We start from the raw sequence: 43,300 nt of genomic DNA on the forward strand, positions 1-43,300 counted from the left end.
CCCGGCCGCCGCCTGCTCCACCGGCTCCGGAGCCGGCTTCGGCGTCTCCGCGGTCTCCGCGGGTTCGCTCGCTGCCGCGTCGGCCGGGGCGTCCTTCTTCTCCATGGAGACGGCCTTCGCCTTCGCCTCGGCTGCCGCCTCCGCCTCCGCCTCCGGGGGAAGGGGTGCCTGCTCCCCGTCCGCCGGGGTCGTGCGCGGGGGGAGCAGGTCGAGCACCGCCTGCCGGTGGGCCTCGCTCGTCGCGTCGTCGTAGGGGTCCGGAGTGGCCGGGACCTGGAGCCGGTGCACCGGTCCTGTGCCCAGACGGGCGTACCCGCGGCCGGGCGGCACCTGGTCGAGCGGGGTGGTGTGCGGGGGAGCGCCGAGCGCGTTCGACAACTCGTCCGCGGTGGCCGGGCCGAGCACGACACGCGCACGCGTGTGCTGCCGTACGGCGTCGGTGAGGCTGTCCAGGGCGTCCAGCTGGTCGGCGACGACCACCGTCACGTTCGCGGCCCGGCCGTGCCGCAGCGGGACCTGGAGCAGGGTCTGCGGGTCCCGGCGGCCACCCGTGGTGGCGAGGTGCGTGAACGCGGTCGGACGGTCCAGGAAGACCCACAGCGGGCGCCGGGTGTCGTCCGGCGCCGCCAGGCCCTGCTGACGGGCCCGGTTCACGGAGATCAGCCGCCGTTCCGTCTCGGCTGCGGCCCACTCCAGGCTGGTCAGCGCCCCGGTGAGACCGCACTCCACGGCCAGGACGCCGTCCCGGCCGACCAGGCAGGCGTACTCCCCGGTGCCGCCGCCGTCGACGATCAGCAGGTCGCCGTGGTGCAGCGCCTGGAGGGCGACCGAGCGCAGCAGCGTGGACGTGCCGGTGCCCGGCTGGCCCAGGACCAGCAGGTGGGGCTCGGTCGAGCGGATGCCGGTGCGCCAGACGACCGGCGGCACGTCCCGCTGCTCCACGCCGTGGGTGAGCGGGAGCGTGCGCTGGACCCGGGTCGGATCGGTGAAGCCGAGGACGGTCTCGCCGGGCGCCGTCACGAAACGCTGGGCGGCGATGTCGGTGGGCAGCGCCGCGAGCACGTCGACGCAGAGGTGGTTGGCCTCCTCGTCCCACGTGAAGTGGTACTCCCGCCCCCGGCCGGACTTCGCGGTGAGCAGGTGCTCGATGCGGGCCCGGGACCCGGCCTCCCCGTCGGTGAAGTAGGCGGGATAGCGGATCACCAGGTGGGCGACGCGGCCGTCGTCGTCGAACTCGTACGCCGGGAACGCCGCCTCCCAGGCGCCGCCGTGGGCGTACAGGGGATCGGGGTCCTCCGGGACGGAGAAGTACGGGACGAGCGCCTCGTAGAGGGACTGCAGACGCCTGGTGCGGGTGTCGTCGGTGCCCTCGGGCGCCGCCGGACGGCGGTCCCGGCCCTGCCAGGCTGCCGCCGCCATCAGGGCGATGACGGCGAGCAGCGGGCCGTACGGCACCAGCGCCACGACCAGGACCACCGAGGCCACCAGGAACAGCAGCGCGCCGCGCCGGTCCTTGGGGGTCTCGGTCCATCTGCGCCGCGCGGCCGCGGCCAGTCGGCGCAGACCGCGGGCGATCGTGATCAGCGGCTGGAGGACGTCGGTGGCGCTGTCGGCCGCCGTCCGGGCCAGCTCCCGGCTCCGGGCGAGCTGTGCGCCGCCGTTGCTCAGAATGCGGGGGAGGGGCCGCCGGGCCACTGCTGCCTCCTGGAGGTGCGTACGTGCGGATGTCGGGCGGGGGAGCGGGCCGTCAGAACTTGATGCCGCCGAGGAGGCCCGCCAGGCTCTCGCCGCCCGCCTTGATGCTCGGGGCGATGGCCGTACTCGCGAGATAGAACCCGAACAGTACGGCGACCAGCGCGTGCGAGGCCTTGAGGCCGTCCTTGCGGAAGAAGATGAAGACGACGATGCCGAGCAGGACCACGCCTGAGATCGAGAGGATCATGTGAGTTCTCCTGGTTCACGGGGACAGTCACCATGAGTACTTCCAGGCTCACAGGATGTATCCATACGATAAAAGGTGCAAATGGGGGAAATTCGATCGAATTACCCCGGGTGGCGGAGCGGTCCTTGGTCCGCTCGGGTGCCCCGTGAGCCAGTACCCTGGCGATTCGCCGAATGCACGCAGTGAGAGGTGGTCCAGCCGATGAGTGAAGCCCCCGACCCCGAGGTCGTGGAGCTGGCGACCAGGATCTTCGATCTGGCCCGGCAGGGGCGGACCGAAGAGCTGGTCGCGTACGTGGACGCCGGTGTGCCGGCCGACCTCACCAACGACCGCGGCGACTCCCTCGTCATGCTCGCCGCCTACCACGGGCACGCCGACGCCGTGCGCGCGCTGCTGACCCGTGGCGCCGACGCCGACCGCGTCAACGACCGGGGTCAGACCCCGCTCGCCGGAGCCGCCTTCAAGGGTGAGACGGAAGTGACCAAGGCGCTGCTGGAGGCCGGCGCGGACCCGGCCGCGGGCACCCCGTCGGCCGTCGACACGGCGCGGATGTTCGCCCGGACGGACCTGCTGGAGCTGTTCGGCGTCGAGTGACGCGACGGTGGAGCGGCCTCCGTCCGGGACCGGTCCACCCTTTCTGACCAGGCAAGACACTGGAAACGGGGGAGGCGGTACAGGGCCGCCGAAATTTCGGTCGCGGCAGATGTGACCGCCGGGCCATCATGACGACGTGGTTCACGGACGTGATGGCTGGGCAGGTGTTGCCGCACCGCGCGGGCCGTGACACGGCTCGCAAGGGCCACCGACGAGAGGCAGAGGAACATGGTCTTCAGCAAGCAAGAGACGGCGGGCGCTCCGACGTGTTGGCGCACGGCCAGGTAACGCGTGCTCCCCGGTTGCGTCGACGCTTGATGTGAGGCTGTTTCCCATGTTCGATCCGGTCATAGCGCCCAGCGGTACGCTGCTCGGCCTGCTTCAGCGGGGTCGCGGCGACGGCACGCTGCACGCGCTCACCGCTCCGCGCGCCGAAGCGCTCGCGGCGCTGAACCACTGTGTGCTCCACGACCCCCGCCACGACTGGCAGGTCGAGAACCGCTCCCTCTACTACGCCCGCCTCTACCTCGACCTGAACGGCGAGCTGGACGCGATCGAGGCCCACCTCTTCGACCCCGAGGACGTCCTGGACTCCGACGAGTCGCGCACCGGGCTGGCCCTCGCGGTCCTCGGCCACCTCGCCTCCTACGGCAGGCTGGACGCGCTCCAGCTGCTGCGCCGGTACGCCGCCCACGGGGTCAACTGGGCTTGGGCCCTGGACGAGCTGGCGCTGCGCGACGACGACGCGGGGCTGCGCTCCCTCGCCGCGCCCGTCCTGGCCCGCTTCCCGCGCGACGCCGAGGGCGAGGCCGAGCTGGCCGCCGCGGTGCGGGACGCCTTCGAACCCCGGCCCTGGCGCCTGTGGGCCGACGACCCCCGCGAATCGATCGCCACGCGCGTGCGTGCCGCCCAGGAGACGGGCTGTTTCGACCGCTGGCAGCGGCAGCTGAACTCCACCGGACCGCGGCCCGGCTGGAGCGTGGGCGCCGTGTTCGAGTGGGCCGAGCAGGGCGTCGAGCGGGGCACCCCGCTCCACGTGCCGGCCGCGCGCTGCCTCACGGCCGTCGCGGGGCCCGAGGACCGGCCCGAGATCGTCGAGGCCGCCCGGTCGGGCACCGAGGGCGCCCGCTGCACCGCCCTGCGCTATCTCGCCGACAGCAACGACCCGGACGTCCTCGACCTGATCGAGGGCGCCGTGGCCACGGGCTCGACGCCGGTCGTGGAGGCCGCCGTCGCCGCCTACGAGCGCATGCGCAGCCTCGCCGCCGTCGACCGGGCCCGCGGCTGGGTGCACCGGCCCGACGCGCTGGGGGCCGCCGCCGGACGGGTGCTCGCCTGCCGGGGCGCCGCCCAGGACCGCGATCTCGTGCTCGCCGCACTCCGGGAGGCGGTACGCGGCGAAGGCCCCGACGCGCCGACCCTGTGGACCCTCGTCGACGGCACCGGCCGGCTCGGCATCGCCTGCGCCGCGCCCGTACTGCGCCACGTCTACCGCGAAACCGCCTCCTCCCACCTGCGCGGCCGGGCCGCCCGCGCGCTGGCCGCCACCGACCCGTCCTTCGCGGCGGGCTTCGCCATCGAGTGCCTGTGGGACTGCGAGGAGACCACCCGCGAACTCGCCGCCCGCCATGCCGAGACCGGCGACAACCGCGTCGTCGAACGGCTGCGCAGGCTCGCCACCGACCCGGCCGAGGAGGACGAGGTCCAGACGGCGGTCCGCAGCCGCTTCGGACCGGACGCGCCCACCGTGTGAGCACCCCGGACGCCGGCGCGGCGGGGAGCCGCGCCGGCCCCGCGGCCGCGTCCCGGAGCCGCCCGGGGTGAACGGCGGATGGACCGCGGCTCAGCCGGGCATGGCCGTGACCAGGACCGCCGGGTGGGCGGGGCAACGCTCACGGGACGTTCCTCGGCCGGAAAGATCGACGTTGACGCGAGCACGTCCAGTCCGGCGACAACACCGGTATGCGTGTCGTCATCGTGACCGAATCCTTTCCCCCCGATGTCAACGGCGTCGCCCACTGCGCGCTCCAGACCGCCCGGCACCTGGTGGGCCGCGGTCACGACTGCGTCGTCGTCGCGCCGGCCACCTCCGCCGCCGACGAGGCGGACGCGTACGCCCCCTGCCGCGTCGTCCGGATCCCCTCCCTCCCGCTCCCCGGTTACCCGCAGGTCCGCGTCGCCCTGCCCAGCCGGCGGGTCGCCGCCGCGATCGCCGAGCACCGCGCCGACCTGGTCCACCTGGCGGGACCCTTCGTCCTCGGCGTGCGGGGCATGGCCGCCGCCGCCCGGCTCGGCGTCCCGGCCGTGGCCGTCTACCAGACCGACCTCGCCGGCTACGCCCGTACGTACATGGGGGCGGGGGAGGCGGCCGCCTGGCGGCGCATCCGCTCCGTGCACGCCGCCGCCGACCTCACCCTCGCCCCGTCCAGCGCGGCCCTGCGCGACCTGGAGGCGCACGGTGTGCCCCGGGTCGGGCTGTGGCCGCGCGGCGTGGACACCGTCCGCTTCCGGCCGGACCGGCGGGACGAGACGCTGCGCCGCGCCCTCGCCCCGAACGGCGAGCTGATCGTCGGCTACGTCGGCCGTCTCGCCCCCGAGAAGCAGGTCGAACTGCTGTCCGGCACCTGCGCCCTGGACGGCGTACGCGTCGTGGTCGTCGGCGACGGACCCAGCCGCCCCGGTCTGGAGCAGACGCTGCCGGGCGCCGTCTTCCTCGGCCGCCGCACCGGCGACGAACTCGCCCGGGTCTTCGCCTCACTGGACGTCTTCGTGCACACCGGTCCCTTCGAGACGTTCTGCCAGACCGTGCAGGAGGCCATGGCGAGCGGGGTGCCCGTCGTCGCGCCCGCGGCGGGCGGACCCCTGGACCTCGTGGCCCACGGGCGCACCGGGCTGCTGGTGCCGCCGCGCGACGCCGCCGCCGTACGGGACGCCGTGTGGGCGCTGTCCGCGGACCCCGGGCTGCGGGGCGCCTTCGGTGCGGCGGGGAGGGCCGCCGTGGAGGGGCGCACCTGGGCGGCGGTCGGCGACCGGTTGATCGGGCACTACACGGACGTGCTCGCCTCCCGGAAGGCGGTGCTGGCGGCATGAGCGGGCTGCGGATCGTCCGGCTCGCCAACTTCGTCGCCCCCGCGTCCGGCGGACTGCGCACCGCGCTGCGCGAACTGGGCAGGGGGTACCGCGCGGCCGGACACGACCCGGTACTCGTCGTCCCCGGCCGGCACGCCGACGACCGCGAGACCGGGCAGGGCCGGGTGATCACCCTCCCCGGGCCCCTGCTGCCGGGTACCGGCGGCTACCGGGTCCTGACCGACAGGCGGCGGGTGGCCGCCCTGCTGGAGGAGCTGGCTCCCGACCGCCTGGAGGTGTCCGACCGCACCACCCTGCGGTGGACCGGCCGGTGGGCCCGGCGGGCCCGGGTACCGGCCGTGATGGTCTCCCACGAGACCACCGACGGCGTACTGCGCACCTGGGGCCTGCCCGACGGCGCCGCCCGGCGTGCCGCCGACGCCCTCAACGTCCGTACGGCGCACGCCTACGCGCGCGTGGTGTGCACCACGGAGTTCGCCGAGCGGGAGTTCGTCCGCATCGGGGCCCGCAACGTCGTACGGGCCCCGCTCGGCGTCGACCTCACCGGACGGCACCCCGCGCTGCGCGACCCCGCGACCAGGGCCGGGTACGCGCGCGCGGACGAGACGCTGCTGGTGATGTGCTCCCGGCTGTCCGTGGAGAAGCGGCCCGGCACGGCGCTCGACACGCTGGCGGAGCTCCGGCGGCGCGGCGGGCGGGCGGTGCTGGTGGTGGCCGGGGACGGACCGCTGCGCCCGCGGCTCGAACAGCGGGCTCGGGCCGAGCGGCTGCCGGTGACCTTCCTCGGCCACGTCGCCGATCCCCGGCTGCTCGGCGCCCTCCAGGCCTGCGCCGACGTGTGTCTGGCCCCCGGACCGGCCGAGACCTTCGGGCTCGCCGCACTGGAGGCGATGGCCTGCGGCACGCCCGTGGTGGCGAGCGCGTCCTCGGCGCTCCCGGAGGTGATCGGCATGGCCGGGGCCGTCGCCGCCGATCACGGGGAGGCTTTCGCGGACGCCGTGGAACGGCTCCTGGCACGCCGGGAGCCGGACCGGCGGGCGGCCGCACGCGCGCGTGCGGAGTGCTTCGGCTGGAACACGGCCGTCGAGGCGTTCCTGGCCGCCCACGACGCACCCCTCCCGACCCGCCCCGCACTGCCGGAGGGCGTGCCCTGAGCCGAGTCCGCCGGACGGCCCGGCAACCGGGGGTCCGCTGTGGATCGGGTGTGGTGCTGTCCGGTGTCGGGTCCTGGGCCAGGCGCTGGACGCGCTGGGCCGCGATGGGCGCCTACTGCGGGAGGGCATGTGCTGGGCCGTGTTCGCTGGGCGGCCTGGCAATCGGGTGGGGTGGGTCCGCTGTGGATCGGGCGTGGTGCTGTCCGGCGTCGGGTCCTGTGCGGGGCGCTGCGGTGGGGCGCGTACTGCGGGAGGGTGTGTGCTGGGCCGTGTTCGCTGGGTGGCTCGGCAACCGGGTGGGGTGGGATCGCCGTGGCCGGGTGCGGTGCTGTCCGGCGTCGGGGACCGCGCGGCGCCGGACTCGGACCGTGGCCGCGCCGCTCGCCGACGAGGTGCCGCGTGTCCGCCCAGTGCGGCCCGGCCGCGACGCACTCGGTGCTCACCGCGCGGCCGACGGCACGGCGTGCCGACGCGGGTCGGTCCGGGCGCCCAGCACCAGGGCGGCCCCGGCCGTGCCCACCCCGGCGGGCCGGGTCAGCGGGCGCGTGCCGCCACGAAGCGGACCGGTGTGCCCGGCGCCGCCTGGGCCGCCGCCGGGAGATCGGTGGTGCGCACGACACCGATCACCGGGTAGCCGCCGGTCGTCGGGTGGTCGGCCAGGAAGACCACGGGCCGCCCGTCCGGGGGCACCTGCACCGCGCCCAGCACCGTGCCCTCGCTGGGGAGTTCGCCCGGGCGGGCGCGTTCCAGCGCGGGCCCGTCCACGCGCAGACCGATGCGGTTGCTCGCGGACGACACCCGGTACGTGCGCGAGGTGAACGCCCGTACCGCCTCCGGCGTGAACCAGTCGGCGCGCGGTCCCGGCGTCACCCGCAGGACCAGCTCCGCCGGGGGCGCCGGTAGCGGAGCGACGTCCACGCGCGCGTGCTGCCCGCCAGGTCGTCCCAGGGGAAGCACCGTGCCGTCCGCGAGGGGCGGTGGGCCGAGGCCGGACAGCAGGTCGGTGGAGCGGCTGCCGAGGACCGGCTCGACGAGGACACCGCCGCAGACGGCCACATAGGAGCGCACCCCGGAGTCGGCCGCCCCGACGTCGAGCAGCGCACCGGCCGGTACGCGGACCGCGGCGGCCCAGGGCACCGGTCGCCAGTCCACCGTCACCCGGCAGGGGGCGCCGCCGACCGCGACCGTCACCGCGCACCGCGGGCGCAGGGCGCAGCCGGTGAGCGTGGTCTCCAGGACGGCGGCCCCGGGCGAATTGCCCACCAGCCGGTTGACCAGCGCCGCCGCGGGCGCGTCGAGCGCCCCGGAACGCGGGACGCCGAGATGGGCGTGGCCCGGCCGGCCCCGGTCCTGCACGGTCGTCAGCGCCCCGGCGCGGACGACGGCGAGCGCACGGTCCGTCATGAACCCCCCTGGTGCCCGCGGGGGACGAACCGCACGCGCGTGCCGGGCGACAGCAGCGCAGCCGGCACCCTCCGGTGGTCCCACAGCACGGCGTCCGTGGAGCCGATCAGCTGCCAGCCGCCGGGCGACGAGCGCGGGTACACGCCCGTGTACGGCCCCGCCAGCGCTACCGAACCGGCCGGGACGGCGGTGCGCGGGGTGTCCCGGCGCGGCACGTCGTAGCGCCCCGGGAGGCCGGTCAGATAGCCGAAGCCCGGTGCGAACCCGCAGAAGGCGACCCGGAATTCGGTGCCCGCGTGCACCCGCGCCACCTCGTCCGCCGCGACGCCCCAGTGCGCGGCCACGTCGGCCAGGTCCGGGCCGTCGTAGCGGACCGGGATCTCGACGACGTGCCCCGCGCGCGGGGGAGCCGGCGGCACCTCGGCGGCCGTCAGTTCGGCCGCCAGCCCGAGCGGGTCGGCGAGGCCGTCGAGGAGGACGGTGCGCGCCGCCGGGACGATCTCCCGGGCCGCGAGCGTGCCCTCCGCGCGGCGGCGCAACAGCTCCGCGTGCCACGCCTCGGCCTCCTCGCCCGAGGACACCTCGACGAGCAGGGCGTCGTCGCCGACCCGCAGGACGTTCACGAGAACGCCTCCACCCGGACGCCCGCCGCCTCCAGCCGCTCCCGGACCCGGCGCGCCAGCCCCACCGCCCCCGGCGTGTCGCCGTGCACGCACAGGGAACGCGCCCGGACCCCGACCGCCGCCCCCGAACGGGCGGTCACCGTGCCGGAGCGGGCCAGCCGCACCGCGCGTGCCACGACGGCGTCCGGGTCGGCGATCACGGCGCCCTCCTGCCCGCGCGGCACGAGTGTGCCCCCGTCGGTGTAGGCCCGGTCCGCGAACGCCTCCGGGACGACCGGCAGCCCCGCCCGCCCGGCCCGTTCCAGCAGGCGCGAGCCGGGCAGCCCGAGGACGGGCAGCGCGCCGCCCGCCAGGAGCACCCCGTCGACCACCGCGGCGGCCTGCTCCTCGTCCCCGACCACCCGGTTGTAGAGGGCGCCGTGCGGCTTGACGTACGCCACGCGCGTGCCCGCCGCCCGGGCGAAGACCTCCAGGGCGCCGATCTGGTAGGCCACCTCGGCCGCCAGCTCGGCGGACGGCACGTCCATCGCGCGCCGTCCGAAACCGGCCAGGTCCCGGTAGGAGACCTGGGCGCCGATCCGCACCCCCCGCTCCGCCGCCGTCTCGCACACCCGCCGCATGGTGGCCGGGTCCCCGGCGTGGAAGCCGCAGGCGACGTTGGCACTGGTGACGACCGACAGCAGCCCCTCGTCGTCGGTGAGCCGCCAGCGGCCGAAGCCCTCGCCGAGGTCCGCGTTCAGGTCCATCGGGGTCATGTCCCCAGTGTCTCCGAAGACGCGGGCCGCGGACGGCCCCGGACCGGTGCCGCGGCAGGCGCGATCACGCGACGCGGTACTGCTCGTCACGGGCGTCGGTGAGGAACATCTGCCCCGGCGCGTGGGTGAGCGCGAAGGGCGGCCGGGAGGCCATGACCGCCGCCTGCGGGGTCACGCCGCAGGCCCAGAACACCGGGATGTCGTCCGGCTCGCGGTCCACCGCGTCGCCGAAGTCGGGCCGGTCCAGGTCGGCGATGCCCAGCGCCGACGGGTCGCCGCAGTGCACCGGGCTGCCGTGCACCGCCGGGAGCAGGCTGCTCTCGTGGATCGCCGCCGACAGGTGCGCGGGCGGCACCGGACGCATCGACACCACCATCGGCCCGCGCAGCCGCCCCGCCGGACGGCACTGGCGGGAGGTGACGTACATCGGGACGTTGCGGCCCTGCTCGACGTGGCGGATCGGGACGCCCGCCGAGGCCAGCGCCCACTCGAAGGTGAAGCTGCACCCGATCAGGAACGTCACCAGGTCGTCCCGCCAGTGCTCCAGCACGTCCGTCGGCTCGTCCACCAGCTCGCCGTCCCGCCACACCCGGTAGCGCGGCAGATCGGTGCGCAGGTCCGCGCCGTCGGCGAGCACGGTGGTCCAGGACCCGGCGTCCGTGACGTCGAGCACCGGGCAGGGCTGCGGGTTGCGGGTGCAGAACAGCAGCATGTCGTAGGCCCAGTCGGCGGGTACCGAGATCAGATTGGCCTGGGTGTGACCGGCGGCGACCCCGGCCGTGGGGCCGGTCAGCCCGTTGCGGAAGCGGGCGCGGGCCCTTTTCGGGCTCCACGCGTGCGCGTGCTCGTCGACCAGGGCGAGCGGTCGGTCCCCGGTCGCGGGGTGCGGGCGGTTCATGCCAGTTCCTTTCCACGCGTCTCCGGCAGGCCCAGCAGGGCCAGTGCCGCGATGCCGTAGCCGATGGCGCCGAAGACCAGCGCGCCGCCCACGCCCCAGCTGTCGGCGAGGAAGCCGACCGTGGTGGGGAAGACGGCGCCCACGGCGCGCCCCGTGTTGTACGTGAAGCCCTGGCCCGCGCCCCGCACCGCGGTCGGGTACAGCTCGCTCAGGTACGAGCCGAACCCGCTGAAGATGGCCGACATGCAGAAGCCGAGCGGGAAACCCAGTACCAGGAGCAGGGTGTTGGCGCCGCTGGGAATGTTCGCGTACGCCAGGATGCAGACCGCCGACAGCAGCGCGAAGAGCCAGATGTTGCGCCTGCGGCCCAGCACGTCGGTGAGCACGCCGCCGGTGAGGTAGCCCAGGAAGGCGCCCGAGATGAGGAACGTCAGATAGCCGCCGGTGCCGACGACCGACAGGTCGCGCTCGTCCTTCAGATACGTCGGCACCCAGGTGGCGAGGGTGTAGTAGCCGCCCTGGACGCCGGTGGAGAGCAGGCTCGCGTAGAGCGTGACGCGCAACAGCCCCGGTGAGTCCGCCGTGCCCGGCTTGAAGATCGCCGCGAACGAACCCTTGCCGGCCCCCTTCTCCCGGACCTCGGCGGCCCGCGGGGCGTCCTGGACGCTGCGCCGCACCCACACCACGAGCAGCGCCGGGAGCGCGCCCGTCCAGAACATGATGCGCCAGGCCAGGTCGTCCCCGGCCAGCGAGAACACCAGCGTGTACACGATCACCGCGAGTGCCCAGCCCACGGCCCAGGAGCTCTGGATCGCGCCGAGCGTGCGCCCGCGGTGCCGGGGACTGGCGTACTCGGCGACCAGGATGGCGCCCACCGCCCATTCGCCGCCGAAGCCCAGGCCCTGGAGGGCGCGGAAGACCAGCAGCGTCTCGTAGTTGGGCGCGAAGCCGCAGGCCACCGTGAAGACGGCGTAGGTGATCACGGTGAGCAGCAGCGCCCTGACCCGGCCGACGCGGTCGGCCAGCACACCGGCGAGCGCGCCGCCGACCGCCGAGACGACCAGCGTGACCGTCGTGAGCAGACCGGTCTGGCCGCTGTCCAGGCCGAAGTACGCGGACAGCGCGACCATGGTCAGGGGCAGCGTGAAGTAGTCGTAGGAATCGAGGGCGTAGCCGCCGAACGCGCCGCCGAAGGCGCGGCGGCCCCGCGGGCCGAGGGCGCGCAGCCAGCCGAACGGGCCGTCCTGCGCGACGTGTTCGGCCGTGCCGGGCGCACGGCTGTCGGCGGAGAGTGCCGGTGGGGACGGGGGTGTGCTCATGGTGCACCTCGCAGTGGGAGGACGGAGAGTGCGGATCGAGCGGGAACCTGAGGGAACTTGATGGCACCGTAGGGGATCGTTCAACGATCCCTCAATACCCCTGTTGTTTCGTTCTGGTATCTGCGATTGAATTCCGGGCATGGCAGAGCAGTTGACGGGACTGGCCGACGACCGTGCCCTCCTCGGGCGGACCAGCACCGCCGAGCGGGTCTCGGACATCCTCAGGAGCCGGATCGCCGAGGGCTACTTCCCGCCCGGGACCCGGCTCTCGGAGGACAGCATCGGCGGCGCCCTCGGCGTCTCCCGCAACACCCTGCGCGAGTCGTTCCGCCTGCTCACGCACGAACGCCTGCTCGTCCACGAACTGAACCGGGGCGTCTTCGTCCGCGTCCTCACCGTCGAGGACGTCGAGGACATCTACCGCACCCGTTCCCTCGTCGAGTGCGCCGTCGTCCGCGGCCTCGGAGAGCCGCCCTACCCGCTGGACGGACTCGCCGAGGCGGTCGAGGACGGGCGCCGGTCGGCCCGCGAAGGTGACTGGAAAGGCGTGGGTACCGCCAACATCCACTTCCACCGGGAGCTGGTCGCCCTCGCCGGCAGCGAGCGCACCGACGAACTGATGCGCAGCGTCTTCGCCGAACTGCGCCTCGCCTTCCACGTCGTGGACGACCCGCGCCGCCTGCACGAGCCGTACATCGCCCGGAACGCGGAGATCCTCGCCACCCTGGAGAGCGGCGAACGGGAGAAGGCGGCGCGGCTGCTCGCGGTCTACCTGGAGAACTCGCTCAAGCGCGTCGTGGAGGTCTACCTGCGGCGGGTCGGCGACGAGGCGTAGACCCCGGGGCGGTACGGAGGTCGATCACCGTGCCGGAGGGCGACCACACGGTACGGAGGCCGACCGCCGTGCCCGAGGCCGATCACCGTGCCCGAGGGTGACCGCCGCGCCCGAGGGGGGTCATCTGCGTCGTTTGGGACGATGTCAGACCGAGGACCTAGTCTGTGCACCGTGACTTCGCCTGCATCGACGGACAGCGTTCCGCCCCAGCTCAGCGCGGGGCCGCGCCCCGCCCCGGGCCCGGCCGCCGACGAGGGGCTGGCGCGGCGGCTGCGCGCGCTCGCCTGCACGGCGCCGCTGCACGACCTCGACGCGCGCAAGGCCAACCTCGCCGGCGAGTACTCGGTGTACGGCATGGCGGAGGTCGCCCTCGCCGCCATCGACCTCGTCACGCTGAACATGGACTTCGACACGGGCGCCGACCACGACCAGATAGTGGCCAGGCTGATCCCGCGCGTCGCCGCCCAGGCACCGCGCCGCCCCGCCGCCGAGCACGAGCGGGTGGCCCGCTGGGTCCTGGAGAACCTGATCAACGTCGGCAGCGTGGACCGCGGCTTCCGCGCGGTGTACGGCACCTTCGGACCCGACGGCACCTATGTGCGCCGCGACTACGACTTCAAGCTGCTCGAAGAGGTCCCCGGCCCCGGCGGCACGGTCTACCTGCGCACCACCGACGAGGCGGTCAACGTGCTGGTGGGCGCCCTGGACACCGACGTCACCAGCGCCCAGATCGCCGCCGAGGTCAAGCTGGAGGTGCTGATCAACCGCGGCCGCCTGGCCGATGCCCAGCTCGCCGCCGAGCAGGCCCGGTACCGGACGGTGCAGTACTCGGAGACCCTGCGCCGCGCCCTGGACGCCACCCGGCGCAACGTCCGCGCGGTGGACTGGCTCAGCGCCGTCCCCGACATGATCGCCGAGGCCCTGGACCACGTCGCCGACCGCTACCGGCACGAGAACGCGATCCTCACCAACATCCGCAAGGCCCGCGACGAGACCGAGGACGCCGAGCACAAGCGCCGCGCCGCCGAGCTGGTCGACATCGTCAAGGACTGTATCCGCCGCCACACCCAGCTCCAGTCCCGCCTCCTGGAAGCCGGCCCGCTCTTCCGCGCCGAACAGGACCGGCAGGCCTTCGCCACCCCCCTGACCACCTCGGGCCTCGACCTGTACGGCCACCTCGTCGCCCCCGTGCTGCCGCTGCCGGTGGAGAGCGCGCTCCGCGTCACCGACGCCTTCTTCGCCCGGGGGACCGGGCTGCGCACGCCCGTCTCCGTCCGGGTCGGCGACCTCGTCGACATACTCCTCACCCCGCCGGTGGAGCGGGAGCACCTGGGCGCCGAGATGCCGGAGCCCGACCTGATCGCCACCCCGGACGACAGCCGCTTCAGCGAGGAGCAGCTCGCCGCGGCCATGGAGCTGCTCGACCTGCCGCACGACGCCCCGCGCCGGCTGTCCGGGCTGCTGGCCGACGCGCGCGCCCGCGACGCGGAACTGCCGTACCTCGTCGCCCTGCTCGCCGTCCACGCGGCCAGCCCACCGGTCGGCACGGCCTACCGCCAGGGCGAGCCGAAGCTGCTGTTCGCCGTCGACGACGGCACCGAGCTGGACGACCCCGAGTTCGGCGGCGCCGACCTCATCGTCGGCACGGCACTGCTGGACGCGGCGGGAATGGCGGCGGACCGGACGGAGGCGGCATGACGACCGGCCCGCACCCCGTCTTCCCGTACCTGTCCCACCACCTCAGCCACCGCCGACCCACCCGACACCGCACTGCAGAGCGCCAGCACAGCGAGGAGTACCGACCGTGACCGAGCACGTCGACCGGAGCGAGCCGGAGGCGGGCGCCGCGCCGGCCACCGCGGCCGTCACGCCCGCCGACGCCGCCGACGCGGCGCGGCTCGTCGCCTTCGGCCTCCAGCCCAAGCTGCTGCCCGCCCGCGACCAGGAGTACGCCGACCTGCTGCGCCGCTACCGCGAGGACCCGCCCTTCGCACGGCTCGCCGACGCCGTGGCGGCCGGGCTCGGGCTGGTGGTCCTGGAGGTGTCCCCGCGCGCGGGGATGGCCGTGGCCGCCGCCGAGGACTCGGTGTTCGCCGTCCGCATGGGCGACTACGCCCGCCGTGCCGCCACCGACTCCGCCGACCGCTTCCTGCACGGCCTCGCCCACCTCGCCGTGGCCGCCATGGCCTACCCGCGTCCCGAGGACCTCGCCGACGACGGCTACATCGGCCGCGTCACGGTCAACGGCGTGGACGCGTTCGTCCGTCAGGCCTGCCGCAGACTCGAGGAACGCGCGGAGCAGCAGGGCGAGAACACCGACCCGGCCACCGACGCCCCGGGCCTGGAGGCCGCCTGGCGGATCTGGGTCCGGCGCAGTGCGACCGGCGCCACCAAGGACGCGCGCAGACTCCCGGGCTCCACCACCGGCATCGTCGGCAAGGCCGCCGCGTTCCTCACCGAGTCCGGCTTCCTCCAGCGCACCGGCGACGACCACGGCGGCACCTACCGCACGACGGCCCGCTACCAGCTCCAGGTGCGCGACATGGCGGGCAGCGCCGCCATGGCGGAACTGCTCGACCTGGGCGTCGTCCCGGTCACCGACGGCACCGCCACGCTGCTGCCCGCCGAGGAGACGGACGACCTGGAGCTGGTCGCCGACGCCGGCCTGCCCTTCCACTCCTCCTGACCCGTCCCCGCCGACCGCACCCGACCGACCTCCGCCCGCCCCGACCGACCTCCGCCCCGCCCGACCGTCCCCGACGTCCGAAGACTTACGAGAGTCCGCCATGTACGAGCTGTCCCGGGTCCGCCTCTACTCCATCGGACCCGCCGGTGCGCGCTACGCCGACACCGTGCTTGACCTGCGCGGTGTGGGCGAGCCCGTGCCCGACCCCGCGCCCACGCAGGCGGAGTTCTTCGAGGAGGAGCCCGTCGGACCGCCGCGCCGGCCCGCGCCCGCGGGCGTGCTCTTCCTGGAGAACGGCGGCGGCAAGTCCGTGCTCCTCAAGCTGATCTTCTCGGTGATGCTGCCGGGCCACCGCAACACCCTCGGCGGCGCCAGCTCCGGCGTGCTGCGCAAGTTCCTGCTCGCCGACGACTGCGGCCACGTGGCGCTGGAGTGGCAGCACGTGCAGACCGGCGAGTGCGTCGTCGTCGGCAAGGTCAGCGAGTGGCGCGGACGGCAGGTGTCGGGCGACCCGCGCAAGTTCGCCGAGGCCTGGTACTCCTTCCGGCCGGGCCCCGGACTGACCCTGGACAACCTGCCGGTCGCCGAGGCCACCGCCGTGCGCCCGCCCGTCGAGGGCGCCTCCGGAGCGCAGGGCAGGCGGCGCACCATGAAGGGCTTCCGCGACGCCCTCACCGAGGCCGGCAAGGCCTACCCGCATCTGGAGGTGCACTGGGAGGAGATCCACGACCGCTGGATCGAGCACCTCGGCGACCTCGGACTCGATCCGGAACTCTTCCGCTACCAGCGCGAGATGAACGCGGACGAGGGCGAGGCCGCCGGTCTCTTCGCGGTCAAGAAGGACTCCGACTTCACCGACCTGCTGCTGCGGGCCGTCACCGACACCCGCGACACCGACGGCCTCGCCGACCTGGTCGGCGGCTTCGGCAACAAGCTGGGCCGCCGCGCCGAGCTGATCGCCGAACGCGACTTCACCGCCGGGTCCGTGGACCTCCTGGGCCGGATCGTCGAGGCCGCCGAGGCGCGCACCCGCGCGCGGGACATCCACACCGCCGCCGAACGCCGCACCAGGAACCTGGCCCGTCGGCTCACCGCCCGCGGCGGCCAGGAGCGGGTCCGGGCCTCCGACCTCGCCCAGCGGGTCACGGCCGCCGCGTACGCCGTCACGCACGCCGAGTCCGCCCGGGACCGCAGCGCCCTCGTCGCCGCCGAACTCGCCTACCGGCACGCCTCCCTGGCCCTGGCCGGCGCCGAGAAGTCCGCAGCCGCGCAGAAGCGCGAACTGGCCGAGGCCCGCACCCTGCACTCCGCCTGGCAGGCCGCCGAGGCCGTGCTGCGTCACCGCGCCGCCGCCGACCGCGTCGCCCGCGTGTCCGCCGCCATCCAGGAGGCCGAGCGGGACGCGGCCCCCGCCCTCGCCGCCCGCACCAAGGCCGCCGTCGACCTCGTCCGCGCCCTGCACGCGGCGGCAGCGAAGGCCGAGGACCACGCCAACGAGGAGGAGGAGCGGTCCGCCGCGCTCCAGGAGGTCAGCGACACCGCCCACCGGGACTCCACCACCGCCGCCACCGAGGCACAGCGCGCCCGCAGCGAGGCCGGGCACCTGCGCCAGCGCCTCACCGAGGTCGAGCAGGAGACCGCCGAAGCCGTCCGCGCCGGCTGGCTGGACGACAGCACCCCCGACGCCGACCCGGCCCGTGCCGCCCTCGCCGCCAGCGACGCGGAGAAGACCACCGTCGCCGCCTGGGACACCGCCCGCGAGACGGCCCGCCGGGCCACCGAGCACGCCCGCGAGGCGGCCGCCGCCGAGAGCCGCGCCGAACTGACCGCGGCCCGCGCGGCGGACGCGGCCACCGCCGCCGAGCGGGCCCACCAGGGCGAGCGGCGCACCGCCGAGGCCCTGGCCGCCGAGGAACGGCTCGCCGAACTGCTCGGCCTGGCCACCGGGACCCGCCCGGGCATCCCCCAGCCCCGCCGGGACGCCGACCGCGAGGACCGGGACGACGCTCCCACCGCCGCCGACGGCGCGCTGACCCCCGAGGACCTCGACCGCTTCGCCGACGAACTGCGCGAACTGCTCGACGGCACCGTCTCCTCCGCCGAACGCCAGCTGTTCGAGCTGCGCACCGCCGCGGCCGACGACTCCCGCATCCTCGGCGCGCTCGGCGACGGCGGACTGCTGCCGCCGGGACCGGACGTGCTGGCCACGGTCGAGTTCCTCGGCGAGCACGGCATCCCCGCCCTGCCCGGCTGGCGCTACCTGGCCCAGGCCGTCGACCCCGCCGACCACGCACGCGTCCTGGCCGCCCGCCCCGAGCTGGTCGACGGCGTCGTCATCACCGACCCCGACGCGCACACCCGCGCCCGCGAGGCCCTCGCCGACGCCGCCCTGCTGCCGCGCTCCGCCGTCGCCGTCGGCACGGCCGCCGCGCTGCTCGCTCCGACCCCGGCCCCCGACGAGACCGGCACCGGGGGCGTCTTCCTCGTACCGCCGAACCCGGCCATGCACGACGAGCAGGCCGCCGACGAGGAGCGGCACGCGCTGCGCGCCCGGGCGGCCGAGCGGGACGAGGAGATCCGCACCCTCGCCGCCCGCCTCGGCAAGGACCGCGAGCTGGCGGCCCGGCTCGCCTCCTGGCGCACCGGCTGCCCCGCCGGACGCCTCGCGGAGCTGGCCCGCACCGCCGAGGAGGCCCGCGCCTTCGCCGAGGAGGCCGAGGCCGAGCTGACCGAGGCCCGCACCCTGCGGGCCGAGGCCGACGAGAGCGCCGCCGAGGCCGTCCACCTGCGGGACGAGCGGCAGGAGGCCGCGCAGAAGGCCCGCCGCGCCGCCGACGCCCTCGCCGGACTCGCCTTCCGGCTGCGCGAACGTGCCGGGTGGCAGGCCAGACTCCGTGAACTGGCCGACGAGGGCGCCGAGTCCGAGGCCCGCGCCCAGGCCTGCCTGGAGCGGGCCCGCGCCGCCGACGAGGACCGGCGCGCCGCCCAGCGTGCCGCCGACGACGCCCGCCGCACCGCCCGCGCCCTGCGCGCCGAGCGCTCCGAGATCGCCGGGGCCCCCGACGACGTACCGGAGGAGGCACCCGGCAACGGCCCGGAGGCGCCGAAGGCGAAGGCGTCCCTGCCCGACCTCCGCGAGGCCTACCGCGCCGCCTCCCAGGTGTACGAGAAGGTCGGCGTCGGCGCCGACCTGCGCGCCGAACAGGCCCGCGCGGAGAGCGACGAGAGCGCCGCCCGCGCGGAGCTGGACCGGCTCAGCAACAAGGTCCGCACCCGCGCCGGACAGCTCCTCGAATCACCCGACGGCTCCGACGGCCCCTCCCGGCAGGCCGCCGCCGCCCGCGCCGAGGAGCTGGTGCAGCTCCTGGAGACCCGCATGTCCAGCGCGAGCGAACAGCTCGGCCGGCTGCGCGGCGAGGCCGAACGGCACGCACCCGAGGACGGCGACACCCACACCGACCTGCCCGACGACCTCCAGCCGCACGACACCGAGCACGCCCAGACCCTGCTGCGCACGGCGACCACCGAACTCGCCGCCCGCACCGAGGCGTTGGCCCAGGCCCGCGACGCCCACGCCGAACTCCTCGACGCGCACCGCGCCGCCGAGGACGCCGCCGGCGGCTTCGACGAGATCGCCGCGATGCTCCGCGACCTGCTGCGCGAACACGCCCCCGAGGAGGAGCAGGAGGAGCCCGAGCCCTACGCCGGCGACCTGGAGGAGGCCCGACGGTCGGCCGCCGAGGCCCGCCGCTCGCTGCGCGGCTGCGCCGCCGACCTGTCCGCCGCCGAGGCCGCCGTCCGCGAGGCGAGCGACGTCCTCGTCCGGCACGCCAACTCCACCCGCTACGAACAGGTCCGCACCCCCGCCCGCCAGCAGATCCGCGAACTGCCCGCCGCCGCGCTGCCCGAACACGCCGCCAAGTGGGCCGACGCCTTCGAGCCGCGGCTGCGCGTGCTCACCGACGAGCTGTCCCAGCTGGAGCGCAACCGCGACTCGATCGTGGACCGGCTGCGCGGCCTGGTCGAGTCCGCGCTGGCCACCCTCCGCTCCGCCCAGCGGCTGTCCCGGCTGCCCGAGGGGCTGGGCGAGTGGTCCGGGCAGGAGTTCCTGCGCATCCGGTTCGAGGAACCCGACCAGGCCACCCTCACCGAGCGGCTCGGCGAGGTCGTCGACGAGGCCACCCGCGCCGCCGTGAAGAAGAACTCCGACCTGCGCCGCGACGGCATGTCCCTGCTGCTGCGCGGAGTCGCCGCCGCCCTGCAGCCCAAGGGCGTCGCCGTCGAGATCCTCAAGCCCGACGCCGTACTGCGCGCCGAGCGCGTCCCCGTCGGCCAGATGGGAGACGTCTTCTCCGGCGGCCAGCTGCTCACCGCCGCCATCGCCCTGTACTGCACGATGGCCGCGCTGCGCAGCAACGACCGGGGCCGCGACCGGCACCGCCACGCCGGCACCCTGTTCCTGGACAACCCCATCGGCCGTGCCAACGCCACCTACCTGCTGGAGCTCCAGCGGGCGGTGTCCGACGCGCTCGGCGTCCAGCTCCTGTACACCACCGGCCTGTTCGACACGACCGCGCTGGCCGAGTTCCCGCTGGTCATCCGGCTGCGCAACGACGCCGACCTCAGGGCGGGGCTGAAGTACATCAGCGTGGAGGAGCACCTGCGGCCGGGCCTGCCGCAGCCGACGCCGGCCGCCGAGGGGGAGGGCGAGGCGGTGCACAGCGAGATCACGGCGACCCGCATGTACAAACGCCCCGCCCAGTCGCCCGCGTAACGGTGGACCGCACGTGAAGCCGGTGTGGAAATGAAGTGGAGGCGTTGTCGGAGGTTCCCCTTATGCTGCTCCGGTTGATCAAGCGGCACCTGGGGAGGGCGCGACATGCTCGGCAAGCTGTTCGGCAAGACGGGGGAGAGACCGGCGGCGGATCCGAACGCCCTCCCCGCCCCGCGCGGGCGCAGGAACGGCACGTACCCGGTACGCGCCCTCGGTGACACGCGGGTGCTGGCACTGGTGGAGGCGGCCGACGCGGGGGACTGGGCCGGGGTGACGGCGGCGCTGAGCCCGTTCGACCTCGGCCGCGACCACCAGGTGCTCGGCGAACTGGCCGACCTGGACGGTGTGCAGGACTGGATCGGCGGGGCCGTCGAGCAGGACGCGGAGCACCGGGCGACCGCGCTGCTGATATCCGGGGCGCGCCACATCGCCTGGGGCTGGGAGGCACGGACCGCCGAACGCGCCGTGAACGTCACGCAGGAGCAGTGGCGCCTCTTCCACGAGCGGCTCGAAATCGCCGAGGAGCAGCTGCTGCTCGCCGCCGAGCTGCGGCCGGACTGGATCACCCCCTGGTGCCGCCTCCTCACCTCCGCCCGCGGCATGTCGCTGCCGGACGACGTCAAACGCACCCGGTACGAGGCCGCGCTGCGCCGCGACCCGCTCGACCTGGAGACCCACCTGGAGCACGTGTCCCAGCTGCAGCCCCGGTGGGGCGGCGAACCGGGGGAGGCGATGGCGTACGCCCGCGAGGCGTTCAGCAGCGCACCCGAGGGGCACCGCCTCGGCTGCGTGGTGGCCATGGCCCACATCGAGGACTGGGTGGAGTCGGACAGCCCGAGCTGCCTCGATCTGCCGTACATCCAGAAGGAGCTGCGGGACGCGGCCAGGCACAGCATCCTCCACCCCGCCTACGAGCGCCGCCCGGGCTGGCAGCAGGACTTCAACACCTTCGCCATGGCCCTGTCGCTGGCCTCCGAGAGCATCGTCGCCCCGCGGGTCTTCCACGAGCTGGGCGGCGCCTACACGCCGTGGCCCTGGCGCTACATGGCACAGCCGGAGAAGGCCTACGCCCGCTTCCGCCGCCACGCCTGAACCGGCCGGGCCGTACTCCGGCCGCCACGACGAATGAACCGGCCGGGCCGTACTCCGGCCGCCGCCACGCCGATCCGGCCGGGCCGCACTCCGGCCTCCGGACGCCCAGTCCGGCGCCCCTCGCGCCCCTCACTCCTCCGCCACGCCACCCCCGGGACTGCCCGATGACTCTGTCCGACGCTCCTTCGAACCCGGCCGGCGCCGACCGCACCTTCCAGGTGGATCTGCGCGGCCTCGTCGACCTCCTCTCCCACCACCTCTACTCCAGCCCCCGCGTCTACCTGCGCGAACTCCTGCAGAACGCGGTGGACGCGCTGACCGCCCGGCACAGCCTCGAACCGGCCGCCCCTGCGGGAGCCTTCGGCATCCGGCTGTACGCCGACGGCTCGGTCGTCCGGGTCGAGGACGACGGTGTCGGCCTCACCGAGGCCGACGTGCACACCTTCCTCGCCACCATCGGCCGCAGCAGCAAGCGCGCCGAGCAGGTCGCCGAGCAACGCGGCGACTTCATCGGCCAGTTCGGCATCGGACTGCTCTCCTGCTTCCTGGTCGCCGACGAGATCCACGTCGTGAGCCGCTCCGCCCGCACCCCCGACGCACCCGCCGTGGAGTGGCGCGGACGCGGCGACGGCAGCTACACCATCCGCACCCTGCGTGCCTCCGCCCGGCCCCGGCCCGGTACCACCGTCACCCTGACGCCCCGCGCCGACGCGGGCGAGTGGACCCGGCCCACGCAGGTGCGGGCGCTGGCCCGGCACTTCGGCTCCCTGCTGCGGCACCCCGTGACCTTCGACGACGGCACGGGCGGTGCGGGCGCTCCCGTGAACCCCGAGCCCGCCCCCTGGGCGCGTACGTACCCCACCCCCGGGGCCCGCTCCCGGGCCCTGGCCGCGTACGGCGAGGAGGTCTTCGGGTTCACGCCGCTGGACACCATCGAGCTGGACCTGCCGGCCGTGGGCCTGAAGGGCATCGCCTGCGTCCTGCCGCAGGGGGTACCGGCCGGCCGGCGCCACGGCCACCGCGTGCACGTCAAGGGCATGCTGCTGTCCGAGCAGGCCGAGGAGATCCTGCCCGAGTGGGCGTTCTTCGTCCGCTGCGTCGTCGACGCCGAGAGCCTGCGCCCGACGGCCTCCCGCGAGTCGCTGTACGAGGACGACACCCTCGCCGCGGTCCGCGACGCCCTCGCCGAGCGGCTGCGCGCCTGGATCGCCCGGGCCGCCGCCAGCGACCCCGACCTGCTCGCCCGCTTCCTCCACGCCCACCACCTGGCCGTGAAGTCGCTCGCCGTGCACGACGACGAGATCCTGCGGATGCTGCTGCCCTGGCTGCCGTTCGAGACCACCGACGGGCACACCACCCTCGACGAGTTCGCCCGCACCCACCGCACCGTGCTCGTGACGTCGAGCGTGGAGGAGTTCCGGCAGGTCGCCGCGATCGCCTCGGCCGCCGGGCTCGGCGTCGTCAACGGCGGCTACACCTACGACCGCGAACTGGTCCACCGGCTGCCCGAGATCAGGCCGGAGACCAGCGTCGCCGACCTCGACCCGGCGACCCTCACCGCCCACCTCGACCCGGTCGACCGGGAGACGGAACTCGCGGCGGCGGCCTATCTCGCCCGGGCCCGCGAGGCCCTGGCCGTCTTCGACTGCGACGTCGCGCTGCGCACCTTCCAGCCCGCCTCCGCCCCCGCCCTGCTCGTCGACAGCCGCGAGGCCCGGCACGAGCGCACCCGTTCCCAGCTCGCCCGGGAGCAGGAGGGCGGCCTGTGGGGCGACATCCTCGGCGCCCTGCGCCAGGAGGCCCCGCGCGCCCAGCTCATCCTCAACCAGCTCAACCCGCTGGTCCGCACCGCCGTCGCCATCGACGAGCCCGAACTGGCCCGCACCAGCGCCGAAGCCCTCTACGGACAGGCGGCACTGCTGTCCCGGCGCCCGCTCAGGCCCGCCGAGTCGAGCCTCATCAACCGCTCCTTCCTCGACCTCCTCGCCCACGCCCTCCGCAAGGACAACTGACGATGCCGACCACACTCCAGACCATCGACGAGCTGTACGAGGCGCTCCAGGCCAACCAGCGGCGCCCCTACGGCCGTACGCGCACCGTCACCGCCGAGGAACTCGTCGACGCCGCCGAACAGTTCGGGGAGCCCCTGCCGCTCGTCCGGGCGCTGCTCGAACTCCAGGAGGCGTACGAGTACGGCGCCGAGCCCCGGAAGTCGCCCGTGACCTTCGCCCGGCTGCTCACCCTCTTCGACGAGCAGCCGGACGTCTTCGACGAGAACCTGCGCCACCTGGTGTTCTGGCGGTTCAAGTGGGTGGCGGCCGCCCTGCGCGCGCTGCCGGAGATACCGCTGGCCAGCCTGCGCCAGTGGCTGACCGAGATGCGCGACCGGTACGAGAAGGCCGGTTACGGCCTCCAGCCCTACTACGGGCAGGCCTACCGGCTCGCCGCCCACATCGGAGCGGACGCGGACCTCGCCTACGAGCTGTGGGCGGGCCGTACGCGCACCCGGCTCAGCGACTGCGAGGCCTGCGAGATCTGCGAACGCGCCCTGTACCACCTCGCGTCGGGCGACGACGAGCGGGCGCTGCGCACCTGGGAGCCCGTCCTGACCGGCAAGGAGTCGTGCCAGGAGGAACCCGCCCGCTCCATGGCGTACGCCCTGCTGCCCCTGCTGCGCACCGGCCACACCGACCGGGCCCGGGAGTTGCACCTGGCCGGGTACCGCGGCTGCCGCCGCAACCCCTCGATGTCCGGCGAGGTCGGCCGGCACCTGGAGTTCTGCGCGCTGACCGGCAACGAGGCACGCGGTCTCGAACTGCTCGCCGAGAACCGCGCCCTGTTCGACGAGGTCGACTCGCCGCTGGAACTCCTCGGCTTCCTCACCGGCGTCGAGGTCCTCCTGCAGCGCGTCGAACAGCTCGGCCACGGCGACCTGCCCGCCGCCGGCTACCCGGGCCGCACATGGACGGTGACCGGCCTGCGCGCCGAGGTGCGCGACCGCGCCGACGACCTCGCCGCCCGCTTCGACGCCCGCAACGGCACCACGACCCACACGGAGCGCCGCGCGGCCCGCCTCGACCGTGCCCCGCTCCTTCCGTCGCTGGAACTGACCCTGCGCACCCGCCACCTCGACGACGTGGCCCCGGCCGCCCCGGTCGCCGCTCCCGCCGCCCGTACCGCCCCCGCCGTCCCCGAGTCGCTGCCCGAACTCGTTGCCCGGGCCCGGGCGCTGGACGCACAGGGGCACCCGGACGCGCGGTCCTGCTGGGCGGAGCTGCGCACCCGGGTCACCGCCCCTGGCTACACGCACCCCGACGACCCCGCCGTGGGCCCGCTCGCGCGGCTGCGCGCCGACCTGCTGGCCGACGAGGCGGGCCGGCTGGGCGAGAAGGACGACTTCACCGAGGCGGCCGCCCTCTATGAGGAGGCCGCGGCCCTGTACGAGGACGCCGAAACGCCGGCGCACGCGGCACTCGCCCGCGCCCACGCCCTCCTCGCCACCGCCGAGGCACCGGCACCGACCCCCTCGGAACCCGCGGCCGAGCCGCCCGCGACGGCCGGAACACCCACCGCCCGGGAACCCATGGACCCCGAGCCCGCCCCAACCGCTGAGTCCGCCGCCCCGCCGCCGACGGAAGCGGCGGCGCCGACCCGCACGGGTGCTCCCGCCGGGGAGCCCGCGGAGTCCGGGGCCGCGCCCGCCGGGGAAGGCGTCGCCGACTCCCCGGCCGAAGCCGCCTCGCCTGCTCCGTCCCAGCCACCGACGGACCGCGCCGACGGCACCCCGACCGATGCCAGCCCGACCGATGCCACCCCGGCCAGGATCGCCGCGCTGACCGCCGCACACGCGGCCATGGTCCGCCTGTACGAGGAGACGCCCGGCCTGGCCCCGTACCAGGAGGCCCGGCTGCTGCGGCTCCGGGCCACCGCGCTGGGCCTGCGCCTGCAGACGTCCCCGAGCGACGGGCACGTCACCGCGGTCCTCGACGAGATCGAGCTGCTGCACGCCTTCGCCACCCGGCACGACGTCCTCGGACAGATCGCCGGTGCCCTGATGCTGCGGGCCAGCACCTACGCCATCGCCGGCGACCTGCCCGCCGCCCTCGCCGAGACCGACGCCCTCCTGGACCGGCTGAAGGCGCACGGCCCCGCCTGGCACCTGCCCCGGGCGCTGGGCCTGCGCGCCCGGCTCCGGCTCGGGCTCCAGGACGCGGAGGCCGCCCACGCGGACCTGGGCGAGGCGCTGCGCCTGGCCGCCGACTGGCCGGCCGACGCCGTCGACACCGCCCGCCTGCACGGAGACCTCGCCGAGGCCTGCATGCACCTGGGCCGCCCCGACGAGGCGCTGCGGCACCTGACGCGCTCCGCGGAGCTGAACCTGAGGCGCGGCGACCGCTTCGACGCGTACTGCACCTACAGCAACGCCGCCACGCTCAGCCTGGACCTCGGCCGCGTCGAGGACTGCATCGCGCTGCTCGACTCCCTGCTGGCCGAACCGGACGTCGCCGCCGGAGAGCTGGACGACCGGCTGGTCGCCCAACTGCGGCTGACCCGCGCCCGGGCACTGCACACGGGGGAGGACCTCAAGGCGGCCACGGCCGAGTTCCTCGCCCTCGCGGCCGAGTCGGCCGGCTGGGACGACGACCCGGGAAGCCACGCCATGATCGCCTCGGAGACCGCCGTACTCCTCGCCGAGGCCGGTGAGTTCGGCCGGGCCCGCGAGGCGGCCGACCAGGCGCTGGCCGCCCACGCCCGCGACCCGCGCCACGAGGCGCTGAGCAACTGCCTGCGCGAACTGGCCCGCCTCCAGGCCCAGCAGCAGGGCCTCGAGGGCTTGGCCGAGGCGCTCGCCTTCCTCGCCGACGCGGGCCGGGTCGCCGACGGAGCCCGCGCCGCCGGGTACGAGGCCCACGGACGGCCCCTGGACTCCGCGCTGGCCTACGAGTACGGCAGGGTCCACGCCTACGCAGGTGCCTACGACGACGCCCTGACCGCCCTGGAGAAGGCCCTCGCCCTGGTCGGCGAGCCGGGTCCGGCCAACGACCGGGCGGGCGAGTGGGCCGAGTGCGTCCGCTTCGCGGCCGCCATGGAGGGCGTCTACCTGGAACGCCCCGGCCCCGCCCTCGCCCGCCTCGACGCGGCCGTCTCCCGCCTGACCGCCCTGGGACACACCGAGGAGACCGAGCCGCTGACGTCACTGGCCGCCCGGCTGCGCGACGAGGACTGAGGGAGCGTCGGAGAGCGACGGAAGCAGGAGCGGCCGGGCGACCGTCACCCGGCCGCTCAGGGGTGCGACAGCTGCCCCGCGCCGCCCCGTCGGCCTATCCGCCCCTGACCGCCCCGCTCGGCGGCCCGGGCCTGCCGCCTGGCCCGGCGACGCTCCCGGCGCATGGCCCGCGCGGTGCTGCTGGGCACCGACACCACACCGTGCCGCTGGTTCCACACCTGCCGGGTCACCCATACGTCCAGCACGCCCCAGGTGGCCACCACCGTGCCCGCCACACTGCCGAGCACCATCGGGAACGCCAGCCAGGATTCCGCCAGCGTGCACAGGAAGGCCACCATGGCCATGATCAGCGTCACGGCGACGACCAGCACCGCGCGCACGGCCGCCGTACGCACCGGATCGGGCAACCGGCGGCGCCGCGCGGGCTCCTCGCGCCACAGCGGCCGGTACCCCGGCGGCCGCTCGTCCGCGCGGGGCTCGGCCCGGGGCTCCGCCCGGACTTCCGGCCCGGCCGCCGGAATGTCCCGAACCGGCGCCTGCGGGGCCGCCGGTGCCGCCACCTCGGTCGCACCCTCGTCCGCGGGCGTCCCGCTCCGCTCCGCCGTGCCCATCAACATGTCACTCCCCACCGCCGACAGACAGCTCGTCCGTGTCCGAAGACACGGCTCCCCTCTGGCTGCCCGGCTTGCGCTGCTTTACGCCGCCCGGGGGCGGGATGCGGCTCCTGTGGCCGATTCCGCCTCCATTTCCCGTAGTGAAAGACGAACGACGAGTCCCCAAGATTCCCGAAAATCCCGCGCAGTCGAATAATTTCGGCCAATCCGCCCGTCGTGCCGCCCCGAGGGCCTCGGCCCCGTCGGCCGATCCCGGGAGGCAATCTCCCGCAATGACCGGACAACTGACCATCGCCGTTACCGGGTGCGGAAGTTCGGCCTCCGGACGGGTCTTCGAGTTACCTGTGTGTCAGTAGTAGGCTCGCGCCGTTTGTTGACGCACATGTGTGCCCCCGCAGTCGGGGGTCGAGCTGGGGGAGGCCATGCGCTTTCGCGGGAAGTCGATCCGCCGGAAGATCGTGGCGCTGCTCCTCGTGCCGCTGGTGTCCCTGACCGCGATCTGGGCCTTCGCCACGGTACTGACGGGCCGTGAGGCCGCCCGGCTGTTCAGCGTCTCCAACGTCGTCGAGGAGATCGGCTACCCGATCGAGGACACCGTCCGCGTCCTCCAGCAGGAACGCCGCCAGACCCTCGTCCACCTCGCCGACCCCCGCGCCTCCGACGGACTCGCCGACCTGCGGCGCAGCCGCACCGCCACCGACGACGCCGTCGCCAAGATCCGCCGCAACGCCGCCGACGCCGACGTGCGGGACGACCTCGGTCGGGCCGGGGAAGAGCGGCTCACCGCCGTACTGGACGCCCTCGACGGCCTCGGCTCCCTGCGCCGCAGCGTCGAGGACGGCACCGTCGACCGCGCCCAGGCCCTCGGCCTGTACAACCGCCTGGTCGACCCCTGCCACGACCTGCTCGCCAACCTCGACGTCGTCGACGACGTGGGCCTCGACAAGCAGTACCGCGCGCTGGTCAACGTCTCCCGCGCCCGGGAACTGCTCTCCCGGGAGGACGCCCTCCTCGGCTCCGCCCTGGTCACCGGGCGGCTCACCCGAGCGGAGACCCGGGACGTCTCGGACCTCGTCGCGCAGCGCACCGTGCTGTACGACATCAACCTGCCGCTGCTGCCCGCCACCGAACGCGGCCGCTACCAGCGCTTCTGGCAGAACGCCTCCTCCGCCCCGCTCCGGGTCGCCGAGCAGGCCGCCGTCTCCTCCGACGGCGGCATGCCGCGCGGAGTCACCGCCCAGAGCTGGGACACCGCCGCCGGAAGCGTCCTGAAGGAACTCGGCGACCTCGACGACCACGCCGCCGACCGCTACCAGGACCGCGTCGACCCGGTCGCCACCAGCACCATCGCCAAGGCCGTCGTCGCCGGAGCGCTCGGTCTGATCGCCCTGCTGTACTCCCTGTTCCTGTCCGTCCGCGTCGGCCGTTCCCTCATCCGCGACCTCAAGCAGCTGCGCCTGGAGGCCCACGAGGCGTCCGGCGTCCGCCTGCCCAGCGTGATGCGCCGCCTGTCGGCGGGCGAGGAGGTGGACGTCGAGACCGAGGTGCCGCGCCTGGAGTACGACCGGAACGAGATCGGCGAGGTCGGCCAGGCCCTCAACACCCTCCAGCGGGCCGCCGTGGAAGCCGCCGTCAAACAGGCCGAACTCCGTGCCGGCGTCTCCGAGGTCTTCGTCAACCTCGCGCGCCGCAGCCAGGTACTCCTGCACAAGCAGCTCACCCTCCTCGACACCATGGAGCGCCGGACCGAGGACACCGAGGAACTGGCCGACCTGTTCCGCCTGGACCACTTGACCACCCGTATGCGCCGGCACGCCGAGGGCCTGGTCATCCTCTCCGGCGCCGCACCCTCCCGGCAGTGGCGCAAGCCCGTCCAGCTCATGGACGTGGTGCGGGCCGCCGTCGCCGAGGTCGAGGACTACGAGCGCATCGAGGTGCGCAGGCTGCCGCGGGTCGCCGTCACCGGCCCCGCGGTCGCCGACCTCACCCACCTGGTGGCCGAACTCCTGGAGAACGCCACGGTGTTCTCGCCGCCGCACACCGCCGTCCAGGTGCTGGGCGAGCGCGTGGCCAACGGCTTCACCCTGGAGATCCACGACCGCGGCCTCGGGATGGCCGCCGACGCCCTCCTCGACGCCAACCTCCGGCTGGCCGAGACGCCCGAGTTCGAGCTGTCCGACACCGACCGGCTCGGCCTGTTCGTGGTCAGCCGGCTCGCCCAGCGGCAGAACGTCCGGGTGTCCCTGCAGCCCTCGCCCTACGGCGGCACCACCGCCGTCGTCTTCGTCCCCGACGCGCTGCTCAGCGACGACGCCCCGGACACCAACGGCGTCGGCTTCCGCCTCGACCGCCCCCAGCAGGCCAAGGAGAAGGAGCGGGCCGACAACCGCCGCTCCGCCCTCTCGCACGTGCCCGCGCGACTCCCGGAGCGGCCGGCCGCCCTGCTGGACGGGCCGGTCGAACTGGAGGCGCCCGTCGACCTGGACGCCCTCGACGGACTCCCGGCCGCCCTCGACGACCAGGAGAGCGAACGCGGCGGCCTGTTCCGCCCCCGCCGCTCCCTGGCCGCGGCCGACGACGACCGGGCCGCCCGGCGCACCGGCCCGCGACGCCCCGAGTCCCGACCCGGTGACGACCCGCCGGCCGAGGACGCGCCCGAGGAGAACGCACCGGTCGCGCTGCCCCGCCGCCGCACCCCCAAGCTGGTCAGCTCGCACGGGCGCCCCGTCCCCGAACGGAGCGACCGCGACAGCGCCGAGGAGCCGCCCGCCACCGGCGCGGACCGGACGCAGACCCCGACCGCGTCCCGCCCCCGAGCGGACGAACTGCCCGCCCTGCCCGCCCGCCGCCGCGGGGACCGCACCGCCGACCGCACCGCGGGCCCCGCGACCGATCGCGGCGACGCCGTGCCCCGCGCGCGCGAGGACGCCCCCGTCGCGGACGCCGGGGCCGGCGCGCTGCCCCGCCGGGTACGGCAGGCCAGCCTGGCGCCCCAGCTCCGGCAGAGCCCCGAACCGGCCACCGAGGACCGCTCCGACCCCGCCGACCGTGACGCCGACGAGGTACGCAGCCGTATGGCCTCGCTCCAGCGCGGCTGGCAGCGCGGCCGCAAGGAGAACGCCGCGGGTGACGACCCACCCGGCGGCACAGCACCATCAGCACCACGAGGAACGACTAAGGGGGACGGTCGATGACCGCACCGAAGGCGACCGGCCACACCGCGACCAAGTCCGGGGAGCTGAACTGGCTCCTCGACGACCTGGTGGACCGCGTCGCGAGCATCCGCAAGGCCGTCGTGCTGTCCGGCGACGGCCTGGCCACGGGTGTGTCCAAGGACCTGACCAGGGAGGACAGCGAGCACCTGGCCGCCGTGGCGTCCGGGTTCCACAGCCTCGCCAAGGGCGTGGGCCGGCACTTCGAGGCGGGCAGCGTCCGGCAGACGGTCGTCGAACTCGACGACGCCTTCCTGTTCGTCACGGCCGCGGGCGACGGGAGCTGCCTGGCCGTCCTGTCCGACGCCGACTCGGACGTCGGACAGGTCGCCTACGAGATGACCCTGCTCGTCAAGCGGGTCGGCGTGCACCTGGGCACCGCGCCGCGCACCGATCTGCCCTCGGGCGGGTAAGTGGGATGACATGAGCGCAGACGGTCAGGGAAGAAACCACTGGTTCGACGACGAGGCCGGCCCCGTCGTCCGCCCGTACGCCATGACGCGCGGCCGCACCACCAGCGCGGCCCAGCACCGCCTCGACCTGATCGCGGTGGTCGTCACGGAACCCCACGCGGACGATCCCGAGGCGGACGTCACCCTCTCCCCGGAGCACGTGGACATCGTCGGCCTGTGCCGCGAGAGCCCGCAGTCGGTCGCCGAACTCGCCGCCGAACTCGACCTGCCCGTCGGGGTCGTGCGGGTCCTGGTCGGCGACCTCGTGGACATCGAACTCGTGCACGTCAACCGGCCCGTGCCGCCGGCCGAACTGCCGGACGAGAACATTCTGCGCGATGTGATCAACGGGTTGAGGGCACTGTGAGCCGGCCCCCGGGCGCGTCGGGCGGCGGCACGTTGAGGAGAAGAGATCGATGATCTTCGGGCGTTCTCAGCGCGGCAAGCCGCCGGTCGAGCCCGTCACGCTCAAGATCCTGGTGGCCGGCGGGTTCGGCGTGGGCAAGACCACCCTCGTCGGCGCGGTCAGCGAGATCAGGCCGCTGCGCACCGAGGAACTGCTCACCGAGGCCGGGCGGCCCGTCGACGACGTCAGCGGGGTGGAGGGCAAGCACACCACCACGGTCGCCATGGACTTCGGACGGATCACCCTGCGCGAGGACCTGGTGCTGTACCTCTTCGGCACGCCCGGCCAGGAGCGGTTCTGGTTCATGTGGGACGAGCTGTCCGAGGGCGCGCTGGGCGCCGTCGTCCTCGCCGACACCCGGCGCCTGGAGGACTGCTTCGCCGCCGTCGACTACTTCGAGCGGCGCTCCATCCCGTTCGTGGTCGGCGTCAACTGCTTCGAGGGAGCGGCGCGCTACCCGGCCGAGACCGTCCGCCAGGCCCTCGACCTCGACGCGGACGTGCCCCTGGTGATGTGCGACGCCCGGGACCGGGAGTCCGTCAAGGAGGTCCTCATCGGCGTCGTCCAGCACGCGATGACCCAGGCGGCGGACCGCCGCCGAGCCGTCACGACCTGAGCCCCGCCGCCGTAGCGCGGCGGGCGCCCGGCGTCGCCGCCGCCTCGGTCCCCTCCTCCCACGCCCCGACCGCTCGGCCGAGGCCTTCCTCCGCCCCCGGGCCCGGGCAGGCCCGTCCCCGCGCACCGAAGTCTCCGGGCCGGGCGGCCCCGGCACAGAGCCCGGCGGGCGTCGGGCCGCCGACCGCACGGGTGCCCCGCCCGGCCTGCGACCCGCCCGCGCGGCTCCTGGCTCAGCCCGCCGGCGCCGTCGTCCGGTCCGTGCCGCGCCTGACCTCGTGACCCGGTGCCTCCGCCCGGCCCAGCACCCAACTCGCCCCGCGCAACGCCTTCGCCGCCTTCTTCAACGGCGCCAGGTGGGCCGCCGCCCGCCGGTGGTCCGGCACGCTGCCCGGCGCGCACAGGACCGTCGCCAAGGACAGCGTCACCGGCAGGCCGCCCGCCGACCACGGCACGTCCAGCACCGCGGCGGCCAGCGGATCCAGTCCTTCCGGATCGCTGAGCACCAGGAAGTCGTCCCCGCCGATGTGACCCACGCGGGTCTCCCCGGCCGCCGTCCGCAGCAGCGCCCGCCCGACCGCCCGGATCAGCTCGTCCCCCGCGGCGAACCCGGCCCCGTCGTTGACCTGTTTGAAGTGGTCCACGTCGAGCCAGCTCAGCGCGAACGCCCGCCCGGCCGCGATGCGCCGGTCCACCTCGGCCGTGATCGCGTCCGAACCGGGCAGCCGGGTCAGCGGATTGAGCCCGGCCGCCTCCTCCACCCGGCTCTCCGCCAACGCCCGCACCAGGTCCGCGAGCCGTACGACACCCACGCACCGACCGCGCGCGTCCACGACGGCCACGTCGTCCGACGTACGGTTCGGGCCCCCTACGGCGACCACGTCCAGCACCTCCCAGGCCGTCGCGTCGACGCCCACGACCCGCGGTGGATCACCGAGCTTGGCGGCCGGCCGGTCGGCGTACAGGGCGTGCCCGTAGCGCCCCGACATCGACAGCAGGAAGCGGGAGCGGTGCACCGAGCGCACCGGAACCCCGTCCCGGTCGACCAGCAGCACCCCGGACACGTCCGGCGCCCCGGTCAGCAGCGCCCGCACCCGCCCCGCCGAGGCCGTCACCGGCAACAGCGCGGCCGGCCGGACGAACTGCGCCACCGGCGGCCCCGACCGGGACGCCGGCACGAGGCCGGGGGAGCCCGGCGGAACGTACACGTCCACCGTGGGCAGCCGCGCGGGCGGCGCGAACAGCTCGCCCTGCGCCAACTGCGCCCCCGCCGCCCGCGCGACGCGGCACTGGGCCTCCGTCTCCACGCCCTCGACGGCCAGCAGCGCCCCCGACTCCTCGCACAGCACCCGCATCGCCCGTACGGCAGCCGGCCGCGCCAGCAGCGACGCGTCGAGCTTCACCAGCTCCGGCGCCAGATCCGTCAGCAGCCGCAACGGCGCGTCCCCGTCACCGACCCCGTCCGCGCAGATCCGGAACCCCTGCCGCCGCAAGGCGGCCACCGCGTCGAGCAGGGCCTGCCGCGGCACGTGCGTGTAGGGCGGACACACGTCCAGTGTCACCTCCCACGGGAGCCGTCCCGCCTCGCGCACGGCGTCGTGCAGGGGCTGGAGACCTCCCAGGTCGGCGAGCGTGCCCGCGAACACGTTGACGTGCAGCGGCAGCAGCGTCTCCCGGCGCACCGCCGCGCGCAGCGCCGACACCGCGAGCAGACCGTCGAGTTCGGGATCGCGTCGCGCCTCGGCGAGCACGTCACCGGTCTCCGGCCGGGCCAGTATCTCCAGCGCCGCGACCCCGCCGGTCGTCAGGTTGACCACCGGCTGGAAGGCGAAGCGGAGAGTGTCCGTCCAGGAGCGCACGGGAGCAGGATGGCCCGACGGCCCCGCGCCCGGGCCCAGTTCACGCGACGTTCACGCAGGATTCCCGCGCGCTCACGCAGCGTATGGCCGGCGTGTCGCAGCGCCGCCCACTTCCCCCGCCGCGCCCCACCCTGATAGATGCAGGGGACATGACACGACTCTCCGCCGCGCTCCGCGGTCTGGTCACCACCGTCGCCGCCCTGCTCGCCGTCACCTCCCTCCCCGCCGCGGCAGCCCCCGCCGCCGCCCAGGTCCGCCCCGACCCCAGGGCGCCGGAGGACTTCGTCGCCCTGCGCAGCGTCGATGCGACGATCATCGAAGAGATGCGCTACGTCACCGCGCACAACTTCGTCGGCGAGCGCGTCGACGGTTACCGGCAGCCCCTGTGCATCCTCACCCGCCCCGCGGCCGAGGCCCTCCACCGCGCCCAGACCCGGCTGCTGCGCCAGGGCTACTCCCTCAAGGTGTACGACTGCTACCGCCCGCAGCGCGCCGTCGACCACTTCGTCCGCTGGGCCGAGGACCTCGACGACCAGGCCATGAAGGCCGAGTTCTACCCGGACGTCGACAAGACCCGCCTGTTCGCCGACGGCTACATCGCCGAGAAGTCCGGCCACAGCCGCGGTTCGACCATGGACCTCACCCTCGTCCGGCTCCCGGCGAGGCCCACCCGCCCGTACCACCCCGGACAGCCCCTGGTGCCCTGCTACGCGCCACAGGACGAGCGCTTCCCCGACAACTCCGTCGACATGGGTACCGGTTACGACTGCTTCGACACCCGCTCGCACACCCTCGACCCCCGCGTCCAGGGCGCCCAGCGCGCCAACCGGCTGCTGCTCAAGGACACCCTGGAGGACGTCGGCCTGGTCAACCTCCCCGAGGAGTGGTGGCACTTCACGTACAAGCCCGAGCCGTACCCGGACACCTACTTCGACTTCCCGGTCTCCGCGAAGTCGCTCGCCGGCCGCCGCTGACCGGCCTGCCGGAGGCGTCCACTCCGTGATCGGATACAGTCCGCCGCGTGTCCGAAACTGAAACCTCCGTTCCCAACTCCGCGCCCGACTCCCACTGTTCGAGCTGCGGATCGCCCTACGGAGAGGGCGTCTCCGGCTGGCCCCGCACCTGCCCCGCGTGCGGCACGGTGGCCTACCGCAACCCACTGCCGGTCGCGGTGGCCCTCCAGCCCGTGTACGACACGCAGGGCACCGCCCTGGTCGTCATCACCCGCACCGTGGCCCCCGCCCTCGGGGGCGTCGCCCTGCCCGGCGGCTACGTCGACGACCGCGAGGACTGGCGCCAGGCCGTCGTCCGCGAACTCAAGGAGGAGACCGGCATCGACGCGGCGAGCCGCGACGTACGCCTCGCCGACGCCATGAGCTCGCCCGACGGCCACCTGCTGCTCTTCGGGCTGCTGCCCGAACGGCCCGCCGAGGGCCTGCCGCCCTCCGCCGCCACGGACGAGACCGAGGGATGGCACCTGCTGCGCGGGGCGGAGGAGCTGGCCTTCCCGCTCCACACCCGGGCCGTACGGGCCTTCTTCGAGGGTCGCTACATCTGAGCCGCGGGCTCGGCCAGCCCCCGGACGCGGACCGGGCAGGACGGCTCGCTCAGACCGTCCTCGCCCTCCCGTTCCACGACCACCCGCGGCCCCTCCCAGCGGGACACGTACCGTTCGATCTCCGGTTCCACCCAGCCGTCGCCCGCGTCCGGCACGACCAGCCCACCGCCGGTCCGCCCCCGCGCGGGCGCCCACACCTCCAGCTCCGGCGTGCCGTCCTCCCCGCGCACCGGAACCACCGCTCCCGCGCGCGCGAACACCGGAATCCGCGCCCGGGGGGCGTCGACCAGCACCTGCGCCGGCCCCTCGTACGCCCGCTCCGTCGCCACGTCGTACCAGCGCCCCCGCGGCAACCGCACCGCACGCCGGTCCGCCCCGGCATCGAGCACCGGGGCCACCAGCAGACAGTCGCCCAGCAGAAAGGCGTCCTCGCAGTCCCGCAGCGCCCGGTCCTCCGGCGCCTGCCACCACAGGGGACGCACATACGGAGCACCGGTGCGCCGGGCCAGGTGCGCCAGCGTCACGAAGTACGGCAGCAGCCGCCGCCGCCCGACGAGCGCCGCGCGCGCGTGCTCCACCACCTCGGCCCCGAACGCCCACGGCTCCCGCCGCCCCGACCGCGCCCCTGAGGAGGTGCGGAACAACGGCAGATGGGCGGCCAGCTGCAACCACCGCAGCCACAGCTCCGGCGACGCACTCCCCGCGGCGCCGCCCACGTCCACCCCCGCGAACGGCACCCCGCACAGCCCGAGCCCCAGCACCTGCGCCAGCGACGCCCGCAACCCCGGCCAGCCCGGGGCCACGCCCCCGGACCAGACGCCGCCGTAACGCTGCAGGCCGGCCCAGCCGGAACGGGACAGGACCAACGGCCGCTCGTCGGGCGTCAGCGCCCGCAGCCCCTCGTACCCGGCCCGCGCCATGCACAGCGCGTAGACGTTGTGCGCCTCCCGGTGGTCGCCGCCCCCGCCCTCCAGCGCGTGCCGGGCCGAGCGCGGCAACGTCGGCTCCCCGAAGGCGGCGAACGACGTCGGCGCGTCCAGGTCGTGCCAGACCCCGGCGAACCCCCGCCCCAGCCGCTCCTCGTGGAGCCCGCCCCACCACTCCCGCGTCCCCGCCCGCGTGAAGTCCGGGAACACCACCTCCCCGGGCCGTCCCACCCCGCGCACCACCGCCCCGGCGGCGTCCCGCACGAACACGTCCGCGCGCGTCCCGCCGTCGTACACCGCGGTGCCCGGCGCGCGCGGAACCGCCGGTTCGACGGCCGACACCAGCCGGACGCCCTCCCGGCGCAGCTCCTCGGCGAGCACGGGCAGCTTCGGGAAGCGCTCCTCGTCGACCGTGAACACCTGTTGGGCATCGGTGTGCCCCAGCCCCAGATGCACCGCGTCCAGCGGCAGATCACGCTCCTGGTGACCGGCCACGACCCGCCTCAGGTCCTGCTCGTCGCCCGAGCCCCACCACGCGTGCTGATGCCCGAGCGCCCACGCCGGCGGCAGCGCGGGCGCGCCGGTCAGCGACGCCCAGGTCAGCAGCGCACGGGCGGGCGTACCCACCGTCACCCAGCACCGCAGCGGCCCGCCGTCCATCCGCAGCACACTGCGCCCCGGCCGGTCGTGCCCCGATCCGGCCCCCTCCTCACCCTCCCGCAGCACCACCGTGCCGTCCCACGCGCTGTCGTGGAAGACCAGGTGCGTACCCGCGTCCGCCACCACCAGCTGCACCGGCATCGTGACGGCCGAGGCGCCCTCGGCGGAGGGGGACGGGCCGGGACCGGTGTTCCACAGCCGGTACGTGCCGTCCCGCAGCCGGGGACCCGCCGACCGGCCGCCGAGCCCGAAGAACCGGGCGTCGGCCGCCACCTCCGACCGCTGCGTCCAGCGCGCGGGACCGCCGTCGACCGGCTCCCACCAGCGGGGCGGCAGCTCACGCCGCAGGACCACACCCCCGGGCGTACGCACCTCCACCGCGCCGTGCCGGGACACGGCCACCGTCGCCCGCTCCGCCACCACCCGCCAGCCGCCGTCCTTGTCCGGCTCCAGCACCGCCCGCGGATCCGGCTCCGGACAATGGCCCGCCAACGCGTAGGACGGCTCCGGGCCGGCCCCGTCCCAGCCCCAGAACACGGCTCCGTTCACCGCGACGAGGATCCGCAGCTCCGAACGCCCGAACCGCACCACACCGCCCCCTGGCCCCGGCTCCACCTCCCGCATCGGACCCGGCACCCGCGCCCGCTCCGCACCGCGCGGCGGCAGCCCGGCCGCATCGACACGCCGCCTGCGCCACGCCGCCCGTACCGTACGCAACCCCTGCGCCATCCCCCCGGAACCCACCGTCTTCATCGAACGCACCAGGTCACGACCGTCCATGCTGCTCACCCTGCCACCGACCGGCGCGTGCGGGGGCGTCGTTCAACTGCCGTTCACCCGTGACCGGACCACATCTTCATGTCGCCGACTATGTGGGCCGCGCCCTGGTGTGGAAGTCGATCACATGGCATCGTCCCTGTCAGCCGCGTCACGCGCACACCCCGGCCCGTGCGCGGAGGACGCACACGACGCGCACAGTCCGGGAGTCGCCCCATGCCGACCGAGAATTCCCAGCCGCTCTGGCAGCCGGATGCACGACGCATTGCCGAGGCCCGCATCACCAGGTTCCAGACCTGGGCCGCCGAGCACCACGGCGCCCCCGCCACGGGCGGGTACGCCGCCCTGCACCGCTGGTCCGTCGACGAGCTGGAGACCTTCTGGAAGGCCGTCACCCAGTGGTTCGACGTCCGCTTCTCGACCCCCTACGCGCGCGTGCTCGGCGACCGCACGATGCCCGGCGCCCAGTGGTTCCCCGGCGCCACCCTGAACTACGCCGAACACGCCCTGCGCGCGGCCGACACCCGCGCGGACGAGCCGGCCCTCCTGTACGTCGACGAGACCCACGAACCGAGCCCGGTCACCTGGACCGAGCTGCGCCGCCAGGTCGGCTCACTCGCCGCCGAACTGCGCGCCCTCGGCGTACGCCCCGGCGACCGCGTCAGCGGCTACCTCCCCAACATCCCGCAGGCCGTGGTCGCCCTCCTCGCCACCGCCGCCGTGGGCGGAGTCTGGACCTCCTGCGCGCCCGACTTCGGCGCCCGCAGCGTCCTGGACCGCTTCCAGCAGGTCGAACCCGTCGTCCTGTTCACCGTCGACGGCTACCGCTACGGCGGCAAGGAACACGACCGCCGCGACACCGTCGCCGAACTCCGCCGGGAACTGCCCACCCTCCGCGCGGTGATCCACATCCCGCTCCTCGGCACCGAGGCGCCCGACGGCGCGCTGGACTGGGGAGCCCTGACCGCCGCCGACACGGAGCCCGTGTTCGAGCCGGTGCCCTTCGACCACCCCCTGTGGGTGCTCTACTCCTCCGGCACCACCGGTCTTCCCAAGGCCATCGTCCAGTCCCAGGGCGGCATCCTCGTCGAGCACCTCAAACAGCTCGGCCTGCACTGCGACCTCGGCCCCGAGGACCGCTTCTTCTGGTACACCTCCACCGGCTGGATGATGTGGAACTTCCTCGTCTCCGGCCTGCTCACCGGCAGCACGATCGTCCTCTACGACGGCAGCCCCGGCTTCCCGGCCACGGACGCCCAGTGGCGCATCGCCGAACGCACCGGCGCCACCCTCTTCGGCACCTCCGCCGCCTACGTCATGGCCTGCCGCAAGGCCGACGTCCACCCGGCCCGCGACCTGGACCTCTCCGCGATCCAGTGCGTCGCCACCACCGGCTCCCCGCTCCCGCCCGACGGCTTCCGCTGGCTGCACGACGAGTTCGCCGCGAGCGGCGCCGACCTGTGGATCGCCTCCGTCAGCGGCGGCACCGACGTCTGCTCCTGCTTCGCGGGCGCCGTCCCCACCCTCCCGGTCCACATCGGCGAACTCCAGGCACCCGGCCTCGGCACCGACCTCCAGTCCTGGGACCCGAGCGGCAACCCCCTCACCGACGAGGTCGGCGAGCTGGTCGTCACCAATCCCATGCCCTCGATGCCGATCCGCTTCTGGAACGACCCCGACGGCAGCCGTTACCACGACAGCTACTTCGACACCTACCCCGGCGTCTGGCGGCACGGCGACTGGATCACCCTCACCTCCCGCGGCTCCGTCGTCATCCACGGCCGCTCCGACTCCACCCTCAACCGGCAGGGCGTCCGCATGGGCTCCGCCGACATCTACGAAGCCGTCGAGCGGCTCCCGGAGATCAAGGAGTCCCTCGTCATCGGCATCGAACAGCCCGACGGCGGCTACTGGATGCCCCTCTTCGTGCACCTGGCACCCGGGGCCGCCCTCGACGACGCCCTCCTGGACCGCATCAAGCAGACCATCCGCGCGAACCTGTCCCCGCGCCACGTCCCCGACGAGGTCATCGAGGTGCCAGGCATCCCGCACACCCTGACCGGCAAACGCATCGAGGTCCCGGTCAAGCGCCTCCTCCAGGGCACCCCCCTGGACAAGGCCGTCAACCCCGGCTCCATCGACAACCTCGACCTGCTGCACTTCTACGAGGACCTCGCCCGCAAACGCTCCTGACCAGGACACCGACGAGCCGGCCGCCCCGAACAGCGGCCGGCTCCCCGCGCCCGCCCGACGCCGTTGTCAGTGCCGCCGATTACTGTGAGTGAGCATTGATCGACCGTGCACAGGGGGAAACATGGCGTACACCGACCAGACCGACCACACCATGCGACGCGTCCTGCGCCGCGAGATCGCCGGCACCATCGGACTGCTCACCGACGAGCACGACTTCCGCGCCATGCGGCGCTACCGCAGCTTCACCTTCCACGACCACACCGCCTACCTCCACCAGGTCGAAGCCCTCCTCAGGGCACGCGCGGCACAGGGCACGCACACCACGGTCGCGCTCTTCGACCCGCAGGAGTACGCCGACTACTGCACGGCCGCGGGCCTCGACGCCGACGCTCCCGCCAGCCGCGCCCGCTTCACCGCCGAACTCGCCGCCCACGGCCCCACCGTGCCCTACGAGGGCCAACCCCTCGCCGACCTGCTCCCGACCCTGGTCGACGAAGCCGTCCGCCAGGCCACCTGGGAGTACACGTCCACCCTGCTCGCCCGCCTCGGCGACTGCGCCACCTGCGGCGAGGACCTCGGCCGGGCCGCCTTCACCCGCGCCACCCGCCTCCTGCGCCGCGTCCTCGAAACGGCACCACCGGGCAGCCGGCACCTGGTCTGCAGCGTCGCGGGCCATCCCGAGGAGACCCTGTCCTCCGTCCTCCTCGTCGACACGGAGAGCGACGGCACCCAGCGCATCGACGAGGCCGAGGCCCTGGAGTTCACCAGCGTCCTCGCCCTCGGCCTGGCCACCCACAGCCCCGGCGGACTCGTCATGCGGATCAGCAGCCCCAGCGGCCCCGACCGCATCCACGGCTGGCGCCTGCGGGGATACGGCCTCGAACCCCTCACCGCCGCCGAGGTCTTCGACGCCTACTGCACCGACGTCGAGTCCGGCGACCTGATCTCCCCGGAATCCAACGTCGACTACTGCGCACCGCCCGACCTCGGAGACGACCGCATGCCACCGGGACACCACCACTGAACGCGGGCGGGGCGCCCCACCCGAAGGCGGAACGCCCCGCACCACATCGACAACGGCAGCGACGACCACGGCCGCCCCCGGCTCCTACTCGCCGGACAGCACCGCCTGCGCGGCGTTCCGCGCCTCCTCGGCGCTGTCCGCCGCCCGGGCCGCAGCCGCGGCCCGCTCGCACTGCGCCAGCGTGAACTTCGCCAACGTCGCCCGCACATACGGCAGCGACGCCGCACCCATGGACAGGGAGGTGACACCGAGACCGGTCAGCACACACGCCAGCAGCGGATCCGACGCGGCCTCACCGCAGACACCGCAGCTCTTGCCCTCGGCCTTCGCCGCCTCGGCCGACAGCGCGACCAGATCGAGCAGCGCCGGCTGCCACGGGTCCTGCAACCGGGACACCGCGCCCACCTGACGGTCGGCGGCGAAGGTGTACTGCGCGAGGTCGTTCGTCCCCAGCGACAGGAACTCGACCTCCTGCAGCACCGAACGGGCCCGCAGCGCGGCCGACGGGATCTCCACCATCGCGCCGAACTTCGCCCGCAGCCCGGCCTCCCGGCATGCGTCGGCGAACGCCTTGGCATCGGCCCGGTCCGCCACCATCGGCGCCATGACCTCGAGGTAGACCGGCAGGCCCTCCGCCGCCTTCGCCAGCGCCGTCAGCTGCGTACGCAGCACGTCCGGGTGATCGAGCAGCGTCCGCAGGCCCCGCACACCGAGCGCGGGGTTCGGCTCGTCACCGGGGGTCAGGAAGTCCAGCGGCTTGTCGGCGCCCGCGTCCAGCACCCGGACCACGACCCGGCCCTCCGGGAACGCCTCAAGCACCTGACGGTAGGCGGTGACCTGCTTCTCCTCCGACGGCGCGTTCTGGCTGTCGTCGAGGAACAGGAACTCGGTCCGGAACAGGCCGACGCCCTCCGCGCCCGCCTCGACCGCCGCGGGCACGTCGGCGGGACCACCGATGTTCGCCAGCAGCGGCACCTTGTGACCGTCCGAGGTCGCGCCCGGCCCCGTCGCGGCGGCCAGCGCGGCCTTGCGTTCGGCGGCCTCGGCCGTCAGCCGCGCCTTCTTCTCCTCACCGGGATTCACGAAGATCTCACCGGTGCTCCCGTCCACGGCGACGACGGTGCCCTCGGGAATCTCGCCCGCGCCCGGCAGGGCCACCACGGCAGGCACGCCGAGCGCCCGCGCGAGAATCGCGCTGTGGCTGGTCGGCCCGCCCTCCTCGGTGACGAAGCCCAGGACGAGCGTCGGGTCGAGCAGCGCGGTGTCGGCAGGCGCCAGATCCCGCGCGATGAGGACGTACGGCTCGTCGCTGTCCGGAACGCCCGGCATCGGCACCCCCAGCAGCCTGGCGACGATACGATTCCGCACGTCGTCGAGGTCGGCCACGCGACCGGCCAGGTACTCCCCGGCACCGGCCAGCAGGGCGCGGTAGGCGGCGAAGGCGTCGTACACGGCACGCTCGGCAGTGCTGCCGACCGTGATCCGCCGCTCGACGTCGGCCAGCAGCTCGGGGTCCTGGGCCATCATGGCCTGCGCCTCGAGCACGGCCTGGGCCTCGCCCCCGGCCAGATTGCCGCGCGCCATCAGATCGGCAGCCACAGCCTCCACGGCCTTGCGGGCGCGCCCCTGCTCGCGCTCCGCGTCCTCGGCCGGAATCTGCTTCGCCGGCGGCTCCAGGACCGCCGTCCCCATGTGCCGAACCTCGCCGATCGCCACACCGTGGCTCACGCCGACGCCTCGCAGCGTTGTCTCCATCTCACCCGTCCCGATAGTGCGGCGGGTCCCGCCGCCGCGGTGGTTGTCCTACCAGCCGTCGAAGCCGTCGTGTCACGGCATCGGCGTCACTTCCAGAGGAAGAGACTCTCGCCGGCCTTCACGTCGCCGTCCTCACGGAGTTCGGTGAGCGCCTCGGCCGTGGCCTCCAGGGCCACGATCGGGCAGATCGGCGACTTGCCCGCGGCCTCGACCGCGGCCGGGTCCCAGCGCACCACGCCCTGACCGCGCTCGACGGTGTCGCCCTTGTTCACGAGCAGCTCGAAGCCCTCGCCGTTGAGCTGCACGGTGTCGATGCCGAGATGGGTCAGTACACCGTGCCCGCTCGCGTCGACGACGACGAAGGCGTGCGGGTGCAGGGAAACGATGACGCCGTCGACCGGAGCGACCGCCTCGGAAGCCTCCCGCACGGGGTCGATGGCGGTGCCCGGGCCGACCATGGCCCCGGAGAAGACGGGATCGGGCACAGCGGCCAGGCCGATGGCGCGTCCTGCGAGCGGGGACGAGACGGTGGTCATGGGAAGCCTCCCAGGGCGGAGATCTGTACGGGCCGTCACTGCCTGTCCCGGACGGCACACTGAGCAGCAGGGTATGTCATAGGAAGTACCGGTTCCGCATGAGTGTTCCGATTAGAGGTCTAGACCACACTCCTCACGGATTTGCACCCGTTCTGCGGCTCCGTGTACAGTCGTTAGTCCTGCCTGAGGTTGAGCGATGCACAGCAAGGCGTCCTCGCCCCGGCAGTACCCAACTCATCAGATCCTATCGCTGGATCACCTTCTGCATGCCCGCGGGACGGTGGTCAAGAGCACCGGGAAAGCCTGATAGTGTTGGAAAC

Annotated in this window: 31 protein-coding genes; 19 read left to right on the plus strand and 12 right to left on the minus strand. The window is 74.6% G+C overall.

The annotated features are described in order from the left end of the window. Together K7854_RS31710 and K7854_RS31715 are read right to left on the minus strand one after the other, a co-directional pair. Window positions 1-1,695, minus strand: a 1,695-nt coding sequence (locus K7854_RS31710) for a hypothetical protein (protein WP_226030002.1), incomplete at its 3' end; no start/stop codon positions are given. Window positions 1,696-1,747: 52 nt separating this feature from the next. Beyond that, entirely contained in the window at window positions 1,748-1,942 is a 195-nt protein-coding gene (locus K7854_RS31715) for a hypothetical protein (RefSeq protein WP_003977410.1), read from the minus strand. A 201-nt stretch (window positions 1,943-2,143) separates the two neighbouring features. Between K7854_RS31715 and K7854_RS31720 the strand changes: the two genes are divergently transcribed. The 4 genes from K7854_RS31720 to K7854_RS31735 all read left to right on the plus strand — a co-directional run bounded on the left by K7854_RS31720 (window position 2,144) and on the right by K7854_RS31735 (window position 6,780). Further along, window positions 2,144-2,536, plus strand: coding sequence for an ankyrin repeat domain-containing protein (locus K7854_RS31720; RefSeq protein ID WP_226030003.1), 393 nt, complete (start codon window positions 2,144-2,146; stop codon window positions 2,534-2,536). Between the two features lie 334 nt (window positions 2,537-2,870). Further along, window positions 2,871-4,289, plus strand: coding sequence for a HEAT repeat domain-containing protein (locus K7854_RS31725; RefSeq protein WP_226030004.1), 1,419 nt, complete (start codon window positions 2,871-2,873; stop codon window positions 4,287-4,289). Window positions 4,290-4,498: 209 nt separating this feature from the next. After that, the gene (locus K7854_RS31730; protein ID WP_226030005.1) at window positions 4,499-5,626 is read left to right on the plus strand and encodes a glycosyltransferase family 4 protein; all 1,128 of its coding nucleotides are present in this window, start codon (window positions 4,499-4,501) and stop codon (window positions 5,624-5,626) included. After that, window positions 5,623-6,780, plus strand: coding sequence for a glycosyltransferase (locus tag K7854_RS31735; protein ID WP_226030006.1), 1,158 nt, complete (start codon window positions 5,623-5,625; stop codon window positions 6,778-6,780). The genes K7854_RS31730 and K7854_RS31735 overlap by 4 nt, the downstream gene beginning before the upstream one ends. A gap of 534 nt (window positions 6,781-7,314) precedes the next feature. Here the strand turns inward: K7854_RS31735 and K7854_RS31740 are convergent. From K7854_RS31740 to K7854_RS31760, 5 genes are all read right to left on the minus strand, one after another. After that, the gene (locus K7854_RS31740) at window positions 7,315-8,184 is read right to left on the minus strand and encodes a 5-oxoprolinase subunit C family protein (RefSeq protein ID WP_226030007.1); all 870 of its coding nucleotides are present in this window, start codon (window positions 8,182-8,184) and stop codon (window positions 7,315-7,317) included. Beyond that, window positions 8,181-8,807: a 5-oxoprolinase subunit B family protein gene (locus K7854_RS31745; RefSeq protein WP_226030008.1), complete on the minus strand. Its 627-nt coding sequence runs from the start codon at window positions 8,805-8,807 to the stop codon at window positions 8,181-8,183. Before K7854_RS31745 ends, K7854_RS31740 begins: the two co-directional genes overlap by 4 nt. Beyond that, window positions 8,804-9,562, minus strand: a complete 759-nt coding sequence (locus K7854_RS31750) for a LamB/YcsF family protein (RefSeq protein WP_226030009.1) — start codon at window positions 9,560-9,562, stop codon at window positions 8,804-8,806. Before K7854_RS31750 ends, K7854_RS31745 begins: the two co-directional genes overlap by 4 nt. Before the next feature lie 64 nt (window positions 9,563-9,626). Continuing rightward, window positions 9,627-10,460, minus strand: a complete 834-nt coding sequence (locus K7854_RS31755) for a putative hydro-lyase (protein ID WP_226030010.1) — start codon at window positions 10,458-10,460, stop codon at window positions 9,627-9,629. After that, complete coding sequence (locus K7854_RS31760; RefSeq protein ID WP_226030011.1) at window positions 10,457-11,779, minus strand: MFS transporter; 1,323 nt, start codon at window positions 11,777-11,779, stop codon at window positions 10,457-10,459. Before K7854_RS31760 ends, K7854_RS31755 begins: the two co-directional genes overlap by 4 nt. Window positions 11,780-11,918: 139 nt before the next feature. Here K7854_RS31760 and K7854_RS31765 point away from each other — a divergent pair, with 139 nt between their 5' ends. The 7 genes from K7854_RS31765 to K7854_RS31795 all read left to right on the plus strand — a co-directional run bounded on the left by K7854_RS31765 (window position 11,919) and on the right by K7854_RS31795 (window position 26,393). After that, window positions 11,919-12,614 carry a GntR family transcriptional regulator gene (locus tag K7854_RS31765; protein WP_226030012.1) on the plus strand — a complete coding sequence of 232 codons (696 nt, stop codon included), beginning with the start codon at window positions 11,919-11,921 and terminating at the stop codon, window positions 12,612-12,614. Between the two features lie 171 nt (window positions 12,615-12,785). Beyond that, window positions 12,786-14,312: a hypothetical protein gene (locus tag K7854_RS31770; RefSeq protein ID WP_226030013.1), complete on the plus strand. Its 1,527-nt coding sequence runs from the start codon at window positions 12,786-12,788 to the stop codon at window positions 14,310-14,312. A gap of 106 nt (window positions 14,313-14,418) precedes the next feature. Next, on the plus strand, window positions 14,419-15,300 hold the full coding sequence (locus K7854_RS31775; protein WP_226030014.1) for a hypothetical protein: 882 nt from the start codon (window positions 14,419-14,421) through the stop codon (window positions 15,298-15,300). Between the two features lie 100 nt (window positions 15,301-15,400). Continuing rightward, complete coding sequence (locus tag K7854_RS31780) at window positions 15,401-20,074, plus strand: hypothetical protein (protein ID WP_226030015.1); 4,674 nt, start codon at window positions 15,401-15,403, stop codon at window positions 20,072-20,074. Window positions 20,075-20,179: 105 nt separating this feature from the next. Further along, on the plus strand, window positions 20,180-21,166 hold the full coding sequence (locus tag K7854_RS31785) for a hypothetical protein (protein ID WP_226030016.1): 987 nt from the start codon (window positions 20,180-20,182) through the stop codon (window positions 21,164-21,166). Window positions 21,167-21,330: 164 nt separating this feature from the next. Then, entirely contained in the window at window positions 21,331-23,178 is a 1,848-nt protein-coding gene (locus K7854_RS31790; RefSeq protein WP_226030017.1) for an HSP90 family protein, read from the plus strand. 2 nt (window positions 23,179-23,180) lie between these two features. Then, window positions 23,181-26,393, plus strand: coding sequence for a hypothetical protein (locus tag K7854_RS31795; RefSeq protein ID WP_226030018.1), 3,213 nt, complete (start codon window positions 23,181-23,183; stop codon window positions 26,391-26,393). Between the two features lie 56 nt (window positions 26,394-26,449). On the opposite strand, the gene K7854_RS31800 is transcribed toward K7854_RS31795, so the two are convergent. Then, the gene (locus K7854_RS31800; RefSeq protein WP_372481097.1) at window positions 26,450-27,004 is read right to left on the minus strand and encodes a hypothetical protein; all 555 of its coding nucleotides are present in this window, start codon (window positions 27,002-27,004) and stop codon (window positions 26,450-26,452) included. 425 nt (window positions 27,005-27,429) lie between these two features. Here K7854_RS31800 and K7854_RS31805 point away from each other — a divergent pair, with 425 nt between their 5' ends. The 4 genes from K7854_RS31805 to K7854_RS31820 are packed head-to-tail and all read left to right on the plus strand — an operon-like array spanning window position 27,430 to window position 31,693. Further along, window positions 27,430-30,201, plus strand: coding sequence for a nitrate- and nitrite sensing domain-containing protein (locus K7854_RS31805; protein ID WP_226030020.1), 2,772 nt, complete (start codon window positions 27,430-27,432; stop codon window positions 30,199-30,201). Further along, window positions 30,198-30,632, plus strand: a complete 435-nt coding sequence (locus K7854_RS31810) for a roadblock/LC7 domain-containing protein (protein ID WP_076973433.1) — start codon at window positions 30,198-30,200, stop codon at window positions 30,630-30,632. The genes K7854_RS31805 and K7854_RS31810 overlap by 4 nt, the downstream gene beginning before the upstream one ends. Window positions 30,633-30,642: 10 nt before the next feature. Continuing rightward, window positions 30,643-31,038 carry a DUF742 domain-containing protein gene (locus tag K7854_RS31815; RefSeq protein WP_226030021.1) on the plus strand — a complete coding sequence of 132 codons (396 nt, stop codon included), beginning with the start codon at window positions 30,643-30,645 and terminating at the stop codon, window positions 31,036-31,038. Between the two features lie 49 nt (window positions 31,039-31,087). Beyond that, the gene (locus K7854_RS31820; RefSeq protein ID WP_226030022.1) at window positions 31,088-31,693 is read left to right on the plus strand and encodes a GTP-binding protein; all 606 of its coding nucleotides are present in this window, start codon (window positions 31,088-31,090) and stop codon (window positions 31,691-31,693) included. Between the two features lie 232 nt (window positions 31,694-31,925). On the opposite strand, the gene K7854_RS31825 is transcribed toward K7854_RS31820, so the two are convergent. After that, complete coding sequence (locus K7854_RS31825) at window positions 31,926-33,551, minus strand: GGDEF domain-containing protein (RefSeq protein ID WP_226030023.1); 1,626 nt, start codon at window positions 33,549-33,551, stop codon at window positions 31,926-31,928. Window positions 33,552-33,700: 149 nt separating this feature from the next. On the opposite strand from K7854_RS31825, the gene K7854_RS31830 reads away from it, so the two are divergent. Then, window positions 33,701-34,525, plus strand: coding sequence for a M15 family metallopeptidase (locus K7854_RS31830; RefSeq protein WP_226030024.1), 825 nt, complete (start codon window positions 33,701-33,703; stop codon window positions 34,523-34,525). A 47-nt stretch (window positions 34,526-34,572) separates the two neighbouring features. Further along, the gene (locus K7854_RS31835) at window positions 34,573-35,109 is read left to right on the plus strand and encodes an NUDIX domain-containing protein (RefSeq protein ID WP_226030025.1); all 537 of its coding nucleotides are present in this window, start codon (window positions 34,573-34,575) and stop codon (window positions 35,107-35,109) included. Here K7854_RS31835 and K7854_RS31840 read toward each other — a convergent pair. Beyond that, complete coding sequence (locus K7854_RS31840) at window positions 35,100-37,475, minus strand: glycoside hydrolase family 31 protein (RefSeq protein ID WP_226030026.1); 2,376 nt, start codon at window positions 37,473-37,475, stop codon at window positions 35,100-35,102. The genes K7854_RS31835 and K7854_RS31840 overlap by 10 nt on opposite strands. 213 nt (window positions 37,476-37,688) lie before the next feature. Here K7854_RS31840 and K7854_RS31845 point away from each other — a divergent pair, with 213 nt between their 5' ends. After that, on the plus strand, window positions 37,689-39,665 hold the full coding sequence (locus K7854_RS31845; protein ID WP_226030027.1) for an acetoacetate--CoA ligase: 1,977 nt from the start codon (window positions 37,689-37,691) through the stop codon (window positions 39,663-39,665). A gap of 121 nt (window positions 39,666-39,786) precedes the next feature. Beyond that, window positions 39,787-40,689, plus strand: coding sequence for a DUF8829 domain-containing protein (locus K7854_RS31850; protein WP_226030028.1), 903 nt, complete (start codon window positions 39,787-39,789; stop codon window positions 40,687-40,689). Between the two features lie 84 nt (window positions 40,690-40,773). On the opposite strand, the gene ptsP is transcribed toward K7854_RS31850, so the two are convergent. Both ptsP and K7854_RS31860 read right to left on the minus strand, forming a co-directional pair. Beyond that, window positions 40,774-42,444 (minus strand): phosphoenolpyruvate--protein phosphotransferase, encoded by a 1,671-nt coding sequence (ptsP, locus tag K7854_RS31855; RefSeq protein ID WP_226030029.1) that lies wholly within the window; start codon window positions 42,442-42,444, stop codon window positions 40,774-40,776. 86 nt (window positions 42,445-42,530) lie between these two features. Next, window positions 42,531-42,980: a PTS sugar transporter subunit IIA gene (locus K7854_RS31860; protein WP_226030030.1), complete on the minus strand. Its 450-nt coding sequence runs from the start codon at window positions 42,978-42,980 to the stop codon at window positions 42,531-42,533. Window positions 42,981-43,300 lie beyond the last annotated feature (320 nt).

The organism is Streptomyces hyderabadensis (assembly GCF_020404845.1).
In the GTDB taxonomy this organism is placed as follows: Bacteria; Actinomycetota; Actinomycetes; order Streptomycetales; family Streptomycetaceae; genus Streptomyces; species Streptomyces hyderabadensis.

What these genes read in the sequence shown, in the direction of transcription:
- K7854_RS31810 (WP_076973433.1), top strand. Translation starts at nt 30,198, where the DNA reads ATGACCGCACCGAAGGCGACCGGCCACACCGCGACCAAGTCCGGGGAG.
- K7854_RS31800 (WP_372481097.1), bottom strand. Translation starts at nt 27,004, where the DNA reads ATGGGCACGGCGGAGCGGAGCGGGACGCCCGCGGACGAGGGTGCGACC.
- K7854_RS31790 (WP_226030017.1), top strand. Translation starts at nt 21,331, where the DNA reads ATGACTCTGTCCGACGCTCCTTCGAACCCGGCCGGCGCCGACCGCACC.
- K7854_RS31715 (WP_003977410.1), bottom strand. Translation starts at nt 1,942, where the DNA reads ATGATCCTCTCGATCTCAGGCGTGGTCCTGCTCGGCATCGTCGTCTTC.
- K7854_RS31795 (WP_226030018.1), top strand. Translation starts at nt 23,181, where the DNA reads ATGCCGACCACACTCCAGACCATCGACGAGCTGTACGAGGCGCTCCAG.
- K7854_RS31840 (WP_226030026.1), bottom strand. Translation starts at nt 37,475, where the DNA reads ATGGACGGTCGTGACCTGGTGCGTTCGATGAAGACGGTGGGTTCCGGG.
- K7854_RS31845 (WP_226030027.1), top strand. Translation starts at nt 37,689, where the DNA reads ATGCCGACCGAGAATTCCCAGCCGCTCTGGCAGCCGGATGCACGACGC.
- K7854_RS31740 (WP_226030007.1), bottom strand. Translation starts at nt 8,184, where the DNA reads ATGACGGACCGTGCGCTCGCCGTCGTCCGCGCCGGGGCGCTGACGACC.
- ptsP (WP_226030029.1), bottom strand. Translation starts at nt 42,444, where the DNA reads ATGGAGACAACGCTGCGAGGCGTCGGCGTGAGCCACGGTGTGGCGATC.
- K7854_RS31755 (WP_226030010.1), bottom strand. Translation starts at nt 10,460, where the DNA reads ATGAACCGCCCGCACCCCGCGACCGGGGACCGACCGCTCGCCCTGGTC.
- K7854_RS31780 (WP_226030015.1), top strand. Translation starts at nt 15,401, where the DNA reads ATGTACGAGCTGTCCCGGGTCCGCCTCTACTCCATCGGACCCGCCGGT.
- K7854_RS31785 (WP_226030016.1), top strand. Translation starts at nt 20,180, where the DNA reads ATGCTCGGCAAGCTGTTCGGCAAGACGGGGGAGAGACCGGCGGCGGAT.
- K7854_RS31735 (WP_226030006.1), top strand. Translation starts at nt 5,623, where the DNA reads ATGAGCGGGCTGCGGATCGTCCGGCTCGCCAACTTCGTCGCCCCCGCG.
- K7854_RS31860 (WP_226030030.1), bottom strand. Translation starts at nt 42,980, where the DNA reads ATGACCACCGTCTCGTCCCCGCTCGCAGGACGCGCCATCGGCCTGGCC.
- K7854_RS31730 (WP_226030005.1), top strand. Translation starts at nt 4,499, where the DNA reads ATGCGTGTCGTCATCGTGACCGAATCCTTTCCCCCCGATGTCAACGGC.
- K7854_RS31815 (WP_226030021.1), top strand. Translation starts at nt 30,643, where the DNA reads ATGAGCGCAGACGGTCAGGGAAGAAACCACTGGTTCGACGACGAGGCC.
- K7854_RS31765 (WP_226030012.1), top strand. Translation starts at nt 11,919, where the DNA reads ATGGCAGAGCAGTTGACGGGACTGGCCGACGACCGTGCCCTCCTCGGG.
- K7854_RS31805 (WP_226030020.1), top strand. Translation starts at nt 27,430, where the DNA reads ATGCGCTTTCGCGGGAAGTCGATCCGCCGGAAGATCGTGGCGCTGCTC.
- K7854_RS31720 (WP_226030003.1), top strand. Translation starts at nt 2,144, where the DNA reads ATGAGTGAAGCCCCCGACCCCGAGGTCGTGGAGCTGGCGACCAGGATC.
- K7854_RS31850 (WP_226030028.1), top strand. Translation starts at nt 39,787, where the DNA reads ATGGCGTACACCGACCAGACCGACCACACCATGCGACGCGTCCTGCGC.
- K7854_RS31830 (WP_226030024.1), top strand. Translation starts at nt 33,701, where the DNA reads ATGACACGACTCTCCGCCGCGCTCCGCGGTCTGGTCACCACCGTCGCC.
- K7854_RS31760 (WP_226030011.1), bottom strand. Translation starts at nt 11,779, where the DNA reads ATGAGCACACCCCCGTCCCCACCGGCACTCTCCGCCGACAGCCGTGCG.
- K7854_RS31820 (WP_226030022.1), top strand. Translation starts at nt 31,088, where the DNA reads ATGATCTTCGGGCGTTCTCAGCGCGGCAAGCCGCCGGTCGAGCCCGTC.
- K7854_RS31725 (WP_226030004.1), top strand. Translation starts at nt 2,871, where the DNA reads ATGTTCGATCCGGTCATAGCGCCCAGCGGTACGCTGCTCGGCCTGCTT.
- K7854_RS31750 (WP_226030009.1), bottom strand. Translation starts at nt 9,562, where the DNA reads ATGACCCCGATGGACCTGAACGCGGACCTCGGCGAGGGCTTCGGCCGC.